The sequence below is a fragment of the Mycobacterium sp. WUMAC-067 genome (assembly GCF_020217485.1).
Taxonomy (GTDB): domain Bacteria; phylum Actinomycetota; class Actinomycetes; order Mycobacteriales; family Mycobacteriaceae; genus Mycobacterium.
This window is the reverse complement of record NZ_JAEKMI010000007.1, coordinates 55813-111345: the sequence shown is the minus strand read 5'-3', so window position 1 is coordinate 111345 and position 55533 is coordinate 55813. Positions and strand designations below refer to the sequence as shown.

Annotated in this window: 56 protein-coding genes, 1 tRNA gene, 1 other RNA gene and 1 pseudogene (2 of these 59 cut by a window edge); 25 read left to right on the top strand and 34 right to left on the bottom strand. The window is 68.5% G+C overall.

Annotated features, from left to right (window positions below):
• A protein-coding gene (locus JF781_RS07185; RefSeq protein WP_225326133.1) for a stage II sporulation protein M crosses the window boundary here: on the bottom strand, positions 1 to 493 show its 5' portion. It extends 500 nt beyond the left edge of the window; 493 of the gene's 993 nt are visible here — the first part of the coding sequence; the start codon lies at positions 491 to 493; the stop codon falls past the left edge of the window.
• 92 nt (positions 494 to 585) lie between these two features.
• Here JF781_RS07185 and JF781_RS07180 point away from each other — a divergent pair, with 92 nt between their 5' ends.
• On the top strand, positions 586 to 1443 hold the full coding sequence (locus JF781_RS07180) for an RDD family protein (RefSeq protein ID WP_225326132.1): 858 nt from the start codon (positions 586 to 588) through the stop codon (positions 1441 to 1443).
• 6 nt (positions 1444 to 1449) lie between these two features.
• Here JF781_RS07180 and JF781_RS07175 read toward each other — a convergent pair whose 3' ends face one another.
• Positions 1450 to 1839: a hypothetical protein gene (locus JF781_RS07175; RefSeq protein ID WP_225326131.1), complete on the bottom strand. Its 390-nt coding sequence runs from the start codon at positions 1837 to 1839 to the stop codon at positions 1450 to 1452.
• Positions 1840 to 2040: 201 nt separating this feature from the next.
• Here JF781_RS07175 and JF781_RS07170 point away from each other — a divergent pair, with 201 nt between their 5' ends.
• The gene (locus JF781_RS07170) at positions 2041 to 2760 is read left to right on the top strand and encodes a PadR family transcriptional regulator (protein ID WP_225326130.1); all 720 of its coding nucleotides are present in this window, start codon (positions 2041 to 2043) and stop codon (positions 2758 to 2760) included.
• Between the two features lie 31 nt (positions 2761 to 2791).
• On the opposite strand, the gene glpK is transcribed toward JF781_RS07170, so the two are convergent.
• Positions 2792 to 4318: a glycerol kinase GlpK gene (gene glpK, locus JF781_RS07165; protein WP_225326129.1), complete on the bottom strand. Its 1527-nt coding sequence runs from the start codon at positions 4316 to 4318 to the stop codon at positions 2792 to 2794.
• A 135-nt stretch (positions 4319 to 4453) separates the two neighbouring features.
• On the opposite strand from glpK, the gene JF781_RS07160 reads away from it, so the two are divergent.
• Together JF781_RS07160 and JF781_RS07155 are read left to right on the top strand one after the other, a co-directional pair.
• Positions 4454 to 5926: a glutamate--cysteine ligase gene (locus JF781_RS07160; protein WP_225326128.1), complete on the top strand. Its 1473-nt coding sequence runs from the start codon at positions 4454 to 4456 to the stop codon at positions 5924 to 5926.
• A gap of 9 nt (positions 5927 to 5935) precedes the next feature.
• Positions 5936 to 6616 (top strand): class I SAM-dependent methyltransferase, encoded by a 681-nt coding sequence (locus JF781_RS07155; RefSeq protein ID WP_225326127.1) that lies wholly within the window; start codon positions 5936 to 5938, stop codon positions 6614 to 6616.
• Here JF781_RS07155 and egtE read toward each other — a convergent pair.
• From egtE to JF781_RS07100, 11 genes are all read right to left on the bottom strand, one after another.
• Complete coding sequence (egtE, locus tag JF781_RS07150; protein WP_225326126.1) at positions 6613 to 7827, bottom strand: ergothioneine biosynthesis PLP-dependent enzyme EgtE; 1215 nt, start codon at positions 7825 to 7827, stop codon at positions 6613 to 6615. The two genes, JF781_RS07155 and egtE, sit on opposite strands and share 4 nt — an antisense overlap.
• Entirely contained in the window at positions 7776 to 8741 is a 966-nt protein-coding gene (gene egtD, locus JF781_RS07145; RefSeq protein WP_225326125.1) for an L-histidine N(alpha)-methyltransferase, read from the bottom strand. Before egtD ends, egtE begins: the two co-directional genes overlap by 52 nt.
• Positions 8741 to 9463: an ergothioneine biosynthesis protein EgtC gene (gene egtC / locus JF781_RS07140; protein WP_225326124.1), complete on the bottom strand. Its 723-nt coding sequence runs from the start codon at positions 9461 to 9463 to the stop codon at positions 8741 to 8743. Before egtC ends, egtD begins: the two co-directional genes overlap by 1 nt.
• Positions 9463 to 10773 (bottom strand): ergothioneine biosynthesis protein EgtB, encoded by a 1311-nt coding sequence (egtB, locus tag JF781_RS07135; protein ID WP_225326123.1) that lies wholly within the window; start codon positions 10771 to 10773, stop codon positions 9463 to 9465. The genes egtC and egtB overlap by 1 nt, the downstream gene beginning before the upstream one ends.
• Positions 10774 to 10775: 2 nt before the next feature.
• Positions 10776 to 12077 carry an ergothioneine biosynthesis glutamate--cysteine ligase EgtA gene (gene egtA / locus JF781_RS07130; RefSeq protein WP_225326122.1) on the bottom strand — a complete coding sequence of 434 codons (1302 nt, stop codon included), beginning with the start codon at positions 12075 to 12077 and terminating at the stop codon, positions 10776 to 10778.
• Between the two features lie 179 nt (positions 12078 to 12256).
• Positions 12257 to 12904, bottom strand: a complete 648-nt coding sequence (locus JF781_RS07125; RefSeq protein ID WP_225326314.1) for a sensor domain-containing protein — start codon at positions 12902 to 12904, stop codon at positions 12257 to 12259.
• Positions 12905 to 12990: 86 nt separating this feature from the next.
• On the bottom strand, positions 12991 to 13500 hold the full coding sequence (locus JF781_RS07120) for a hypothetical protein (protein ID WP_225326121.1): 510 nt from the start codon (positions 13498 to 13500) through the stop codon (positions 12991 to 12993).
• 141 nt (positions 13501 to 13641) lie between these two features.
• A complete protein-coding gene (locus JF781_RS07115) occupies positions 13642 to 14040 on the bottom strand; it encodes a hypothetical protein (protein ID WP_308011526.1) in 399 nt (132 codons plus the stop codon).
• Between the two features lie 121 nt (positions 14041 to 14161).
• Positions 14162 to 15304: a DUF4185 domain-containing protein gene (locus JF781_RS07110; protein ID WP_225326313.1), complete on the bottom strand. Its 1143-nt coding sequence runs from the start codon at positions 15302 to 15304 to the stop codon at positions 14162 to 14164.
• 16 nt (positions 15305 to 15320) lie between these two features.
• A complete protein-coding gene (locus JF781_RS07105) occupies positions 15321 to 16355 on the bottom strand; it encodes an aspartate-semialdehyde dehydrogenase (RefSeq protein WP_225326119.1) in 1035 nt (344 codons plus the stop codon).
• 2 nt (positions 16356 to 16357) lie between these two features.
• Positions 16358 to 17623 (bottom strand): aspartate kinase, encoded by a 1266-nt coding sequence (locus JF781_RS07100; RefSeq protein ID WP_225326118.1) that lies wholly within the window; start codon positions 17621 to 17623, stop codon positions 16358 to 16360.
• Between the two features lie 269 nt (positions 17624 to 17892).
• Here JF781_RS07100 and leuA point away from each other — a divergent pair, with 269 nt between their 5' ends.
• The gene (gene leuA / locus JF781_RS07095; RefSeq protein ID WP_374109676.1) at positions 17893 to 19749 is read left to right on the top strand and encodes a 2-isopropylmalate synthase; all 1857 of its coding nucleotides are present in this window, start codon (positions 17893 to 17895) and stop codon (positions 19747 to 19749) included.
• Positions 19750 to 19765: 16 nt separating this feature from the next.
• Here leuA and JF781_RS07090 read toward each other — a convergent pair whose 3' ends face one another.
• A complete protein-coding gene (locus JF781_RS07090) occupies positions 19766 to 20758 on the bottom strand; it encodes a DEDDh family exonuclease (protein WP_225326117.1) in 993 nt (330 codons plus the stop codon).
• Positions 20759 to 20890: 132 nt separating this feature from the next.
• Between JF781_RS07090 and JF781_RS07085 the strand changes: the two genes are divergently transcribed.
• The 3 genes from JF781_RS07085 to JF781_RS07075 are packed head-to-tail and all read left to right on the top strand — an operon-like array spanning position 20891 to position 23263.
• The gene (locus tag JF781_RS07085; RefSeq protein WP_225326116.1) at positions 20891 to 22129 is read left to right on the top strand and encodes a Mur ligase family protein; all 1239 of its coding nucleotides are present in this window, start codon (positions 20891 to 20893) and stop codon (positions 22127 to 22129) included.
• On the top strand, positions 22122 to 22829 hold the full coding sequence (locus tag JF781_RS07080; RefSeq protein ID WP_225326115.1) for a type 1 glutamine amidotransferase: 708 nt from the start codon (positions 22122 to 22124) through the stop codon (positions 22827 to 22829). Before JF781_RS07085 ends, JF781_RS07080 begins: the two co-directional genes overlap by 8 nt.
• Positions 22830 to 22840: 11 nt before the next feature.
• A complete protein-coding gene (locus JF781_RS07075) occupies positions 22841 to 23263 on the top strand; it encodes a hypothetical protein (protein WP_225326114.1) in 423 nt (140 codons plus the stop codon).
• Positions 23264 to 23269: 6 nt separating this feature from the next.
• On the opposite strand, the gene recR is transcribed toward JF781_RS07075, so the two are convergent.
• The gene (recR, locus tag JF781_RS07070; RefSeq protein WP_067173162.1) at positions 23270 to 23881 is read right to left on the bottom strand and encodes a recombination mediator RecR; all 612 of its coding nucleotides are present in this window, start codon (positions 23879 to 23881) and stop codon (positions 23270 to 23272) included.
• A gap of 13 nt (positions 23882 to 23894) precedes the next feature.
• Positions 23895 to 24239, bottom strand: coding sequence for a YbaB/EbfC family nucleoid-associated protein (locus tag JF781_RS07065; protein WP_225326113.1), 345 nt, complete (start codon positions 24237 to 24239; stop codon positions 23895 to 23897).
• Positions 24240 to 24337: 98 nt separating this feature from the next.
• Here JF781_RS07065 and JF781_RS07060 point away from each other — a divergent pair, with 98 nt between their 5' ends.
• Positions 24338 to 25099, top strand: coding sequence for an Rv3717 family N-acetylmuramoyl-L-alanine amidase (locus tag JF781_RS07060; protein WP_225326112.1), 762 nt, complete (start codon positions 24338 to 24340; stop codon positions 25097 to 25099).
• Here the strand turns inward: JF781_RS07060 and JF781_RS07055 are convergent.
• Positions 25096 to 25533, bottom strand: a complete 438-nt coding sequence (locus tag JF781_RS07055; RefSeq protein ID WP_225326111.1) for an SRPBCC family protein — start codon at positions 25531 to 25533, stop codon at positions 25096 to 25098. The genes JF781_RS07060 and JF781_RS07055 overlap by 4 nt on opposite strands.
• 81 nt (positions 25534 to 25614) lie before the next feature.
• On the opposite strand from JF781_RS07055, the gene JF781_RS07050 reads away from it, so the two are divergent.
• Both JF781_RS07050 and JF781_RS07045 read left to right on the top strand, forming a co-directional pair.
• Complete coding sequence (locus JF781_RS07050) at positions 25615 to 27018, top strand: FAD-binding oxidoreductase (protein ID WP_225326110.1); 1404 nt, start codon at positions 25615 to 25617, stop codon at positions 27016 to 27018.
• Positions 27015 to 28325, top strand: a complete 1311-nt coding sequence (locus tag JF781_RS07045; protein WP_225326109.1) for a class I SAM-dependent methyltransferase — start codon at positions 27015 to 27017, stop codon at positions 28323 to 28325. The genes JF781_RS07050 and JF781_RS07045 overlap by 4 nt, the downstream gene beginning before the upstream one ends.
• 11 nt (positions 28326 to 28336) lie before the next feature.
• Here the strand turns inward: JF781_RS07045 and JF781_RS07040 are convergent, their stop codons facing one another.
• From JF781_RS07040 to ffs, 3 genes are all read right to left on the bottom strand, one after another.
• A complete protein-coding gene (locus tag JF781_RS07040) occupies positions 28337 to 30163 on the bottom strand; it encodes a DNA polymerase III subunits gamma/tau (protein ID WP_225326108.1) in 1827 nt (608 codons plus the stop codon).
• A 57-nt stretch (positions 30164 to 30220) separates the two neighbouring features.
• The gene (locus JF781_RS07035) at positions 30221 to 31504 is read right to left on the bottom strand and encodes an aminotransferase class I/II-fold pyridoxal phosphate-dependent enzyme (protein WP_225326311.1); all 1284 of its coding nucleotides are present in this window, start codon (positions 31502 to 31504) and stop codon (positions 30221 to 30223) included.
• Positions 31505 to 31573: 69 nt separating this feature from the next.
• Positions 31574 to 31668: signal recognition particle sRNA small type (gene ffs, locus JF781_RS07030), an RNA gene on the bottom strand.
• Between the two features lie 65 nt (positions 31669 to 31733).
• Here ffs and JF781_RS07025 point away from each other — a divergent pair.
• From JF781_RS07025 to JF781_RS07015, 3 genes are all read left to right on the top strand, one after another.
• Positions 31734 to 31822, top strand: a tRNA-Ser gene (locus JF781_RS07025).
• Positions 31823 to 31913: 91 nt separating this feature from the next.
• On the top strand, positions 31914 to 32735 hold the full coding sequence (locus JF781_RS07020; RefSeq protein ID WP_225326107.1) for a hypothetical protein: 822 nt from the start codon (positions 31914 to 31916) through the stop codon (positions 32733 to 32735).
• 151 nt (positions 32736 to 32886) lie between these two features.
• Positions 32887 to 33948: a dihydrodipicolinate reductase gene (locus JF781_RS07015; RefSeq protein WP_225326106.1), complete on the top strand. Its 1062-nt coding sequence runs from the start codon at positions 32887 to 32889 to the stop codon at positions 33946 to 33948.
• Here the strand turns inward: JF781_RS07015 and JF781_RS07010 are convergent.
• Both JF781_RS07010 and JF781_RS07005 read right to left on the bottom strand, forming a co-directional pair.
• Positions 33943 to 35217: a serine hydrolase domain-containing protein gene (locus JF781_RS07010; protein WP_225326105.1), complete on the bottom strand. Its 1275-nt coding sequence runs from the start codon at positions 35215 to 35217 to the stop codon at positions 33943 to 33945. The two genes, JF781_RS07015 and JF781_RS07010, sit on opposite strands and share 6 nt — an antisense overlap.
• A gap of 39 nt (positions 35218 to 35256) precedes the next feature.
• On the bottom strand, positions 35257 to 35415 hold the full coding sequence (locus JF781_RS07005) for a hypothetical protein (RefSeq protein ID WP_225326327.1): 159 nt from the start codon (positions 35413 to 35415) through the stop codon (positions 35257 to 35259).
• Between the two features lie 62 nt (positions 35416 to 35477).
• Between JF781_RS07005 and JF781_RS07000 the strand changes: the two genes are divergently transcribed.
• From JF781_RS07000 to JF781_RS06990, 3 genes are read left to right on the top strand one after another with little or no spacing between them, the layout of a single operon-like run.
• Positions 35478 to 35651: a CsbD family protein gene (locus JF781_RS07000; RefSeq protein WP_225326104.1), complete on the top strand. Its 174-nt coding sequence runs from the start codon at positions 35478 to 35480 to the stop codon at positions 35649 to 35651.
• Positions 35651 to 36367: a cutinase family protein gene (locus JF781_RS06995; protein ID WP_374109675.1), complete on the top strand. Its 717-nt coding sequence runs from the start codon at positions 35651 to 35653 to the stop codon at positions 36365 to 36367. The genes JF781_RS07000 and JF781_RS06995 overlap by 1 nt, the downstream gene beginning before the upstream one ends.
• Before the next feature lie 6 nt (positions 36368 to 36373).
• Positions 36374 to 37360 (top strand): SDR family NAD(P)-dependent oxidoreductase, encoded by a 987-nt coding sequence (locus JF781_RS06990; RefSeq protein WP_225326103.1) that lies wholly within the window; start codon positions 36374 to 36376, stop codon positions 37358 to 37360.
• A gap of 12 nt (positions 37361 to 37372) precedes the next feature.
• Here JF781_RS06990 and JF781_RS06985 read toward each other — a convergent pair whose 3' ends face one another.
• Entirely contained in the window at positions 37373 to 37759 is a 387-nt protein-coding gene (locus tag JF781_RS06985) for a PPOX class F420-dependent oxidoreductase (protein WP_225326102.1), read from the bottom strand.
• A 119-nt stretch (positions 37760 to 37878) separates the two neighbouring features.
• On the opposite strand from JF781_RS06985, the pseudogene JF781_RS06980 reads away from it, so the two are divergent.
• Positions 37879 to 38457: pseudogene (locus tag JF781_RS06980) on the top strand (TetR/AcrR family transcriptional regulator); the annotation flags it as partial.
• Positions 38458 to 38473: 16 nt separating this feature from the next.
• Here JF781_RS06980 and JF781_RS06975 read toward each other — a convergent pair.
• Both JF781_RS06975 and JF781_RS06970 read right to left on the bottom strand, forming a co-directional pair.
• A complete protein-coding gene (locus JF781_RS06975) occupies positions 38474 to 39676 on the bottom strand; it encodes a cytochrome P450 (RefSeq protein WP_225326101.1) in 1203 nt (400 codons plus the stop codon).
• 120 nt (positions 39677 to 39796) lie between these two features.
• Complete coding sequence (locus JF781_RS06970; RefSeq protein WP_374109677.1) at positions 39797 to 41797, bottom strand: glycoside hydrolase family 172 protein; 2001 nt, start codon at positions 41795 to 41797, stop codon at positions 39797 to 39799.
• Positions 41798 to 42190: 393 nt separating this feature from the next.
• Here JF781_RS06970 and JF781_RS28415 point away from each other — a divergent pair, with 393 nt between their 5' ends.
• Entirely contained in the window at positions 42191 to 42313 is a 123-nt protein-coding gene (locus tag JF781_RS28415; RefSeq protein WP_255641285.1) for a hypothetical protein, read from the top strand.
• A 541-nt stretch (positions 42314 to 42854) separates the two neighbouring features.
• Here JF781_RS28415 and ligD read toward each other — a convergent pair.
• Complete coding sequence (ligD, locus tag JF781_RS06965) at positions 42855 to 43886, bottom strand: non-homologous end-joining DNA ligase (RefSeq protein WP_225326099.1); 1032 nt, start codon at positions 43884 to 43886, stop codon at positions 42855 to 42857.
• A gap of 26 nt (positions 43887 to 43912) precedes the next feature.
• On the opposite strand from ligD, the gene JF781_RS06960 reads away from it, so the two are divergent.
• Positions 43913 to 44980 (top strand): ATP-dependent DNA ligase, encoded by a 1068-nt coding sequence (locus tag JF781_RS06960; protein WP_225326098.1) that lies wholly within the window; start codon positions 43913 to 43915, stop codon positions 44978 to 44980.
• Between the two features lie 224 nt (positions 44981 to 45204).
• Here the strand turns inward: JF781_RS06960 and JF781_RS06955 are convergent, their stop codons facing one another.
• Positions 45205 to 45666, bottom strand: a complete 462-nt coding sequence (locus JF781_RS06955) for a DUF2834 domain-containing protein (RefSeq protein ID WP_225326097.1) — start codon at positions 45664 to 45666, stop codon at positions 45205 to 45207.
• Between the two features lie 321 nt (positions 45667 to 45987).
• A complete protein-coding gene (locus JF781_RS06950) occupies positions 45988 to 47292 on the bottom strand; it encodes an HNH endonuclease signature motif containing protein (protein WP_225326096.1) in 1305 nt (434 codons plus the stop codon).
• Between the two features lie 159 nt (positions 47293 to 47451).
• On the opposite strand from JF781_RS06950, the gene JF781_RS06945 reads away from it, so the two are divergent.
• Entirely contained in the window at positions 47452 to 47817 is a 366-nt protein-coding gene (locus JF781_RS06945) for a hypothetical protein (protein WP_225326095.1), read from the top strand.
• A 19-nt stretch (positions 47818 to 47836) separates the two neighbouring features.
• On the opposite strand, the gene JF781_RS06940 is transcribed toward JF781_RS06945, so the two are convergent.
• The 5 genes from JF781_RS06940 to JF781_RS06920 form a co-directional block, all read right to left on the bottom strand.
• Positions 47837 to 49072: a cytochrome P450 gene (locus JF781_RS06940; protein WP_225326094.1), complete on the bottom strand. Its 1236-nt coding sequence runs from the start codon at positions 49070 to 49072 to the stop codon at positions 47837 to 47839.
• Positions 49073 to 49117: 45 nt separating this feature from the next.
• Positions 49118 to 50023, bottom strand: a complete 906-nt coding sequence (locus tag JF781_RS06935; RefSeq protein WP_225326093.1) for a haloalkane dehalogenase — start codon at positions 50021 to 50023, stop codon at positions 49118 to 49120.
• Position 50024: 1 nt separating this feature from the next.
• Positions 50025 to 50510 carry an NUDIX domain-containing protein gene (locus tag JF781_RS06930; protein WP_225326092.1) on the bottom strand — a complete coding sequence of 162 codons (486 nt, stop codon included), beginning with the start codon at positions 50508 to 50510 and terminating at the stop codon, positions 50025 to 50027.
• A 6-nt stretch (positions 50511 to 50516) separates the two neighbouring features.
• Positions 50517 to 51872: a wax ester/triacylglycerol synthase family O-acyltransferase gene (locus JF781_RS06925; protein ID WP_225326091.1), complete on the bottom strand. Its 1356-nt coding sequence runs from the start codon at positions 51870 to 51872 to the stop codon at positions 50517 to 50519.
• Positions 51873 to 52040: 168 nt separating this feature from the next.
• Positions 52041 to 52898, bottom strand: a complete 858-nt coding sequence (locus JF781_RS06920; RefSeq protein ID WP_225326090.1) for an SDR family NAD(P)-dependent oxidoreductase — start codon at positions 52896 to 52898, stop codon at positions 52041 to 52043.
• Positions 52899 to 53011: 113 nt separating this feature from the next.
• Between JF781_RS06920 and JF781_RS06915 the strand changes: the two genes are divergently transcribed.
• The 4 genes in view from JF781_RS06915 to JF781_RS06900 are tightly spaced (each overlapping or abutting the next) and all read left to right on the top strand, a layout consistent with a single transcriptional unit that may run on beyond the window.
• On the top strand, positions 53012 to 54097 hold the full coding sequence (locus JF781_RS06915) for a dihydrodipicolinate reductase (RefSeq protein ID WP_225326089.1): 1086 nt from the start codon (positions 53012 to 53014) through the stop codon (positions 54095 to 54097).
• The gene (locus JF781_RS06910; protein ID WP_308011522.1) at positions 54094 to 54585 is read left to right on the top strand and encodes a VOC family protein; all 492 of its coding nucleotides are present in this window, start codon (positions 54094 to 54096) and stop codon (positions 54583 to 54585) included. The genes JF781_RS06915 and JF781_RS06910 overlap by 4 nt, the downstream gene beginning before the upstream one ends.
• Positions 54582 to 55355 carry an SDR family NAD(P)-dependent oxidoreductase gene (locus JF781_RS06905; RefSeq protein ID WP_225326088.1) on the top strand — a complete coding sequence of 258 codons (774 nt, stop codon included), beginning with the start codon at positions 54582 to 54584 and terminating at the stop codon, positions 55353 to 55355. The genes JF781_RS06910 and JF781_RS06905 overlap by 4 nt, the downstream gene beginning before the upstream one ends.
• A protein-coding gene (locus JF781_RS06900) for a TetR/AcrR family transcriptional regulator (RefSeq protein ID WP_225326087.1) crosses the window boundary here: on the top strand, positions 55352 to 55533 show its 5' end (the start). 427 nt of this gene lie beyond the right edge of the window; 182 of the gene's 609 nt are visible here — the first part of the coding sequence; its start codon is at positions 55352 to 55354; its stop codon lies beyond the right edge, outside the window. Before JF781_RS06905 ends, JF781_RS06900 begins: the two co-directional genes overlap by 4 nt.

The following is a 55533-nucleotide window of genomic DNA, read 5'->3' as shown; positions in this document are numbered from 1 at the left end:
TGTTCACCCAGATCTGCAGCGCGAACGCGGCGGCGGGATGTTCGCTGTAGTACGACTCGACGTCGTGATTGACCAATTGCTCGATGTCGCTGGGTGTTCCGAGCGCTGACTGCACCTCGGGACTGCCGGCGACCCACAGCGCGACGAGCACGACCACCGCGAAGAACACCGCCGCCGTGGCCAGCCACCACCGCCAGGTGCGGTACGCGACGACCGGGAACGACACCGTCCAGAACCGGGCGAACGTACTGCTCAGCGGCGCGTGGGCGCCGGTCACCGCGGAACGGGCCCGCGCGACCAGGCTCGAGAGCCGGCCGACCAGCATCGAATCCGACGACGCCGAGCGCAGCATCGACAGGTGGGTGGACACCCGCTGATACAGCTCGACGAGCTCGTCGATTTCCGCGCCGCTCAGCGACCGGCGCCGCCCGATCAGTCGGTCGAGGCGGTCCCACGTACCGCGATGGGCCAGCACGAATGCGTCGACGTCCACCCTGGGCAGCCTAATCGCCCCGGCGGCCATGCCCCCGCGGGCACAACCAAGTGTGGCCGGCCGCACCCGCCCGGCCTGTACCGTTCGAAGTTATGTCGGAGGTGGTGACCGGGGACGCCGTGGTGCTGGATGTGCAGATCGCCCAGCTGCCGGTGCGGGCATTGAGCGCGCTGATCGATATCGCCGTCATGGTGATCGGCTATCTGCTCGGGCTGATGCTGTGGGCCGCCACCCTGACCCAGTTCGACACCGCGCTGAGTAACGCCATCCTGCTTATATTTACGGTGCTGGTAATTGTCGGCTACCCGTTGATCCTCGAGACCGCGACGCGGGGACGCTCGGTGGGCAAGATCGCCTTGGGCCTGCGCGTCGTGTCCGACGACGGCGGCCCAGAACGCTTCCGCCAGGCGCTGTTTCGCGCCCTGGCCTCGCTGGTGGAAATCTGGATGCTCTTCGGGAGCCCCGCCGTCATCTGCAGCATCTTGTCGCCCAAGGCCAAACGGATCGGCGATATCTTCGCCGGCACGGTGGTGGTCAACGAACGCGGACCCCGGCTGGGACCTCCGCCGACGATGCCCCCGGCCCTGGCCTGGTGGGCTGCGTCGCTGCAGCTGTCGGGGCTATCCGTCGGTCAGGCCGAGGTCGCGCGCCAATTCCTTTCCCGGGCACCGCAACTCGACCGCCAGCTACGCACGCAGATGGCGTACCGCATCGCCGGTGACGTCGTGGCCCGCATTGCGCCGCCACCGCCACCGGGAGCCCCGCCGGAACTGGTGCTTGCCGCCGTCCTCGCCGAGCGGCACCGCCGCGAACTGGCCCGGCTGCGCCCGCCCGCCCCGGGTTGGCCGACCATGCCACCGGGGGCGGTGCAGCAGTACCCGCCGCCGTGGCCGCCCGGCCCGGGGCCGGGCCACGGCGGTGCACCGGATGGTTTCGCACCGCCGCACTGACGCGCGCTAGCCGGCGACGCTCACCGCCATCAGTGCGACGTCGGCGATCAGCAGCGCCCACCCGAACAGCGGGACGGCGATGCCGCCGCGGTGTTTGGCGGTGAAAACCGAGATGACGATGACGACGACCGCGACCGCGGGCGCGCCGTAGAACGCGACGCCGAAATCGATGCCGCCGTGGCCCATGCTGGGGCAACTGCGGCCGCTGCAGCCGGCGGTGCTCATCACGCCACCCAGCGCGAAAAGCATCACGATCGCGGCGGCGGGCACCGTGGCCAGCGCCAACCCCCAGTTGACCCATGGCCACGCGTTCCGGCGCGGGGCACCACCGGGGTCCCCGAACGGGGCCGCACCGGCGACCCCGCGACCGACCGTCACGTCGTTGTCAGCGTCCATCCCACAGTTCCTACCCGCCGTCCGCCCTCTGCAAACCGGCCCTCCAGACCGAGCCCCGGTTTTGGGCGCATATTTCCGCAGGTCAGCGGCGGCAAGCGATATTTTTCAACATATCCCGTTGCATCGCGTTAGGTTCCGATATATCGTGATATTCCGTAGCGCACCAAACCGGTGCGTGACCCACGAACGTAAGGACAGACAATGAGCAACCCATTCACTCCCCCCGAGGGACCATTCGGCGCCCGGCCCGGCTTCGGATTCGGCTTTGGCTCCGGCCCCGTCGACCGCCGCGCCCTGCACGAGGCGCGGCGCCAGGCGCGCCGGGACCTTCGCGAACATCTCCGCGACCACGCCGGCGGCGGCCACCCCGGTGGCTTCGAGGGCCCGTTCGGGTTGGGTCCCGGAATCGGTCCGGGCTTCGGCCCCGGATTCGGCTTCGGTCCCGGCGGTCGACGCGGCGGCTGGCGCCGTGGCGGCCCGGGCCGCGGCAAGCGCGGCGACGTGCGAGCGGCCATCCTGACGCTGCTGGCCGAGCGGCCGATGCACGGCTACGAGATGATCCAGCAGATCGCCGAACGCAGCAACGGGCTGTGGAAGCCGAGCCCCGGCTCGGTCTACCCGACCCTGCAGCTGCTCGACGACGAGGGCCTGATCGCCGCGAGCGAAAGCGCAGGCAGCAAGAAGCTTTTCGAGCTGACCGAACAGGGCCGCGGCGCGGCCGAGAAGATCGAGACCCCGCCGTGGGACGAGATCACCGAAGGGGCGGACCCGGGTCACATGAACCTGAGGGCGGCCGCCGGGCAGTTGTTCGGCGCGGTCGGGCAGTCCGCCCACACCGCTTCCGCCGAGCAGCAGCAGCGCATCGTTGACATCCTCAACAACGCGCGGCGCGAGATCTACGGCATTCTCGGCGAAGACTGACCGGCGTCGGCGGGCCCTGGATCAGGTCACCTCAGGTGAGGGAGACCCAATCCAGGGTCCGCTGCACGGCCTTGCGCCAGCCCGCATACCCCTCGGCGCGCTGCTCGTCGTTCCAGGCCGGTGACCAACGCCGGCCCTCCTGCCAGTTGGCGCGCAGGTCCGCCGGGTCTGCCCAGAACCCCACGGCCAGCCCGGCCGCGTACGCGGCGCCCAGCGCGGTGGTCTCGGCGACCACCGGACGCACCACGTCCACGCCCAGCACGTCAGCCTGTATCTGCATGCACAGGTCGTTGCCGGTGATACCGCCGTCGACCTTCAAAACCTCAAGGCGCACACCGGAATCCGCGGCCATCGCGTCCACCACGTCGCGGCTCTGGTAGCAGATCGCCTCCAGGGTGGCCCGCGCCAGATGCGCGTTGGTGTTGAACCGCGACAGCCCCACGATCGCGCCCCGGGCGTCGGACCGCCAGTAGGGCGCGAACAGCCCGGAAAACGCCGGGACGAAATAGACCCCGCCGTTGTCGTCGACCTGCCGCGCCAGCGCCTCGCTTTGCGCGGCCCCGCTGATGATGCCCAGCTGATCGCGCAGCCACTGCACGGCCGCTCCCGTCACCGCGATCGAACCCTCAAGCGCGTAAACGGGTTTGGCGTCCCCGAACTGGTAGCAGACGGTGGTGAGCAACCCGTTGTCGGACCGCACGATCGTCTCACCGGTGTTGAGCAGCAGGAAATTGCCGGTGCCATAGGTGTTTTTCGCTTCCCCCTCGGCCAGACACACCTGCCCCACCATCGCCGCGTGCTGGTCACCGAGCATCCCGGTGATCGCAATCTCGCCCCCGGCCGGACCGGTTTCCGTCGTCACCCCGTAGGGCTGCCGTGACGACGACGGCCCGATGCGCGGCAGCATCGCCCGGGGGATGGCGAAGAACGACAGCAGCTCGTCGTCCCAGTCCAGCGTCTCCAGGTTCATCAGCATGGTGCGGCTGGCGTTGGTCACGTCGGTGACGTGCACGCCGCCCCGCGGACCCCCGGTCAGATTCCACAACACCCAGGTGTCGGGGGTGCCGAACAATGCGTCGCCGCGCTCGGCCGCATCGCGCACCCCGTCGACGTTCTCCAAGATCCATTGCAGCTTCGCGCCGGAGAAGTACGTCGCCGGGGGAAGTCCCGCCTTGCGGCGGATCACCTCGCCCCGGCCGTCGTGTTCGGCGGCCGACGCGATCCGGTCGGTACGGGTGTCCTGCCACACGATCGCGTTGTAATAGGGGCGTCCGGTCTTGCGGTTCCAGACCAGCGTCGTCTCGCGCTGGTTCGTGATACCCAGCGCGGCAATGTTTTTCGGAGCCAGGTCGGCGCGGTTGAGCACCGAGGTCAGCACCGAGGAGGTGCGTTCCCAGATCTCGACCGGGTCGTGCTCGACCCAGCCCGCTCGGGGCAGGATCTGTTCGTGCTCGAGCTGGTGGCGGGCCACCTCGGCGCCCTCGTGATCGAAGATCATGCAGCGAGTGCTGGTCGTCCCCTGGTCGATGGCGGCCACGAATTCGGCGAACTCGGCCAACTGCTCTCCTCCACCCGTGAGCTCTGACACTTTTGCGGCAAAAGTCCATCATGGACTACCCGCCCGGCGCGCGAGGCCGCAACCGCGACGCGGGAGAGCTTGCGTTACGGGCGGTAACCCTGTTGCATCTGCGGTGTGGGCGAAGAGGTCAAGCGCACCACGTACGACAGCGCACACCGCCGCGAATACCGGCGCAAGGTTCAGCTGTGTCTGAACGTGTTCGAGACGATGCTCGCCCAGTCATGCTTCGATTCCGACCAGCCGCTCACCGGCATGGAGATCGAGTGCAACCTGGTCGACGCGGACTACCAGCCGGCCATGTCCAATCGCCACGTACTGGACGCCATCGGCGATCCCGCGTACCAGACCGAATTGGGCGCCTACAACATCGAATTCAACGTCCCGCCGCACGCGCTGCCCGGGCACACCGGGCTGGATCTCGAGGCCGAGGTGCGGGCCAGCCTGAACGAGGCCGAGATCAAGGCCGGCGCCGCCGACGGTGCGCACATCGTCATGATCGGCATCCTGCCCACCCTGATGCCCGAACACCTCGATCACGACTGGATGAGCGAGTCGACGCGGTATGCCGCCCTCAACGACTCGATCTTCACCGCCCGCGGCGAAGACCTCCCCATCGACATCGACGGCCCCGAACCGTTGAACTGGCACACCGCGACGATAGCGCCCGAATCCGCTTGCACCAGCATGCAATTGCACCTGCAATTGGCCCCGGAGATGTTCGCCGCCAACTGGAACGCCGCGCAGGTCGTGGCCGGCCCGCAGCTGGCACTGGGCGCCAACTCGCCGTACTTCTTCTCCCACCGGTTGTGGGCGGAGACCCGCATCGAGCTGTTCACCCAATCCACCGACACCAGACCGGAGGAGCTGAAAACCCAAGGCGTGCGCCCGCGAGTGTGGTTCGGCGAACGGTGGATCACCTCGGTCGTCGACCTGTATCGCGAGAACATCCGCTACTTTCCGTCCCTGTTGCCCGAGGTGTCCGAGGAGGATCCGGTCGCCGAGCTGGCCGCCGGACGCATCCCACACCTGTCCGAACTGCGTCTGCACAACGGCACCGTCTACCGCTGGAACCGTCCGGTGTACGACGTGGTCGACGGGCGCCCACATCTGCGACTGGAGAACCGGGTGTTGCCGGCCGGGCCGACAGTCGTTGACATGCTGGCGAATTCGTCCTTCTTCTACGGCATGCTGCGCAGCTTGTCCGAAGCGGACAGGCCGTTGTGGGCCGACATGGATTTCGCCGTGGCGGAGGCCAATTTCTTGGCGGCGGCGCGCGATGGCATCAACGCCCGGCTGCGCTGGCCCGGGGCTGGGGAGGTGACCGCACGCGACCTGGTGCTCGACACACTGCTGCCGATGGCCGACGAGGGGTTGCGGCGCTGGGGCGTCGACGCCGAGGTGCGCGACCGATTTCTGGGGGTCATCGAGGGCCGTGCCCGCGCGGGCCGCAACGGCGCCACCTGGCAGGTTTCCACCGTGCGGGCCCTGCAGGAAGGCGGCATGACCAGGCCCGCGGCCCTGGCCGAGATGCTGCGCCGCTACTGCGAGTACATGCACGCCAACGAGCCGGTGCACACCTGGGAGTAGGTTGACAACATGTCGTCTGATCAAGTGATGGACTGGGACAGTGCCTACCGCGAGCAGGCCCACTTCGAGGGTCCGCCGCCGTGGAATATCGGTGAGCCACAACCCGAATTGGCGGCGCTGGCCGCGGCCGGCAAATTCCGCAGTGAGGTGCTGGACGCCGGCTGCGGAGTCGCCGAACTGTCGCTGAGCCTGGCCGCGCAGGGTTACACCGTCGTCGGCGTCGACCTCACCCCGACCGCCGTCGCCGCGGCCACCAAGTCCGCCCAAGAGCGCGGATTGATCACGGCCAGCTTCGTGCAGGCCGACATCACGTCGCTGAGCGGCTATGACGGACGGTTCGCCACCGTGGTCGACAGCACGCTGTTTCACTCGCTGCCCGTGGAGGCCCGCGACGGCTACTTGCGCGCGGTCCACCGCGCCGCGGCCCCGGGCGCCAACTATTTCGTGCTGGTGTTCGCCAAGGGCGCGTTCCCCGCCGAGATGGAACCCAAGCCCAACGAGGTCGACGAAGACGAACTGCGCGCCGCGGTGAGCAAGTACTGGGAGGTCGACGAGATTCGCCCCTCCTTCATCCTGTCGAACGCCGTCGACATCCCCGACGCGCCTTTCGAATTCCCGCCGCACGACCGCGACGAGCAGGGCCGCATCAAGATGCCGGCCTACTTGCTGACGGCGCACAAAGCCGGCTAGCCGGTCGCGGTCGCCGCCGTCGCGGCGATCAGCGCCTCGGCGAAGGTCTCCAGGTCCTCGGCCGTGGTATCCACGTGCGGCGAGATCCGCAGCAGCGGCCCCGGCAGCTCCATCGGCGCCCGCTGCACGCCGACGAAGGTGGTCAGGATCCGTCGTTCGGCGAGCAGCCAGTCCCGCACCGCCTCCGGGTCGGCGCCGTCGGTCGGCGCCAAAGTGGTGATGGCGCTGGGTTCTTCGACCTCCTCGACGACCGTCCACCCGGACACATCGGCCAGCACCGTGCGGCTCAGGCCGCCCAGTTCGGCCAGGCGTGCACAGACCGTCGCCGGCCCGTACGCCAGGTGCTGCCCCAGCGCCAGCGAAAACCCCACCCGCGCGGCGACATTGGCTTCGCCGAACTCCAGCTGCTCGGCGACCGTCGGCGGACCCGACGCGGGCGCCCACTGCGGCGCCGCCAGCCTCGGGCGCAGGCTTTCCATCAGCTCCGGGCGCACCGCGAGAATCCCCACGCCTCGCGGCCCGGCGATCCACTTGCGCGACGAGGAATACGTCGCATCCGCGCCGGCCGCGCAGTCCACCTGCCCCAGCGCCTGAGCCGCGTCGACCACCAGTGGCAGCCCGACCTCGCGGCAGAGCTGCGCGACCATCGAAACCGGTTGCACCACACCGCTATGGCTGGCGACCGCGGTCAGGTGCACCAGGTCCGGCGGGTCGGCGTCGAGGGCCAGCGCCGCGTCGTCGAGCGCGACGCGGCCGTCGTCCAGGGTCGGCAGCAGCCGGCGCTCGAATCCGTGGGCGGCCATCACGGCCAGGTTGGGACCGTATTCGCCGGGCAGGCACGCTAGCCTTTTTCGGTCCCCCCCTCCTGCCGGCCAGGCGCCCAACAGCAGATCCAAAGCGTTGAGCGAGCCGGTGGTGAACACCACCTCGGCGTCGGTCATCCCGGTCAGCGCGGCGAACGCGACACGTCCGGCGTCGAGCACCGGCGCGGCCGCCTCGGCCGCGACGTACCCGCCGACTTCGGACTCGTTGCGGGCGTGCTGCGCCGCGGCCTCGATCACCGCAAGGCTCTGCCGTGAACACGCGGCGTTGTCCAGGTGCAGGCCGGCGAAGCGGGGGCGCGCCGCCCGCCATTGGTCGGCCAGCGTTTCGCCGACCGTCACTTCACGGCCAACGACAACCCGAAGTCGCCCGCGCCATCGGTCCACCATCGCGTGCGGCGCAATCCCACGGCGGCCAATTCGGCACTCACCTTTTCCGGGCGGAACTTGCACGACACCTCGGTGAGCATCTCCTCGCCGGCCTCGAAATCCACGATCAGCTCGAGCGCGCCGACACGCACCCGCTGGCGGCGGTCGGCCCGCAACCACATCTCGATGCGTTCCTCGGACGGGTTCCACCGGGCCACGTGCCGGAAGGCGTCGACGTCGAAATCCGCGTCCAGTTCCCGGTTTACCACCGCAAGCACGTTGCGGTTGAACAGCGCCGTCACCCCGGCGGCATCGTCGTAGGCGCGCACCAGGCGCTCGGTGTCCTTGACCAGGTCGGTGCCCAGCAGCAGGCTGTCGCCGGGCCGCATTTGGGCGGACAGCGCGGTGAGGAAGTCCGCGCGCGGCCCGGGCGTGAGGTTACCGATCGTCGACCCCAGGAATACGAACAGCCGTCGCCCGCCCACCGGGATCTCGGTCAGGTGTTCTTCGAAATCACCGCAGACGGCCTTGATTTCGACCCCTTCGTATTCCCGCTGAATGGCCGCGGCGGCCGTCGACAGGATGCTGGCGTCGACGTCGAACGGGACGAACCGGCGCAGCGAACCGCGTGCGCGCAGGGCGTCGAGCAGCACCCGCGTCTTCTCCGAGGTCCCGCTGCCCAATTCCACCAGGGTGTCGGCCTCGCTGGCCGAGGCGATTTCGGCCGCCCGCGCGCGCAGGATCTCGGCCTCGGCGCGGGTCGGGTAGTACTCGGGCAACCGGGTGATCTGGTCGAACAGGTCGCTGCCCACGGCATCGTAGAACCACTTGGGCGGCAACGACTTCGGCGTCTGCTGCAGGCCGTCGAACACGTCCCGGCGCAACGCATGGTAGGCCGAGTCGGCGGCGAGGTGGTTCGACAGCGACAGCGTCATCAAGACCCTTTCGGATGATCCAGCGGCGTCAGCGTGACGCCGCCGGCGGTGACTTCGACGAGGTGGCGGTCCGGCACGTCCTCCCAGTCGGAGTCGTTGTCATAGGGTTCGCTGGCCAGGACCACACCGTCCGGGCGGCGCAGGATGGACAGCGTGTCCCCCCAGGCCGTCGCCAGCATGCGAGAGCCGTTGGCGGCCAACACGTTCAGCCGGGCGCTGGGATCGGCGGCCGCTATCTCGGCGATGGTCTCGCCCAGCGCGTCGAGGCCCCGCTCGAAGATGACGGCCGCCAGTATCGCGCTGTCGCAGACCGATTCGGCCCGCGACGTCGCCGGCAACACGGCCCGGTCGACAATTCCGTTGTGCGACAACAACCACTGCCCGTCGGTGAACGGTGCCGTCGCACTGACTTCGATGGGCATGCCGACGGTCGCCGAGCGCACCGCGGCCACCACGCAGTGGCTGCGCAGCGCCGGCGCGACGGACTCGAACGACACGTCGCCCCACAGCGGCAGCGGGCTACGCCAGCGCCGTGGCGCGGCGCCATTCGAGGGGCCGTCCGAAGGGACATCGAAAAACCCGACGCCCCAACCGTCGGCGTTCAGCAGGCAATGCTTTTGGCGGCGCGGCGCGTAGGCCTGCACCCGCAGCCCGAACGGCGGGTCGAGCACAAGCGAGGAGACCGTGACGTCGGCCCCGAGCCACCCGAGATGCCGGCACATCAGGCGATGTCCCCGTTGTCGGAAACGTCCCAGGCCAACCGGACGCCGGAGAAGATCTGGCGGCGGTACGGGTGGTCCCAATTGCGGAAACTCGGCCGCAGGATGCCGGGCTCCACGGCCCACGACCCGCCGCGCAGCACCCGGTAATCGCCGTCGAAGAACGGCTGTGAATAGCGCTCGTAGAGCATCGGGACGAACCCGGGCCAGGGCCGCAGGGGGCTGCTCGTCCACTCCCACACGTCGCCGAGCATCTGCTCGGCCCCGTACGCCGAGGCGCCGGCGGGGTAGGCCCCGACGGGTGCGGGCCGCAACGCGGCGCCGCCGAGGTTGGCCAGCGCCTCGCCCGGCTCCTGGGCGCCCCACGGGTAGCGGCGCCGCGCGCCGGCGGACGGGTCCCACGCGCAGGCCTTCTCCCATTCCATCTCGGTGGGCAGCCGCGCCCCGGCCCAGGCCGCGTACGCCTCGGCCTCGAAATAGCTGACGTGCTGGACGGGTTCGTCGGCGGGGATGTCTTCGACGCGGCCGAACCGGGTGCGGGTGGCGGCGTCGGGATTCCAGAACTGCGGCGCGGTCAGGCCGGCGGCCTGGCGATGCCGCCAGCCACGCTCCGACCACCACCGCGGCTGGTCGTAGCCGCCGTCGTCGACGAAGTGCCGCCATTCGCCGTTGGTGACCGGAACCCGGCCGATCCGGAACGCGGGCAGGTCGACGACGTGGCCGGGGCGCTCGTTGTCCAGCGCGAAGGGCTCGGTGGCCGGGTCCACACCGAGCACGAACTCGCCGCCGGGCACCAGCACCGAGGTGCCGGCCAGGCCCGGACGGGCGGGCGGCAGCAGCGGCGTCTCGCGCAGCAGCGGGGCGCCGCGGCGCAAATTCAATGCCTGCAGCATGGTTTCGTCGTGCTGGTTTTCGTGGCTGACCACCATCGCGTACGCGAAGGCCGCCTCGTCGCCCGCGGGGTCGTCGGGCAGCGCGTCCAGGGCGTCGAGCACGGCGGACCGCACCGTCCGGCAGTACGCGCGCGCCTGGTCCGGTGGCAGCAGCGGAAGGTCGACCCGGCTGGCGCGGGAGTGCACGAAAGCGTCGTAGAGTCCCTCGACGGCCGGCGGCAGCATCGACGGCCGGGCCGGATCACCGCCCCGCAACAGCCACAGCTCTTCTTGCTGCCCGATGTGCGCCAGATCCCACACCAGCGGGCTCATCAGCGGGTCGTACTGACGGCACACCTCGGCGTCGTCGAAGTCGACCAGCCGCAAGGTCCGGGTCCGGGTTCGCGCCAACTGGTCGGCAAGCGCCTGGCGTGACGTCACCGTCACCGTCCCCCTCGCGCCGCCCGCGACACCTCGGCGGCGACGCCATGTTTGATCACCCGGTCGGCGAAGTCGTCGCCGGGACACCGGCCCTGTTCGACGAGGCTCACCAGCCGCTGCATCGCGTCGCCGAGTTCGGCCGGTGCCCTTTCGGCGGCGATGGTCACGCACGCGTTCGCGGCCGCGAAGAGCCGCCGGTCGCGCAGCCCGAGCCGCGCCGCGACGTCCCAGGCGGTGGCCACCGGTTCGACGGCCTCGGCCGCGGCGTCGGCGGCGGCCGGGTCGTCGAGCAGCGCCGCCAGGGTGAACGCCACCGCGGGCCACAACGCGTCCGGGACGCTGTCCAGGTAGCGGATCTCCAGCCACCGGCGGGGGCGGACCGGCGGGAACAAGGTCGTCAGGTGGTACTCCAGGTCGGCGACGCTGGGGCGGCGATCACCGAGCAACACCCGGCCGTCGACCCAGTCGGCGAAGGGCACCCAATGCGTGACCGCCTCAGCGTCCGGCGTGTGCACCAGCATCACGGGAGCCTTGAGCGCGTAGCGCCCCCAGTCGGTGCCCGGGTCGTCGCCGCTGGCCCCCAGGATGGGGCCGCAGCGCGCCGAATCCATCTGTCCCCACACCCGCTGCCGGCTGGAGACCCAGCCGGTGAAGTCGCCGCCCAGCATCGGTGAGTTGGCCGTGATCGCAATCATGGTGGGCCCCAAGGCGTGCGCCAGCCGAACCCGCGCCGCCCAGCCCTCGCGCGGCCCGGCGTCCACGTTGACCTGAATCGACGCGGTGGACGTCATCATCGCCGCGCCCGCTTCACCGGAGCGGCTGGTGGCGAAGAACCGTTCCATGGCGCGGTACCGGGCGCCGGGGTTGATGCGCCGGGGCGGTCGCAGCGGGTCGGCGCCGAGGAAGACCAGGCCCAGGCCGGCCTCGGCGAACGCCGGCTGCAGCACGGCCTGGTCGCGTTGCATCGCATCGATCGCGGGGAGGACGCCGTCGGCCGGCGGGCCGGAAAGTTCGACCGCGCCACCGGGCTCCACGGTGACCCTGCTGCCGCCCGGGAGCGCGGGGAGCCCGTCGAGCACCGCGGCGATTTCGTCCCAGCCGGGCCTGCGGTGCGGGGCGGCCGGGTCGTGGCAATGGGCCTCGAGCTCCAGACCCACCCGTCCCAGCGGGGCGTCCACCAGGCAGCCGTCGGCGATGTACTGCGCGACGGCCGTGGCGTCGGTGAGTTCGGCGATTTTCAGCTCCGCGGCAGGGTCGGCGCCGGTCAACCGCGGAGCCGCCGCAGTGATCGGGGCGAACGTCATATCACGATCCCTTCGGGCCCGACCAAGGCTGAACACGCACCTGCGGACCGCTTCCCTGCGCAGCTAATCGAACGATATCCGGCACTACTTCGTCTAGTGCTTCATCTATCAGACGCCCCCGACATATTCCCTTCCCGCGCCAATGGCCGGACGGCAGGGACGGATACCCAATCGCTCGACTACTGACCCAGCGCGTTCTGCATCGCCCCAGCTAGCACGTTCACGGCGGGCCCGGCGTTGCCCGACTGACACACTTTCGCCTGCAGCAACACGTTTTCGCGCAGCCTGGTTTGATCGAAGCAACGCCGATCGGTGCCCGCCTCCTGCTTGGTCCAGTTCTCGTCGGCGGGCCCGGCCGGCCCCCCGTCGAAGGACCACACCTGCGTGCTGCCGTTGTCCAGGTGTATCGCGGTCGTCTGACCCGAACAGCCGACCGTTCGATCCACCACCCGATGGAATGCCCGGGCCGCGGCGTCGGGGGTGGCGAACACCCCGACCGCCTGCTTGACCAGATGCGTTTGGTCGCTCGCCGACGTCTGCGTGACGGCTCCGTTGAAGGACGCCAGGTCGGGGTCGTCGTACACCTCGGACAGCCCGATGTCCGCCCAGTTGTTGCACTCCGGCAGGTCCACCCAGGTGCCCTGTCCCGGCTGGGTGAACACCGACTCCCAGCCCATGGGTCCGCCGACGATGTTGCCGACCGACCCCTTGCCGAGGACGGCGTAATTCACCACGCCCGGCTCCGACGGATGCGCCGCCGCGATCGGAGGCCCGACCGTACCCGCCAACGCGAAGCCGACGGCGAGTACGGCCCAGTACACCCGCATGGTCATGCAGCGATCATGCCAGGCGTCCGGACGTTCGGTCAGCCCCCGTCAGCACCGGCCTTGTGCGCCAAGCGTTCCCGGCCGCGTCAGGGGCGCGGCGCGGGCGTGCCGGGAGCCGGGCTGACAGCCGTCGGCTGACCGGGGCCGCTGATCCCGGGGCCGGAGACCGGACCGCCGGGCCCGCCCGGACCGCCGGGGGGCATCGGCACGATCAAACCGGGTCCGCCGGGGTTGGGTCCCCATGGCCCATTGTCGGGTCCGGGACCACCGGGGCCGCCGTACCACGCGCCGGGACCGCCGGGGTTGGGTCCCCACGGCCCGTTGCCCGGCCCGGGCCCCCACGGCCCGTTGCCCGGTCCGGGGCCGCCCGGGTGGAACATGCCGTGGTGATGGTGGCAGTGGTAGTTGTGCTTCCAGATGAAGGCGCCGACGAAGAACACCGACGAGATGATGAACACGATGCCCGCGACGATCACCACCCAGGCCGCCGCCGTGTAGAGCCGCGGCGGCTTCACCCGCTGCGGGGGTGGCGGCGGAGGCGGAGTGGTCGCGGCGGCGGGCGTCGGCTCGGCTTGGGGTTCGGGTGTCTCGCTCATGCCATGCCATATTGCCCCGCCCGCGATGTCCGTAACAGGCCCCGGCGGCAAATTGCCGTGAATCGAGACGCGGCGGTTACCGCGCATGACAGGTGGCCCGACGCTCGAGGAGAGCGCCGGGCCACTCGCGGGTTGGGGGTTCTAGTTGGTCAGGACGATGACGCTCGGGACCTCGTGCGAGGCCGCCGAGTGGAATACCGACGCCGGGAGCTGTCCCGGGGCCATGCCACTGGGCCGCACGGACGACGGGGCCGCCGGCGTCGTGGTAGCGCCCGGCCCGTTCGGGCCGCCCGGGGCGACGCCACCGGGTCCACCGGGGCCACCGGGGCCGCGGTGATGCAGCATCGCGTGGTGGTGGTGCTTGTGGTGGTGGCCGTGATGGCCGCCGCGGTGGCCGAGGATGAAGCCGGTGAAGAAGATGACCGCGACGATGAACACGATCCCGGCGACGATGGCGACCCACGCGGCGAGTTGGAAGACGCGCGGGGCCCGGTAGGCCGCGGCAGCTGCGGCCGGTGCAGTGGCGGTGGAGGTCCGCACAGTGGGGGTTTCAGATGTTTCACTCATGAGACAAATGATGAAGCCGTTAACAGTAGTGGCGGCTATGCGCTACTTATGTAGCAGCTGTGAACTAAAACCGCCGCTCAGCGCCCGAAAGCAGCTACTCGGGCTTGAACGGATTGACCGCGAACTGGATGACCCGGTACGGCGCGGCGACCCGCGCGCGAGTGTCCCACTGGCTCACGAAGATTCGCAGCTCGTCGAGCGTCGAGCCGGGCGAGATGTAGCCGCCATACGGCTGCGCGAGCCGGTTGTCGTAGGGCGGCGGGAGGCTTTCCGCGGGTTCCGGCCACTCGTCGTGCTGCACCACGGTGGTGACCGGCGCGTCGCCCAGTGCCGTCGGGTGGTCGGCCACCCGGACCTCCATGTTGCCCGTGACGGCATTGAAGTAGGACAACACGGCCTTGCCGTCGATCTGCCGGATGCACATCTCGCCCACCGCATCCGGCCACAGCGGTGTCGGCGGCTTGCCCCAGCCCCCTTGCGGGCCGGCCGCCCAGCCCTGCCACCGGGACCGGTCGGTGAACGTTTGCGGTGTGGCGCGATACAGGACCACCGGGTCCCGACGCGTGAAGCTGTCGGCCACGATGTACACCCACCCGGTGGGCGAATCCGGGGTCGGGATCGGGTCGTAATAACCGCTGATCTGCGTCTGCGAGCCGCCCTGATACGAGGCGGGCCGCTTGGAACCCGGGATCGTCTGCCATCCCGCGCGCGCCGGTTCGGCGGTCACCAGCCGGGAGCTCTGCGGCTCCAGGTTCTTCGTCGTCGTCACCATCACGTAGTTGCGCCGGTTGATCTGCACCACTCCGGCGGGCAGTTGCGAGGCGTCCGGCGGGGTGGGGTCGGCCAGCAGCGGGTGGGCGATCCCGGTGACGCCGGTGTAGCGCACCCCGCCCGGGTCGTCGACCGACGCGGTGTCGACGTGCAGCGCGACGGGCGCGTACCAGCCGCCGAACCCGACGCCCTGGCCGGCGAAGCTGTCGCCGCACACCTGCAGCAGCTCGGTGGGAAATTCTACGAACTCACACAGGTCGGTCGCGCCGATGCCGTAATCCCCCGTGGGAGTGCCGGTTCCGGCGGTCGGGCCGATCCGCAACACCTCACCGGGCGCCAGCGGCTGCAGGATCGGCTCGGGGGCGGGGGCCGGCGGATCGGCATGAGCGTCCCAAAACCATTGCGGCGCAAATAAAGTCAGTGCAAGCGAGCACCGCACGACCAGGCGAGTGTGGGCTGAGCTCAACAAGCTCACCCGCTGATCACAGCTGGGCGGCCAGCAGCTCGGCGATCTGGATGGTGTTCAGCGCCGCCCCCTTGCGCAGGTTGTCTCCCGAGACGAACAGGGCCAGGCCGCGGCCGTCGGGCACCCCCGGGTCCTGGCGGATCCGGCCGACCAGGGATTCGTCGACACCGGCGGCCGCCAACGGGGTCGGCACGTCGACCACCTTGACGCCGGGCGCCCCGTCGAGCAGCTCGCGGGCGCGCTGCGGCGACAGCGGCCGCGCGAACTCGGCGTTGATCGACAGCGAGTGCCCGGTGAACACCGGCACCCGCACGCAGGTGCCGCTGACCGCCAGGTCGGGGATGCCGAGGATCTTGCGGCTCTCGTGGCGCAGCTTCTGGTCCTCGTCGGTCTCGCCGGAGCCGTCGTCAACCAGCGATCCGGCCAGCGGCACCACGTTGAAGGCGATGGGTGCCACGTAGGTCTTGGGCGCCGGGAACTGCACCGCGCTGCCGTCGTGCACCAGCTGTTCGGCGCCGTCGACGACCGCGCGCGCCTGTGTGGACAGCTCCTCCACCCCGGCGATCCCGCTGCCGGATACCGCCTGATAGCTCGACACCACCAGGCGTTGCAGACCGGCCTCCTCGTGCAGCACCTTGAGCACCGGCATCGCGGCCATGGTGGTGCAGTTCGGGTTGGCGATGATGCCCTTGGGGCGCCGGTGCGCGTCCCGCTCGAAGTTCACCTCGGAGACCACGAGCGGCACGTCCGGGTCCTTGCGCCAGGCCGACGAGTTGTCGATCACCGTCACCCCGGCCGCGGCGAACCGCGGTGCCTGCACCAGTGACATCGTCTTACCGGCGGAGAACAGCGCGATGTCCAGGCCGCTCGGGTCCGCGGTCGCGGCGTCCTCGACCTCGATCTCCTGGCCGCGGAATTCCAGCTTGCGGCCCTGCGAGCGCGCCGAAGCGAAGAACCGCACCGACGTCGCCGGGAAGTCCCGCTCGTCGAGCAACCTGCGCATCACCTGGCCGACCTGGCCGGTGGCGCCAACCACGCCAATGGCAACCATTTCTATCTACCCGTCCCCGCATACACCGTCGCCGACTCCTCGCCGCCGAGCCCGAACGCCTCGTGCAACGCCACGACGGCCTTGTCCAGTTCCGTGTCGCGGCACAGCACCGAGATCCGGATCTCGGAGGTGGAGATCAGCTCGATGTTGACGCCCACCTCGGCCAGGGACTCACAGAAGGTGGCGGTGACCCCGGGGTGGCTGCGCATGCCCGCCCCGATCAGCGACACCTTGCCGATGTGGTCGTCGTAGAGCAGTTGGCTGAACCCGATCTCGTCCTTGAGCGCGTCGAGCTTGGCCACCGCGGTGGGCCCGCTGTCACGGGAGCAGGTGAAGGTGATGTCGGTCTTGCCGTCCTCGATCTTGGAGACGTTCTGCAACACCATGTCGATGTTGACGTCGGCGTCGGCGAGCGCCCGGAAGACGCGGGCGGCGTATCCGGGGATGTCGGGAATGCCGACAACGGTCACCTTGGCCTCGCTGCGGTCGTGCGCGACTCCGGTCAGGATGGGGTCTTCCATGGCTATGTCCTTGATCGATCCGACGACGACGGTGCCTGGGTTTTCCGAATACGAGGATCGGACATGCACCGGAATGTTGTAGCGGCGCGCGTATTCCACGCAGCGCAGCATCAAAACCTTGGCGCCGCAAGCCGCCATCTCGAGCATCTCTTCGAAGGTGACCGTGTCCAGCTTGCGGGCGTTGTGCACGATCCTCGGGTCGGCGCTGAAGATGCCGTCGACGTCGGTGTAGATCTCGCAGACGTCGGCGCGCAGCGCCGCGGCCAGGGCCACCGCGGTGGTGTCCGAGCCGCCGCGGCCCAGCGTGGTGACGTCCCGGGTGTCCTGGCTGACGCCCTGGAACCCGGCCACCAGCACGATGCGCCCCTCGTCGAGCGCGGCCTGCAACCGTCCGGGAGTGACCTCGATGATCTTGGCGTTGCCGTGCGTGCCGGTGGTGATCACGCCGGCCTGCGAACCGGTGAACGAGCGGGCCTGCGCACCCAGCGATTCGATGGCCATCGCGACCAGGGCGTTGGAGATGCGTTCACCGGCGGTCAGCAGCATGTCGAGTTCGCGCGGCGGCGGGGCCGGACACACCTGCTGGGCCAGATCCATCAGGTCGTCGGTGGTGTCGCCCATGGCGGAGACAACGACGACGACATCGTTGCCCTGCTTCTTGGTAGCGACGATGCGCTCGGCCACGCGCCGGATCCGATCGGCGTTGGCCACCGAGGATCCGCCGTACTTCTGCACGACGAGCGCCACTGCTTCCCCTTCTGCTACGACTGATGCGTCGCGCAACAGAATACTTGCAGCGCCGCTGCGACTTTTCCCGCAGCGCTGCGCGCGGAACCACAGCGGCCCGGATCTGACGCAGATTTTCACCACGGCGCCAAGCGCGGTAAAGTTGCCGACGTGCAGCGGGTGCTCCTCCTCGGACGCCGCGACGGGGTCTGATCCAGACCGGCTTCCCGTCGCGGGTGTTCGCGATGCGCCGGTCTGAGGTTCCTTCTGACATCCCCGGAGCAATTACCGTGACTTCCAATTCCGACGCATTCAGCTCGACACGCAGCATCGTCAAACCGGCGGGCCTGCCACGACCCGGGCAGCCCGCGTGGAACCCCCAGCGGGGTTCGTCGATGCCGGTCAACCGGTACCGGCCCTTTGCCGACGAGGTCGAGCCGATCCGGCTGGCCGATCGCAGTTGGCCCGATCGGGTCATCTCCAGCGCGCCGCTGTGGTGTGCGGTGGATCTGCGCGACGGCAACCAGGCGCTGATCGACCCGATGAGCCCCACCCGCAAGCGCCGCATGTTCGATCTGCTGGTCCGCATGGGCTACAAGGAGATCGAGGTCGGGTTCCCGTCGGCCAGCCAAACCGATTACGACTTCGTCCGCGAGATCATCACCGACGGCGCCATCCCCGACGACGTCACCATCCAGGTGCTGACCCAGTGCCGGCCCGAACTGATCGAGCGCACCTTCGAGGCGTGCCAGGGCGCGCCGCAGGCCATCGTGCACTTCTACAACTCGACGTCAATCCTGCAGCGCCGCGTCGTATTTCGCGCCGACCGGGCCGCGGTGCAGGACATCGCGACCGAAGGCGCCCGCAAGTGCGTCGAACAGGCCGCCAAGTACCCGGACACGCGGTGGCGGTTCGAGTATTCGCCGGAGTCCTACACCGGAACCGAGCTGGAGTACGCCAAGCAGGTGTGCGACGCCGTCGGCGAAATCATCGGGCCCACACCGGAAAACCCGATCATCTTCAACCTGCCCGCCACCGTGGAGATGGCCACCCCGAACGTCTACGCCGATTCGATCGAGTGGATGAGCCGCAACCTGGCCAACCGGGAATCGGTCATCCTGAGCCTGCATCCGCACAACGACCGCGGAACCGCCGTTGCCGCAGCGGAATTGGGCTACCAGGCGGGCGCCGACCGCATCGAGGGCTGCCTGTTCGGCAACGGCGAACGCACCGGCAACGTCTGCCTGGTGACGCTGGGGCTGAACCTGTTCTCGCGCGGCGTGGACCCGCAGATCGACTTTTCCAACATCGACGAGATCCGCCGAACCGTGGAGTACTGCAACCAGCTGCCGGTCCACGAGCGTCACCCCTACGGCGGTGACCTGGTCTACACCGCGTTCTCCGGCAGCCACCAGGACGCCATCAACAAGGGCCTGGATCAGATGAAGGTCGACGCCGATGAGGCCGATACCGACGTCGAGGAGATGCTCTGGCAGGTGCCGTATCTGCCGATCGACCCCAAGGACGTCGGGCGCACGTACGAGGCCGTGATCCGGGTCAACTCGCAGTCCGGCAAGGGGGGGGTCGCCTACATCATGAAGGCCGATCACGGCCTGGCCCTGCCGCGACGGCTGCAGATCGAGTTCTCCCAGGTGGTGCAGAAGATCACCGACGGCGAGGGCGGCGAGGTCTCGCCGAAGGAGATGTGGGACGCGTTCTCCGAGGAGTATCTGGCCCCGGTGTGGCCGCTGGAGCGGGTGAAGCAGCGCGTCGACGCTTCGGAGGAAGACAGCGGCGTCACCAGCATCACCGCGACAGTCAAGATCAACGGGGTGGAGACCGAGATCAGTGGGACCGGCAACGGCCCGCTGGCCGCGTTCGTCCACGCGCTGGGCGATGTCGGCTTCGACGTGGCCGTGCTGGATTACTCCGAGCACGCGATGAGTTCCGGTGACGACGCGCAGGCGGCGGCCTACGTCGAGGCTTCGGTGTCGATCGCGAGCGCGGCGGAGCCGGGCGAAGCGGGTCGGCACCCCTCGGGCCCGGTCGGTGGGCAGACGGTGTGGGGTGTCGGCATTGCGCCGTCCATCACCACGGCGTCGCTGCGTGCGGTCGTGTCGGCGGTCAACCGCGCCGCCCGCGCCTGATCAGACTCGCGCCTGATCAGAAGAGCGCGAGCTGCGGGTCCGCGTTGGTGGTGTCGGTGAATTCGTCCATGCTGGTGCCGCCGATGACGGCTCCGACGCAGTCCATGAACTTCGCGTCGGAGATCACCGGCACCCCCAATTTGTGGGCCAGATAGCCTTTGCCCTGCTCGGGCGCGGGATCGTTGCAGACCACCAGCGAGGTCTCCCGGTCGACGGTGTCGCTGTAGGCCAGCCCGGCGTGCAGGATCCGCTCGACGAGTTCCTCGTGGGTGCGGCCGACCTCGGCGGCCAGCGCCACCCGCATGCCCTGGACGAGGGGTCGGCCGCCCACGTAGGGGCCCGGGTTGAGATACGGGCAGGGCATCCGGGAGGCCAGCACCTTCAACGGCCTTAGCTCGTCGTGGGTGACCCGGCCGTTCGGCCAGCGCCGCCGGGTCACCGGATGCACCGGCAGCCAGATGTCGCCGTCGCGGGCAAGCTTGAGCGCCGAGGCCAGCACGCCGGTCAACACCATTGCGTCGTCGAAGGCGTCGTGGGGGCGCTCCTGGGTCACGCTCCAATGCGCCGCGAGTGTTTCCAGCCGCAGGTTGTCGAGGCCGAGGTCCAGCCGCCGGGCGAGTTCGACCGTGCACATCACCGAGTCGACGGGAAGTTCGATGTCGGCGAGTTCGGCCTCGGCGGCCAGGAAGGCGTAGTCGAACGCCACGTTGTGGGCTACCAGCGTGCGGCCGCGCAGCACGTCGATCACGTCCCCGGCGACGTCGGTGAACTGCGGCTGGTCTTCGAGCATCGCGGCGGTCAGGCCGTGCACGTGGGTGGGGCCCGGATCGACTCCGGGGTTGAGCAGGCTGACCACCGACTGCTCGACCTCGCCGTCCGCGTCCAGGCCGAGCACCGCGAGGCTGATGATCCGCGCCTGACCTGGCCGGAAACCCGAGGTTTCGACGTCGATCACGGCCCAGCCCGCGTCCGGCTCGCTGGCAGGCCGACCCCAGCACACCGCGCTCATGCACTGAGGATGGCACGGCCAACCGACATCGCCGGGTCGTTGCGCGCCGTGTCGGCGCTTGAATGATGGGGCGCCGCGCTTGCGATCGCCCGGACATCGATGCGGGAAACCGGCTCCCCTTAAACTTCCCGGGTGGTCACCACCCGCGCCCGTCTGGCCCTCGCCGCAGGAGCGAGCGCGCGCTGGGCATCGCGGGCGACCGGACGCGGGGCCGGGGCGATGATCGGCGGCCTGATCGCGATGACGCTGGACCGCTCGGTCCTCCGGCAGCTCGCCTCCGGACGCCGCACGGTCATCGTCACCGGCACCAACGGCAAATCGACCACCACCCGGATGACGGCGGCCGCGCTGGAAACGCTGGGCCCGGTCGCCACCAACGCCGAGGGCGCCAACATGGACGCCGGCCTGGTGGCCGCGCTGGCCGCCCAACGTCGAGCATCGCTGGCCGCGCTGGAAGTCGACGAAATGCACGTCCCCCACGTTTCCGACGCCGTCGACCCCAGCGTCGTCGTGCTGCTCAACCTCTCACGCGACCAGCTGGACCGGGTCGGCGAGATCAACGTCATCGAACGAACCCTGCGCGCGGGCCTGGCCCGGCACCCGGACGCGGTCGTGGTGGCGAACTGCGACGACGTGCTGATGACGTCGGCGGCCTACGACAGCCCCAACGTGGTGTGGGTGGCCGCCGGGGGTTCGTGGTCGAACGATTCGGTCAGCTGCCCGCGCAGCGGCGAGGTCATCGTCCGCGAGCACGGCCACTGGTACTCCACCGGCGCCGACTTCAAACGACCCAGCCCGCAGTGGTGGGTCGACCCGGAAGATGGGGGCGCGCTCCACGGCCCCGACGGCTTGTGCCTGCCGATGCGACTGACGCTGCCGGGCGCGGTGAATCGGGGCAATGCCGCTCAGGCCGTGGCCGCCGCGGTCGCGCTGGGCGCGGATCCGGCGGCGGCGGTCGCGGCCGTCTCGGCCGTCGACGAGGTCGCGGGGCGCTACCGGACCGTCCGGGTCGGCGAGCACGACGTGCGGATGCTGCTGGCCAAGAATCCGGCGGGCTGGCAGGAAGCGCTGTCGATGGTGGACAAGCACGCCGCCGGGGTGGTCATCTCCGTCAACGGCCAGGTGCCCGACGGGGAGGACCTGTCGTGGTTGTGGGACGTGCGTTTCGAGCATTTCGACGAGACGTCCGTGGTGGCCGCCGGCGAGCGCGGCACCGATCTCGCGGTGCGCCTCGGCTACGCGGGCGTCGAGCACACGCTAGTGCACGACACCGTCGCCGCGATCGCGTCGTGCCCGCCCGGGCGGGTGGAGGTCGTCGCCAACTACACCGCGTTTTTGCAGCTGCAACGAGCCTTGGCGCGCCATGGCTGACTCGGTAGTCCGGATCGGGCTCGTCCTGCCCGACGTGATGGGCACCTACGGCGACGGCGGCAACGCGTTGGTGTTGCGCCAGCGGCTGCTGCTGCGCGGCATCGCCGCCGAGATCGTCGAGATCACGCTGGCCGACCCGGTGCCCGAGTCGCTGGACCTCTACACGCTGGGCGGCGCCGAGGACTACGCGCAGCGGCTGGCCACCCGCCACCTGATCAAGCACCCGGGCCTGCAGCGCGCCGCGGAACGCGGCGCGCCCGTGCTGGCGATCTGCGCGGCCGTCCAGGTGCTGGGCCAGTGGTACGAAACGTCGGCCGGCGAACGCGTCGACGGTGTGGGCATGCTGGACGCGACGACGTCACCGCAGGAGGCGCGCACCATCGGCGAGCTGGCCACCAGGCCGCTGCTGGCGGGCCTGACCGAGTGCCTCACCGGCTTCGAAAACCACCGCGGCGGCACCGTGCTGGGCCCGTCGGCGTCGCCGCTGGGCGCGGTGGTCAAGGGCGCCGGCAACCGGTCTGGAGACGGATTCGACGGCGTGGTGCAGGGCAGCGTGATCGCGACCTACATGCACGGGCCGTGCCTGGCCCGCAATCCGGAGCTGGCCGACCTGCTGCTGAGCACGGTCGTCGGCGAGCTGCCCCCGCTGTCGATGCCGGAAGTGGACTTGTTGCGCCGCGAGCGGTTAGCGGCGCGCTAGGACGAAACGAGATGACGAAGATCAGCCCCAGACTTGCCGCCGGTGCCGCACTGGTCGCCGCGTTCATCGCGTCGTCGACGCCGTCGCACGCCAACCCGGAAGTGCTCAACGGCCGGTACAACGTGCTCTACGCGGACAACGACAAACCGACCGCCTGGCTTTTCGTCCCGTGCGGATCGGACTGCGTCCTGGCGACCTCCCAAGATGGCGGGACGTTCGTCATCAGCTGGGAATTCCACCTCGCCAACGGACGATGGACGCACAGCGGCACGGCCCCGGCGCCGTGCCCGAACGGCGCATCCGCTCCGGTGACCGTCAACTACAGCTTCGATGCCGTGTCGCTTGCCGGCGAAGGCCAGCAGACGACGACGGACGCGTGCGGCGGAGAGGCGGGCAGGACCTTTACCAGGTCGTTCCAATTGAGCAAGGCCTGACGAACGTCAGACCATGGCCCGGCGGCCGGCCAGCGCGCGGCCGAGCGTCAACTCGTCGGCGAACTCCAGGTCGCCACCCATCGGCAGCCCGGAGGCGATCCGCGTCACGGTCAGGCCAGGGATGTCGCGCAGCATCCGAACCAGGTAGGTGGCGGTCGCCTCGCCTTCGGTGTTCGGGTCGGTGGCGATGATCACCTCGGTGATGTCGACGTCGTCGACCCGCTCCCCGATCCGGCTCAGCAGCTCGCGGATCCGCAGTTGCTCGGGCCCCACCCCGGACAGCGGATCGAGCGCGCCGCCCAGCACGTGATAGCGGCCGCGGAATTCGCGGGTGCGCTCGACGGCCTGCACGTCCTTCGGCTCCTCGACGACGCATACCTGCGAGCCGTCCCGCCGGGGATCGGCGCAGATCCGGCACCGCTCGTTGTCGGAGACGTTGCCGCACACCGCACAGAACCGCACGCCATCGCGCACCTTCGCCAGCACCGCGGTCAGCCGGTCGATGTCCGGCGGCTCAACCGACAACAGGTGAAAGGCGATGCGCTGGGCGCTCTTGGGCCCGATGCCCGGCAGCTTGCCCAGCTCGTCGATCAAATCCTGGACGGGTCCTTCGAACATGTCGGGGCGGGATCTAAAGCCCCGGCGCCGGTGCGGGCGGCTGCCCCGGCGGCTGTCCGAACCCGCCGGCCAGCGACCCGAGCCGCTCCTGCGCCATCCGGGTGACCTGCTTGGACGCGTCGGCCATGGCGCCGACGATCAAGTCCTGCAGGGTCTCGACGTCCGAAGGGTCGACGACGGAGGGATTGATTTTCACGGCGACCACCTCGCCGCTGCCCTTGACGACGACCTCGACCAAACCCCCACCGGCTTGACCATGCACCTCAGCGTTCGCCAGGTGTTGCTGGGCTTCCATGAGCTTTTGCTGCATCTGCTGCGCCTGGGCCAGCAGCGCCGACATATCGCCTCCGGGTTGCATGACAGTCCCCTCGCATCTTGGTCTCGACTTGATTTCGCTCGTGAGTCTCCGGCGATTCGGAACACCCAGCGTAAACCGCGCGCCGTTACCTTTGCGCCGTGGACCTACGACTGAGCAGACGTGTCGGGATCAAACTGGCGGTTGGTGCGCTCGTTGCTGCGTCGACGGCGATCGCCCCGGCCGCGTGGGGGGTTCCCTCCAACATCGCCGGCATGGTGGTTTTCATCGATCCGGGCCACAACGGCTCCAACGATGCGTCCATCAACCGGCAGGTGCCCACCGGCCGCGGCGGCACCAAGGACTGCCAGGCCAGCGGGACGGCGACCAACGCCGGCTATCAGGAGCACACCTTCACCTGGGACACCGCGCTGCGGGTCCGCGCCGAATTGACCGCGCTGGGCGTCCGGACCGCCCTGGCCCGCGCCAACGACACCGGCCTGGGGCCTTGCGTCGACGAGCGCGCCAGCATGGCCAACGCGCTCCACCCCAACGCGATCCTGTCCATCCACGCCGACGGTGGCCCGCCGTCGGGGCGCGGGTTCCACGTCAACTATTCGGCGCCGCCGCTCAACCAGGCGCAGGCCGGGCCGTCGGTGCAGTACGCCCGCATCATGCGCGACCAGATGCAGGCCTCGGGGATCCCGCCGGCCAACTACATCGGGCAGAACGGCCTGTACGGGCGCTCGGACCTGGCCGGCCTGAACCTCGCGCAGTACCCGTCGGTTCTGGTCGAGTGCGGCAACATGAAGAATCCCGCGGACTCGGCGCTGATGCAGTCCGCGGAGGGCCGGCAGAAATACGCCGACGCCATGGTCCGCGGCGTCGCGGGCTTCCTGGCCTCGCAGGGCCAGGCGCGCTAACCTTCGAGTTCCTTTTTCAGGTTGGCCAGCACCTCGCCCTGAATCCTCTTCAGCCCCAAGGGCGCAAAGGTCTTTTCGAAGAAGCCCTTGACTCCGCCCGCGCCGGTCCACGTGGTCTTCACGGTGACGCTGGAGCCGGGCCCGGCGGGCGCCACCGTCCAGGTGATCACCATGGTCGAGTTCGCGTCCTTCTCGATGACGGTGTGCCCGGCCACGTCCACGTTGACCTGCACGTCGCGGACGCGTGATTTGGTGGCCTGCAGCCTCCACTTGGCGACGGTGCCCGCGCCCTGCCCGCCCTGCAGCACCTGGTAGTCGCTGTACTGCGGCGAGAGAATCTTCGGACGCACCGTCTGGTAATCCGCGACGGCGGCAAGGGTTGCCGCAGGCTCGGCGTTGATCAAGATGGTGCTGTCGGCGCTCACCTGTGCCAAGGCGACCCCTCCTCGTGATGAATTCCCCGGTGCCGCCGCTCGCGACGGATGCACGGGCTGTTGTCGAAGACTAGGGTATATGTGGTGCCTGTCCTTGGATCTGCACTCTCGGCCTACAAGTCGGGCGTTGAGCGGCTGCTGGCAAGCTATCGATCCATCCCCGCGACGTCCGTGGTCCGGCTGGCCAAGCCGACGTCAAACCTGTTCCGCGCCCGCACCAAACGGGATGCGCCCGGTTTGGACACGTCCGGGCTGACCGGCGTCCTGGGCGTGGATCCCGAAACCCGCACCGCGGACGTCGCCGGCATGTGCACTTACGCGGACCTGGTGGCCGCGACCCTGCCGTACGGCCTTTCGCCGCTGGTCGTCCCGCAGCTGAAGACCATCACCCTCGGCGGGGCGGTCACCGGCCTGGGGATCGAGTCGGCGTCGTTCCGCAACGGGCTGCCGCATGAATCGGTGCTGGAGATGGACATCCTCACGGGCGCTGGCGATTTGCTCACCGCGTCCCGCTCCCAGCACCCGGATCTTTTCCGAGCCTTCCCGAATTCCTATGGGACACTTGGGTATTCGACCCGGCTGCGCATCGAGCTGGAACCCGTCGCACCGTTTGTGGCGCTGCGCCACATCCGCTTCCGCTCGCTGCCCGCTCTGATCGCGGCTATGGAACGCATCATCGACACCGGCGGGCAGGGCGGAACCCCGGTCGACTATCTCGACGGGGTGGTCTTCAGCGCCGACGAAAGCTACCTGTGCGTGGGCCGGCGGACCACCACCCCCGGCCCGGTCAGCGACTACACGGGCAAGGACATCTACTACCAGTCCATCCGGCACGACGCGGCGGGTCCCGAAGCCGCGGCAGAGGCGACCAAGGATGACCGGCTGACCATCCACGACTACTTCTGGCGCTGGGACACCGATTGGTTCTGGTGCTCGCGCGCGTTCGGTGTGCAGGACCCGCGGTTGCGACGCTGGTGGCCGCGCCGCTATCGGCGCAGCAGCGTCTACTCCAAGCTGATCGCCATGGACCGCCGCTTCGGGGTGTCCGACCGCATCGAAGCGCGAAACGGTCGACCCCCACGCGAACGGGTGGTCCAGGACGTCGAGGTCCCGGTCGAACGGACCTGCGACTTCCTGCAGTGGTTCCTGGACAACGTGCCCATCACGCCGATCTGGTTGTGCCCGTTGCGCCTTCGCGACCGCCACGGCTGGCCGCTGTACCCGATGCGACCCGATCACACATACGTCAACGTCGGCTTCTGGTCGTCGGTGCCGGGGGGCGCGACCGAAGGCGCCACCAACCGGATGATCGAAGCCAAGGTGGGCGAATTCGACGGGCACAAGTCCCTGTACTCCGATTCCTTCTACTCCCGCGAGGACTTCGACGAGCTGTACGGCGGCGAGGCCTACAACACCGTCAAGAAAACCTACGACCCCGATTCTCGTTTACTCGACCTCTACGCAAAGGCGGTACAACGGCGATGACGACTACCAAGGAAACCCACCGCACGCGGAACGGGAAACTCAGCATGGCCGAGATCTTGGAGGTCTTCGCCGCGACCGGCCGACATCGGCTGAAGTTCACCGCCTACGACGGCAGCACCGCCGGGAGCGAGGACGCCGAACTGGGCCTGGACCTTCGCAGCCCCCGCGGCGCCACCTACCTGGCCACCGCACCCGGCGAACTCGGCCTCGCCCGCGCGTACGTGTCGGGCGACCTGCAGGCGTACGGCGTCCATCCCGGCGACCCGTACCAACTGCTCAAGACGCTGACCGACCGGGTGGAATTCAAGCGCCCGCCGGCGCGGGTGCTGGCCAACGTGGTGCGGTCGCTGGGGTTCGAGCGGTTGTTGCCTGTCGCGCCGCCCCCGCAGGAGGCGCTGCCCCGGTGGCGCCGCATCGCCGACGGGCTGATGCACACCAAGACCCGCGACGCCGAGGCCATCCACCACCACTACGACGTGTCCAACACCTTCTATGAATTGGTGTTGGGGCCGTCGATGACCTACACGTGCGCGGTGTACCCCGATGCCGACGCGACGCTGGAAGAGGCGCAGGAGAACAAGTACCGGCTGATCTTCGAGAAGCTGCGGCTGAAGCCGGGCGACCGACTGCTCGACGTCGGCTGCGGCTGGGGCGGCATGGTGCGCTACGCGGCGCGCCGCGGTGTCCGGGCCACCGGCGCCACCCTGTCGGCCGAGCAGGCGAAGTGGGCACAGAAGGCGATCGCCGAGGAAGGCCTCGCGGGCCTGGCCGAGGTGCGCCACACCGATTACCGCGACGTGGGCGAGGCGGCGTTCGACGCCGTGTCCTCGATCGGGCTGACCGAGCACATCGGCGTCAAGAACTATCCCGCCTACTTCGGGTTCTTGAAGTCGAAGCTGCGCACCGGCGGCCTGCTGCTCAACCACTGCATCACGCGCCACGACAACACGTCGACGTCGTTCGCCGGCGGGTTCACCGATCGCTACGTCTTCCCGGACGGGGAGCTGACCGGCTCGGGCCGCATCACCTGCGACGTCCAGGACTGCGGCTTCGAGGTGCTGCACGCGGAGAACTTCCGCCACCACTACGCGATGACGCTGCGCGACTGGTGCCGGAATTTGGTCGACAACTGGGACGCCGCGGTCAGCGAGGTCGGCCTGCCGACCGCGAAGGTGTGGGGCCTGTACATGGCGGCGTCACGGGTTGCCTTCGAGCAGAACAACCTTCAGCTGCATCACGTGCTGGCGGCCAAGACCGCCGCGCGGGGCGACGACGACCTGCCGCTGCGGCCGTGGTGGACGGCCTGACGCGCTAGCCTCTAGCCGTTGTCGATGCGGCGGGCACCCAGCTCGCTCTGGAGCAGTTCGAGCGCGACCTCTTCCGGATCGCGGCGCGGGCCCGGCGGCTCGTCGCGGACGGCCTCGGCGAGCATGTGTTCTTCTTCGGCCCGCCGAGCGGAATCCGGTTCGGGGGCAGGCTCTTCCGGCGCGGGGGTCAGCGTCCCGGCCGCGGCCGGCGCCGGCGTGCCGGCCTCGCACCGCACCCGCCAGTTGACCCCCAGCGCGTCTTTGAGCGCTTCGGCGATGACGTCGGCGTTGCGCTGTTCGCACAGCCGCTTGGCCAGCGGCGCCGATTCGTGGCTGAGCACCAACGTGTTGTCCTCGATCGCCCGGACGGTGGCGCCGGCCAGCATCACCTCGGTGGTGCGGCTGCGCTGACGCACCTTGTCGCGCACCGTCGACCACATGCTTCGCACCGCAGCGGCGTTGAGTTCGCCAGGCGCAGAAGGGGTTTCGGGGACGGGCGCGGGGGCGGGTTCGGGAGCCGGCGCGGGTGGCGGCGCCGGCGCGGGTGCCGGTTCGGGGTCGGGCTTCGGCTCGGGCTTGGCGGCAGACGCGGACGGCCGGGTGTAGCGGACCGGGCGATCGGGCTCGGCCGGTGTGGCCGCGCCGCGGGGAGTGCCCGCCGTGGTTTCGGCGCCGGGAATGGACATGTCCAGCCGGGTCTCGATCCGCTCGACGCGTTGCAGCAGCGCGGCCTCGGTGTCGCTGGCCGAGGGCAACAGCAGTCGCGCGCACACGACCTCGAGCAGCAGGCGCGGCGCCGTCGCGCCCCGCATCTCCCCCAGCCCCGCCTGCACCACCTCGGCGTAGCGGGTCAGGGTCGCCGTCCCGAGCCGGGTCGACTGGTCGCGCATCCGCTCCAGCACGTCCTCCGGCCCGTCCACCACGCCGCGGGCCGCCGCGTCCGGGACGGCCTGCAGCAGGATCAGGTCGCGGAACCGCTCCAGCAGATCGGTGGCGAAACGCCGGGGGTCGTGGCCCGCGTCGATCACCGACTCCACCGCCCCGAACAGCGCCGCGGCATCCCCGGCGGCCAGCGCGTCCACGGCGTCGTCGATCAGCGCCATGTCGGTGGCCCCCAACAGGCCCAGGGCCCGCTGGTAGGTCACATGCGCGCCCTCGGCGCCGGCCACCAGTTGGTCCAGCACCGACAGGGTGTCGCGGGGCGAGCCGCCGCCGGCGCGGATCACCAGCGGATAGACCGCGTCGTCGACGACGACGCCCTCTTGCTCGCAGATCCGCGCGATCAACGCCCGCATGGTCTTCGGCGGCAACAGCCGGAACGGATAGTGATGGGTGCGCGACCGAATCGTCGGCAGCACCTTCTCGGGCTCGGTGGTGGCGAAGATGAAGATCAGGTGCTCGGGCGGCTCCTCCACGATCTTGAGCAGCGCGTTGAACCCCGCGGTGGTCACCATGTGCGCCTCGTCGACGATGAACACCCGGTAGCGCGACTGCGCCGGCGCGTAGAAGGCCCGGTCGCGCAGCTCGCGGGTGTCGTCCACGCCGCCGTGGCTGGCGGCGTCGAGTTCGACGACGTCGATGCTGCCGGGCGCGTTGGGTGCCAGCGCCTGGCACGAGTCGCAGACCCCGCAGGGGGTGGCCGTCGGCCCCTGGGCGCAGTTCAGCGACCGGGCCAGGATGCGCGCCGAGGAGGTCTTTCCGCAGCCGCGCGGACCCGAGAACAGGTACGCGTGGTTGATCCGGCCCGCTTCCAGCGCGATCGACAGCGGCTCGGTGACGTGCTCCTGCCCCACCACTTCGGCGAAGGTTGCCGGACGGTACTTGCGGTAGAGGGCCACGGTCAGCAGGCTACCGGCGTCGTCCGACGACGACGCGGGCGCGGCAGGGTCGTCTGTTCACACCCGATCGCGGGCCAGCAGCGACTCCGACGCCGCCAGCAGCGCGCAGGTGGCCAGGCCGTCGACCGCGTCGCGCAGATCCGGCAGCGACGGGAAGGTGGGGGCGATCCGGATGTTCGTGTCGTCGGGATCTTTGCGGTACGGGAACGACGCCCCCGCCTCGGTCACCGCGATCCCGGCGTCCTTGGCCAGCGCGACGGTCCGCTTGGCCGTGCCGGACAACACGTCGAGGCTGATGAAGTAGCCCCCCTTGGGGTCGGTCCACGAGGCGATCTTGGAATCGCTGAGCCGCCGATCGAGGATCTCGGCCGCCAGCGCGAACTTCGGCGCCAGGATCTGCTGATGCCGCAGCATGTGCAGGCGCACCCCGTCGGCGTCGCGGAAGAAGCGCAGGTGCCGCAGCTGGTTGATCTTGTCCGGCCCGATCGACTTCTTCCCCGCGTATTGCAGGTACCAGGCGATGTTGCCCAGCGATCCGCCAAGGAAGCTCACGCCGGCGCCGGCGAAGGTGATCTTGGAGGTCGACGCGAACACGTACGGCCGATGGGGGTTGCCGGCCGCGGCGGCCAGGCCGAGGACGTCGACCTGCCGGACGAAGTCGTGCGTCAGGGTGTGCACCGCGTACGCGTTGTCCCAGAACAGCCGGAAGTCGGGCGCGGCGGTCCGCATCTGGACCAGCCGCAGCACCGTGTCCCAGGAGTAGGTGACCCCGGTGGGGTTGCCGAACACCGGCACGGTCCACATGCCCTTGATGGCGGGGTCCGCGGCGACCAGTTCCTCGATCAGGTCGACGTCGGGCCCGTCGGACAGCATCGGGACGGGGATCATCTCGATGCCCATCGTCTCGGTGATGGCGAAGTGCCGGTCATAGCCGGGGACGGGGCACAAGAATTTGACGCCGGCTTCGTCCTTCCAGGGCCGCTGCGAGTCCACGCCGCCGTAGAGCATCGAGAAGGCGACGAGGTCGTGCATCAGTTCCAGGCTGGAGTTGTTTCCCGCGATCAGGTTCTGCACCGGGATGCCGAGCAGCTCACCGAAGATGGCCCGCAGCTCCGGCAGGCCGTGCAGGCCGCCGTAGTTGCGGGTGTCGGTGCCCTCGCTGTCGCGGTAGTCATCGCCGGGAAGGCTCAGCAGCTGGTTGGACAGGTCGAGCTGGGCGGGAGCCGGCTTGCCGCGGGTCAGGTCCAGGGCCAGCTTTTTGGCCTGCAAATCCGCGTAATCCTGCTGATGGCGAGCGTGTGCAGCGGCAAGCTCGGCAGGGCCGAGGGACTCCAGCGACACCATGGACCCTTTCGCTATCAAGGCGTGGGAGGTGCGATCGCCGGGCGCAGCGGGTCGGCACCCGTTTAACCTAGGGGACCCCGCGCACCCGACAGAGCCCATTGACCCTTGCTGCCTTCCGGCCCTGGGGGAGTTCACAGGATAGACGCCGCGCGGGGTCCACCGAGAGTCTAATACCTTCCCCGGAGCAACCGGCGGTGGCCGTCTGGCCCTCGGTTACCATTGCCACGGAGGATTCGCCTAGTGGCCTATGGCGCTCGCCTGGAACGCGGGTTGGGTTAACAGCCCTCGCGGGTTCAAATCCCGCATCCTCCGCCATCGGTCCGCCCCGCGGACACGCACGTAAGCGGTTTGGTATCGCGCTGGTCGCCCTCAGGCCGGCTCGGGCCGGCCCAGCATGAGGAGGCTTATGGGGCGCAAGGTTGCCATCCCGTGGCACGCGTCATTCACGATCGCCGCCGGCTTCCTCTACTTCTTTTTCGTGTTGCCCCGCTGGCCCGAGTTGATGGGTGACACCGCGCATTCGTTGGGGACGGCGCTGCGCATCGTGGCGGGTGCGCTCGTCGCGCTCGCGGCGCTGCCGGTGGTGTTCACCCTGCTGCGCACCCGCAAGCCGGAACTGGGCACCCCGCAGATGGCGCTGTCCCTCCGGGTCGCCTCGATCGTGGCCCACGTGCTGGCCGGTGTGCTGATCATCGGGACGGCGATCAGCGAGATCTGGCTGAGCCTGGACGTCGCCGGACGATGGTTGTTCGGGATCTACGGGGCGGCCGCCGCGATCGCGTTGCTCGGTTTCTTTGCCTTCGATCTCTCCTTTGTCGCCGAGCTGCCACCGCCGCCACCCAAACCGATCAAGGCGAAGAAGCCCAAGAAGCGGCGCCGCAAGAAGGGCGAGGAGGCGGACGCGGACGCTGACACCGACAGCGCCGACGAAGACGACGAAGCCGAGGCGAGCGAGACGGACGACGCCGACGCCGCCGCCGACGACGCCGACGCCGACGAACCCGAAGAGACCGAGCAGCCCGCCACCACGGAAGTCGGTGAAGCCACCGAAGCTCCAGTGGCGGCCGCCGAACCCGCCGAGAACGAGGCCGCCGAAGCGACCGAGGAGAGCGAAGAACCACGGGCCAAGTTGCAGAACCGGCGCCCGACGGGCAAGGGATCGCATCGGATGCGGCGCCGCCGCACTCGGGGCGGCACCGCCGTCGACGAAACCGTCGACGAGGACTAGCGGGCCCAGCGGCCCCCGCAACCGGCACGCGGCCGCCGAAAAGGCATGAGCCCCGGGATCTTCCACACGACGCCTTCCTGGCGGAAGCATTGGCGTCGAAATCTTCCTATTAGGCCTACTAAGAACCCCGGCGGTTCCCTATGCTGAGCGAGTGCCAAACACCTATCGAGTGGTTCAGTGGAACACCGGCAACGTCGGCAAGAGCTCGCTCAAATCGATCGTCACCAACCCCATCCTCGAATTGGTGGGGTGCTTCGCCTGGTCGCAGGACAAGGTCGGGCGCGACGCCGGCGAGCTCGTCGGCATAGCGCCGGTGGGCGTTGCGGCCACCAATGACGTCGACGAGCTGCTGGCCCTCAAGCCGGACTGCGTGGTCTACAACCCGATGTGGTTCGACGTCGACGAGGTGGTCCGCATCCTGTCCGCGGGCGTCAACGTGGTGACCACGGCGTCGTTCATCACCGGCGGGAACCTCGGCGATGGCCGCGACCGCATCGTGGAGGCCTGCCAGAAGGGCGGCGCCACGCTCTTCGGGTCCGGCGTCAGCCCGGGTTTCGCCGAGCTGTTGGCCATCGTGTCGGCGATGGTGTGCAACCGGATCGACAAGGTCACGGTCAACGAGGCCGCGGACACCACGTTCTACGACTCGCCCGAGACCGAGAAGCCGGTGGGCTTCGGCCAGCCGATCGACCATCCGGACCTGCCGGCGATGGCGGCGAAGGGGACGGCCATCTTCGGCGAGGCCGTGCGGCTGGTGGGCGACGCCCTCGGCGTCGAGCTCGACGAGGTGCGCTGCGTCGCCGAGTTCGCCCAGACCACCGAGGACCTCGTCATGGCGTCCTGGACCATCCCCGCAGGGCACGTCGCGGGCACCTACATCAGCTGGCAGGGAATCGTCAACGGCGAGACCCTGATCGACTTGAACGTGCGGTGGCGCAAGGGGCAGACGCTCGACCCGGACTGGAAGATCGAGCAGGACGGCTGGGTCATCCAGATCGACGGACAGCCCACGGTGACCACCAAGGTGGGTTTCCTGCCGCCGCCGTACTTCGAGGCCACCACGCTCGAAGAATTCATGGACCTCGGTCACATCATGACCGCGATGCCGGCCATCAACGCGATCCCCGCCGTTGTCGCCGCCGCACCCGGCATCGCCACCTACGCCGACCTCCCGCTGACGCTGCCCCGCGGCAACGCACACATCGGGTCATAGGACCGCGCTGCGCCGCCCGGGTTTGGCGTAGCGGGCGCCCAGCGTCGGCACCGCGAGCGGGCCCCGATCGCGGACCGCCTCGATGGCGTTGCGCAGCGGACGGGCCAGGCCCGCAAAGGATCCCATGTCGAACAGCAGCGGCGTCAGCAGCCGGTTGTGGACGAAACCGAAGGAGCTGCCGGTCTCGGGGTCGGCCCAGCCGAGCGTTCCGCCCAGCCCGACGTGGCCGAAGCCGCGGAGCAGTCCGGGAACCGGCGACTCGTGGTAGCCGAGGTGAAAAGGCATGGGCACCACCATGTTTGCGTCGGGCCACTTCCGTCGCGCCTGCCCGGCGAGTCCCCGCGCCAGCTCGGCGGAGAGGAACTTCTTGCCGTCGATGCGGCCGTCGTTGGCCAGCGCGGCGAACATCTTGGCCAGGCCACGCCCGGTCACCACACCGTTGGCGGCGGGGACCTCGCCGTCCAGGAACGGGGTGTCCCCCTTGATCAGCGAGATGACACCGGGAAAGTACATCGCGCCCAGCGCCCCGGAGAACGGCAGACCGGCCAGCCTCGGCGCGATGAAGTTGAACACCGGGGCGCGCAGCCGCCCCTGCGGTATCAGGATTTCGGCCGCCGTGGTCGGTGAGCCTTCCGGGGGGCGGCCCAGGTGCAGCCCGTCGGTGTTGAGCGGACGGGCGACCTCCTGGCGGATCAGCTCGCGCATGCCCTTGCCGGTCACCGCTCGGGCCAGGCCGGACAACAGCCATCCGTAGGTGAGCGCGTGGTAGGCCTGCACGCCGCGCAGGTGATCGACGGGCGCGGCCGCCAGCCGCTCCTCCATCAGGAGGTGGTCCATCAGCTCCGTTTTGGTGACGCCCCGCAGGTGCGACAACCCGGATCGGTGCCGCAACACGTCGCGGACCGTGATCTCGGCCTTCCCGTTGGCGCCGAACTCGGGCCAGTATTGCGCGACCGGCGCGTCATAGGACAGCAGGCCACGGTCGGCGAGCCGGTGGATCACCGTCGACGCGATGCCCTTGGTCGCCGAGAACACCATCGCGCCGGTGTCGGCGGTCCAGCGCTGGGCGCCGGCCCGATCCGACCATCCGGTCCACACGTCGACGACGGATACGCCGTCGACGTAGACGCTCAGGGCTCCCCCGCCGAACCGGCGACCGGGGAACAGCTGGGAGAACAGCCTGATGACATTGGCGAAGCGCGGGTCGGCAGCGCCGGACACACCGCGTGGCAAACCATCGCCGGCGGTCAGCAGGGTCGACGGTGTCACGTCGCCGCGACGCCTCGAGCGCTCATCCGAATGAAGCTATCAGTCGGGATGCGGCGGGGGCTCGGGATTCATATCGGGGGGTTGATCGGGCGGCGCTTCCCTCAAATAGCGCCTCAGCCGCAGCAGCTGGTTGACCACCATCCCGATGCCCAGCAGCATCAGGCCCGCCACTACTGCCACCACGATCGCGGTGCTCACGGAGTCCATGATGACAGGGCCCGGTGTTTCGATATCTCCTGCCGCCGGGTAGCCAGCACGCCATGAGCGCCGAAGACAAGTTGAAGAATAAGATCGAGGACCTCGGCGGCCGCGCCAAGGAAGCACTGGGCAAAGCCACCGGCGATCCCGAAACCCGGGACGAAGGGCGGGCCGATCAAGCGAAGTCCGCGTTGAAAGACGCCGGCGAAAAGGTGAAGGACGCGTTTAAAAAGTAATGACAATCCGGAATGTGTTGACCGTCCGGTCGATGCGCCGCCTGCCGCTGCCCATGTTGGCAGCGGCAGCCGTATTAGGTTCGCCGGTCGCGAGCGCGCCGCCGGCGTCGGCGGAACCCTGTCCCGACGTCGAGGTGGTGTTCGCGCGAGGATCCGGCGAGCCGCCCGGCATCGGCGGCATCGGCCGGCCGTTCGTGGACGCGCTGCGCTCGCAGATCGGCGCCAAGTCGCTGACGGTGTATGCGGTCAACTACCCCGCCAGCACCGACTTCGACAATCCCGCTTTCCCGGGGACCGTCATCGACGGAATCCGCGACGCCAGTGCGCACATCGAGTCCATGGCGGGCAATTGCCCCAACACCCGTGAGGTGCTGGGCGGTTACTCGCAGGGCGCCGCGGTGGCCGGCTACACCACCTCGGCCTCCGTGCCGCCGGGCGTTCCCGCTGACAAGGTGCCGCCGCCGATGCCGCCGGCCATCGCGCCACACGTCGCCGCCGTCACGCTGTTCGGCACGCCGACGGGACAGTTCCTGCAGAAGTACAACGCGCCGCCGCTCACCATCGGGCCGCTGTATCAGCCCAAGACGATTCAACTGTGCGCGCCGGGCGATCCGGTCTGCGCCAGCGGCGGCGACGGGGGACTGGCCGCCCACACCTCCTATCCGGGCAACGGCATGACCAGCCAAGCCGCCGACTTCGCCGCCAGCCACCTGTAGGCCGGCATGCGGGTTCTCATCACGGGAGGCACGGGCTTTGTCGGCGGGTGGACCGCCAAGGCCGCCTTCGATGCGGGGCACTCGGTGCGGTTTCTGGTCCGCAACCCGTCGAAGCTGCAGACCACCGTCGCGAAGCTGGGCATGGACACCTCGGACTTCGCCGTCGCCGACATCACCGACCGCGTCGCGGTGCGGGAGGCGTTGCAGGGATGCGACGCCGTCGTGCACAGCGCCGCCCTGGTCGCCACCGACCCGCGCCAGACGCCGGAGATGCTCGCCACCAACATGCAGGGCGCCCAGAACGTGCTGGGCCAGTCCGTCGAGCTCGGATTGGATCCCATTGTCCACGTGTCGAGCTTCACCGCCCTGTTCCATCCGGACCTGGAGACGCTGACGGCGGACCTGCCGGTGGTGGGTGGGGCCGACGGCTACGGAACGTCCAAGGCGCAGGTCGACATCTATGCCCGCGGCCTGCAGGATGCGGGCGCGCCGGTCAACATCACCTATCCGGGCATGGTGCTCGGGCCGCCGGTCGGCGACCAGTTCGGTGAGGCGGGCGAAGGCGTGCGAGCGGCCGTGCAGATGCATGCGATCCCGGGGCGCAGCGCGGCATGGCTGATCGTCGACGTTCGCGACTTGGCGGCCCTGCACGCGGCGTTGCTCGAGCCCGGCCACGGGCCGCGGCGCTACACCGCCGGCGGCCACCGGGTGCCCGCGGCCGACCTCGCGAACCTGCTCGGCCAGGTCGCGGGGACGCCGATGGTGGCCGTCCCGATCCCCGACACCGCGCTCCGCGTCGCGGGGGCGGTGCTGGATCGGGCCAACCGTTTCCTGCCTTTCGAGACCCCGTTCACCTGGGCGGGAATGCAGTACTACACCCAGATGCCGGCCTCCGACGATTCCCCCAGCGAACGCGAACTGGGCATCACCTATCGCGATCCCCAGCAGACGGTGGCGGACACGTTCGCGGCGATGCGCGCGGAAAGCGGCTAGCCGCAACACCGCTCAGGCGGGTCTGATCTCCAGGCCGACGTGCACCTTGTCGATCCCGCCGCGGATGATCGTGTGCGCGTAGAACCACCACGCGTGATACCAGTACCGCTTGAGGACGGCGTTGTAGACCCGCCGCGTCTCGGACTTCGGCAGCACCCGGGCGACGGCTTGGACCTCGTCGCTCTTGGGCTTGCCCAGCGCCGCGCTCTTGGCGATCGTCACCCGGGGTGTGTTGTTGATCCGCTTGGTTTTCCACGACCCGTCATCGGTGATCACCAACAGCGTGCCGTCGCCGTCGGGCGCTCCCCAGATGGGCGTCGGCTTCGGCCGGCCGTCTTTGGTGAACGTGGTCAACAGCAAGTACTTGGATTGGATGACATCGGCGAAGCTGGGGGCCATGACAACCCAATTGCCCCGTCACCCCAGTTCCTAATCATGGCGGGCGCGACGCTGGGCTAAGCTTTTGGGCGATTGCCCAACAGCCGGCTTTCACCATCCTTTGCGGAAAAGACATTCATATGACCGCCTCCCGACGGCCGAAGGCGCGCGACTCCAACACTCGCGACATGCTGATCGACGCGACGATCCGGATCATGGTCGAGGACGGATACGCCGCGGCCACCTCGCGGCGGGTGGCGAACGAAGCCGGTGTCAAACCCGCGTTGGTCCACTATTACTTCCCCACCATGGACGAGCTGTATCTCGACGTCTTCCGGCGCGGGGCCGCCGCTTATCTGGAGCGCCAAAAGCAGGCGCTGGCCTCCGACCGCCCGCTGCACGCCTTCTGGGGCACGCTCATCGAGCCGAAGGACACCCGGCTGCTGCTGGAGTTCATGGGGCTGGCCAATCATCGCAAGGAGATCGGCGCCGAGATCGCGGCGTGGTCGGAGCGGTGGCGCGAAACGCAAACGACCGCACTGAATTTCATCGTCCGCGAACACGGGCTGGACCGAAGTGAATTTCCGCCCGCCGGGATCGCGGTCATCATCGCGGCGATCGGGCGCATGCTCATCCTGGAACAGGCGCTCGGCACCACGGCGGGCCATGACGAAGCCGTTGCGTTGGTGACCCGGCTCATCGACCGCTTCGAATTGCCGACCTACCTAGCGCCCGCTAAGGCAGCACGACCCGCAAACGCTCCCAGCCGCGCACCGTGGACGTCGACGCCAATTGCGCCGTGTCGTAATCGATGTCCCATTCGGGCCAACGGTTGAGGATCTCGTCGAGCGCGACGCGGCCCTCGAGGCGGGCCAGGTTGGCGCCCAGGCAGTAGTGCACGCCCTTGCCGAACGTGATGTGCGAGATGTTGTCGCGACGGATGTTGTAGGTGTCCGGATCGATGTAGCGGCGGGGGTCGCGATTGGCGGCGCCGAACAGCAGCAGCATGGCGCTGCCGGCGGGAACCGTCGTGCCGTAGCACTCGAAATCCTGTGCCATCCAACGGGCGACGTGGGGCCCGGTCGGTTCGAATCGCAGGGTCTCGTCGACGGTGCGGGTCAGCAGTGACCGGTCCTGGTATACCTCGCGGCGCTGATCGGGGTGTTCGGCCAGCACCTTGGCCAGCCAGCCGATCAGCCGGCCGGTGGTCTCGTTGCCCGCCCCGGCGACCACCTGGGTGTAGTGCAGCACCTCTTTACGGGTCAGCTTGCGGTGCACGCCTTGGTCGTCGTCGAACTCGACGTTGAGCAGCGTCGTCATCAGGTCGTCGGACGGATTCTTGGAACGCCATTCGACGTAGTCGGCGTAGATCCGGCCGTCGGCGATGGAATCGGCGTTGGCGACCTTCAGGGGCGCGCCCGGCTTGGTGCGCAGGTTGGCGTCGTTGGCGTCACGCACCGAAACCTGCTCGGATTCCGGGATTCCCAACAGCATCCCGATCACCCGCATCGGCATCATCGAGGCCAGCTCGGCGATGATGTCGAATCCGCCGGATCCGACCAGCGGGTCGAGGCACCGAACGCAGTATTGCCGGATCTGGTCCTCGAGGGCGGCCATCCGGCGCGGCGTGAAGACGCGAGACATCAGGCCGCGCAGCCTCGTGTGTTCGGGCGGGTCCTGGAACATCATCACGCCGCCGGGCATGTCGAACTTCGATTGGACCAGCTCGAGGATGTCGCTTCGCTTGTTGGAGAAGGTCTCCCAGTTGGCCAGTCCGCGCTCGACGTCGGAATGCCGTGACAACGCCCAGAAGTCGTACTTGTCGTTGTAATAGATCGGGGCTTCTTCGCGCAGCCGCGCATAGGTCGGATACGGGTCGGCGTTGATGCCCACGTCGTACGGGTCGTAGTAGACGTCGGTGTCGTTGGTGACGGTCATCGATTCCTCACTTCGGGCAGCCGCCGGCATCCCCGCCACCCCTTAGATTTGGGCGATCGCCCAAAATCGTGGCGCAGGCCATGTCTAGCAGCATCTCCGCGGGTCCGTCAAGGTGGCTCTCTAGCCGGACGGTCCCGTCAGCGCATCGACGTGGTAGCGGCTGGCGGTCCAGGGCGGTGCGTCCGGGGTGGGCGTGAGCGTGATCGTCAGCTGCGCTTTGCCCGCGGTGGCCGATTGCGGTACCAGGTAGGTGTCGTCCAGCCAGCGGTGAAAGGTGTTGCTGCGCGGCTGTAGCCACGTGCCCACGGGCATGCCGTCCACCACGACGTCCGCCGATTGAAAGCCGGTCGCCTGATCGGACGTGCGCCGCAGCAGGACACCGCGATTGTCCGGATCAACCTGGACATGGAAAGCGATCGCGCCCTGGGTGCCGCGGACCGAGCCGGCGACGGGCAGGGTGTCCTCGGTGCCCTCGTATTCGCTGACCAACAACTGATCGGTGGCGTCGGTGTCGGTGTAGCCGTGCAGGACGCGGTCGACGGGATCGGCGGGGCGGACGTCGTCGCTGCCGGTCAGGACCGTGGCCGGCTGTGTGTAGAGGAATGCGGTTGAGCTGTAGTCGGGTTCGACCATGTTGCGTTTGCCGTGCTCGATGCCGAAGCGGAGCGCAGAACGATAGCCGATCGCGTCGGCGAGCATGATCCGGTAGACGGCGACGCAGTAGTCGGCGCACCCGCCGGCCGCCGTGCGTTGGTCGGGTTGGCCGTTGAGCGGGTCGCTGAAGTGGGTGCCGTCTTTGAAATACCAGCCCCCCTCGTAGAGATCCTCGGTGCCGGTGCCGTACCACTGCGGGGACGCGGCGCCGTCGGTGTAGACCCGCTCGGCGCCTTCGAGAAAGTATGGGGCGCCGTCGCTGAACGCCGTTTTGGTCCGCTGGCCCCGTATGGTCTGGCTGACGCCGACGAACTTGCCGTGGCCTTGCTCGTCGGCGAACACCCAGTCCTGGCCCTGGACGGTCGGGCCGGCGTGGGCGCGGGCGGTGAAGTAGCCGGCGCGACCGCTGGCCAGCGCCGCCGCCCACTGGACATCCGGTGTGGTCGTGACGTCGCTACCGATCTCCGACAGCTCCGAGACGGTGGTGTTGACGAGCGTGACGCGGGCCGAGTCCGCGAAAGGCATTGGCCACCAACCCCACAAGATCAGCGACCCGCCGGGCTGCGGGCTGGCGGCGAACAGCAGCGATCGCACCGGGTTGGCACCGAGCCCCGCGCCGAAGAATTCCCCGAGGGGCGCGTCGACCATGGTCCGGCCGTCGAACTCGATCTGCAGGCGCAGTCCAACCAGCAGGTGATCCGCCGGCGCCGGCAGCTGCAGCCGCAGCGCCGAGATGCTGCCCGGGCCACTGGTTTCGGTGATTGTTTGTCCGGAGCCCGCGGGAATGTCGACGACCCGAATGTCGTGTTTTGCGGTGCCCGTCGTCGGCTTGGGGTCGGCGGTTCCCGCGGCGCGAAGGGTGTCCAGCACGTCGAGCGCGGGATCGGCGGGCGAAAACGTGTTTATTCCATCGGCATTCGGAAACTGCCGATAGTCGACGTGGTAATACTCCAAATGGGATGCGACGCTGACCCGCATCGATCGCCGATAGGGCATCGGCACCTTGACATAGACCCCGCCCGGCGACTGGGCGGCGTTGGCCACCAGCGGCCACGCGAATGGGGCGCCCAGTTCGCCGTCGACCAGCGATTGCAACGGCGTGTCGACGACGGTCTGCCCGTCCAACTCGATGCGGATGTGTCCGATGGCACGAACATTGCCGCCGTCGCGGGTCAGCCAGATCGAATCGATTTCTCCGGCACCGTGATCCTCCGCGATGACGCAGCCGGCCCCGCCCGGCGCCAGACAGCCGCCGGTGCCGTTCCGGTTGCCGGTGGAAATGTCGAAATCGCCGCCGCTGCGATCGAAACTCGACACCTGCAGCGTCTGCGAACCGGCGTCCAGATAGGGCAGCCGATCCAACCGACGATAGGTGTCCCAGCCGACCAACCTTTCACCGAAGCCGCCGGACGCGGGCTCGGCGGGCGCCGCGGCGGGGGCAAGGACACCGGCGGCCGCCCACAGCATGAGCGCGCAGGCCACAGTCCACGCTCGCGAAGCCACCGGCATAGCACCAGAGCTTACTTTTCTCGATCGGGTTGACCAGATTTGGAACCTTACGCCCGTCCCCACTGACCCGAAACGCCTTCACGGTGTTGCCGATTCGCACAAATGCGGTCGCGATTGGCAATGCCCGGCGCGCCGAATCCCTGTTCCCCCGAATACGTTTGGCATCACCAGGGATTTCCAGAGACGCCGGGCAACGCCGGCCCCCGAACCCGGCGGACGACGCGGCGCCGGCAGAATTCAATCAGTTGACGTAGAACGACGTTATTTCGCTGGTTCCCATGGCATTCCGCATTGTACTCACGTAATATAACGCTCCTCGGGCGTAAGAATTCTCCTACGGAAGGAGTTGTTATGTCTGGTTTGAAATACAAGGTCGTTCTCGGCCTGCTCCTCACCTTCACCGCCATCACGGCCTCCGGCTGCACATTCCCGCTGACTATCGACTGCGGACCCAATCTGACCTGCACTCCGTAGGTTCGCCGGCAGCCAACAGGACCCCGAAGACAGCACCCATGCGCCGTTAATGGCATTGGGTGCCAGTTCCTCGCACGGCCGAAGCCGATACATCCCCTCGTGCATCGGACGACGCCGTGACAGCACCAGCGCGGTCGTGTGCCGTGAACGCGGTTGGGCACCAACGCTTTAGCAGTACGCATTGGGCCCTGATCCGGTCACTTTCCAACATGACCGACACCTCAGCGCCGCGACGGCGTGCGCATCCTTCGGGCCGTGCGCACGCTCTTCGCGAATTTCTTGCTGCCCTTTATGCGCGTTCGCGGTAAGCTAATCGCCTCAGCGAAACGGCGCTGAAGCGGTCGGCCCCGACACCCTGGCAGCTCGGGTGAGGGCATTCGTGCGGTGTGAATCCGCTTCTCCTAAGCCGCTGCGGCACAAGAGGATCACTTCCAGCCGCCGCCTCCCGGTGCTACCGTTGAAACGCTCGCGTGGGCTGGCGGTTCAGCGCTGCGAGAGGGCCAATCGCGGCCCAGAGGCCCATCACCTAACGAATTTCGGTCTACCTTTTCCCGCCTTTACGATCCGTATCCCGGCTTGGCTGAACGCGTTTGGGCTCTCCGGGCATCTTCGGGTAGTTCGGCGGATACGGCATGTCGCCGAGGCCGCGCTCTTCGTCTGCCTCGGCCATCTCCAGCAACGTTGCGATCGACTGAGCCGCATCATCCATTGCGGCCCAAGGGTCTTCCCGGCCCGCGACCAGATCGGGGACGGTCGCCATGGTGTACTCGTCGGGCTCGGCGCCAGCGAGCTCGTCCCATGTCAGCGGCATCGACACCGTCGCGATCGGCGTGCGCCGCACCGAATACGCCGACGCCATGGTGCGGTCCCGGGCGTTCTGGTTGAAGTCGACGAAGATGCGCTCGCCCCGTTCTTCCTTCCACCACGCCGTGGTGACGGCGTCGGGCGCGCGGCGCTCCACTTCGCGGGCCAGCGCGATGCCCGCGCGGCGCACTTCGATGAAATCCCAGTCGGTGGTGATCCGCAGGAAGACGTGGATGCCCCGGCCCCCGGACGTCTTCGGGTAACCCACCAGGCCGAGCTCGTCGAGCAGCGGCCGCAACACGCCGACCGCGACGGTGCGCGCCTGTTCGAACGCGACGCCGGGCTGCGGATCCAGATCGATGCGCAGCTCGTCGGGGTGGTCGGTGTCCGGGCAACGGACCTGCCAGGGGTGCAAGGTGATCGTGCCCATCTGCGCCGCCCAGACGATCGCCGCGGGATGGGTGACCTTCAGCGCGTCGGCGGTCCGCCCCGACGGGAAGGTCACCCGGCAGGTCTGCAGGTAGTCGGGGTGGCGCTGGGGGATCCGCTTTTGGTAGATCTCCTCACCGTCGATGCCGTCCGGGAATCGCTGCAGGTGGCTGGGGCGATCGCGCAGCGTGTCGAGCATCGGTCCGCCCGCGACGGCGCGGTAGTAGTCAACCAGGTGCCGCTTGGTGCCTTTGGACCCCAGTTTGGGGAAATACACCTTGTCGGGGTTGGTCAGGCGGACCGCGACACCGTCGACGTCGACCTCTTCTGCAGCAGCCATACCAACGATTCCAGCACAATCAGGCTATGGACCTCCCCGTCATGCCGCCGGTGTCGCCGATGCTCGCCAAGTCCGTTCGCTCGATTCCGCCCGACGCGTCGTATGAGCCCAAGTGGGACGGATTCAGGTCGATTTGTTTCCGCGACGGCGATGACGTCGAGCTGGGCAGTCGCAACGAGCGGCCGATGACCCGCTACTTCCCCGAGTTGGTGGCCGCGGTCAAGGCCGAGCTGCCGGGGCGCTGCGTGATCGACGGGGAGATCGTCATCGCCACCGACCACGGCCTGGACTTCGAGGCGCTGCAACAACGCATCCACCCGGCCGACTCGCGGGTGCGGATGCTCGCCGAGGCGACGCCCGCGTCGTTCATCGCGTTCGACCTGCTGGCCCTGGGCGACGACGACTACACCCGACGGCCGTTCAGCGAGCGGCGCGCCGCCCTCGTCGACGCCGTGGGCTCGGGGCCCTCGATCCACGTCACGCCGGCGACGACCGACCTGGGCACCGCGCAGCGATGGTTCGACGAATTCGAGGGCGCCGGCCTCGATGGCGTGATCGCCAAGCCGCTGGACGTCACCTACCAGCCGGACAAGCGGGTCATGTTCAAGGTCAAGCACGAACGGACCGCGGACTGTGTGGTCGCCGGCTACCGGGTGCACAAGTCCGGCGCGGACGCGATCGGGTCGCTGCTGCTGGGCCTCTACCAGGACGACGGCCAGCTCGCGTCGGTCGGCGTGATCGGCGCCTTCCCGATGGCCGAGCGGCGCCGGCTGTTCGGCGAACTACAGCCGCTTGTCACCGACTTCGAGGACCATCCATGGAACTGGGCCGCCCACGAAGCCGGCGAGCGGACGCCCCGAAAGAACGAGTACTCACGGTGGAACGCCGGCAAGGATCTCTCGTTCGTGCCGCTGCGGCCCGAGCGCGTGGTCGAGGTCCGCTACGACCACATGGAGGGCAGGCGGTTTCGTCATACCGCGCAGTTCAATCGGTGGCGTCCGGACCGCGACCCGCGGTCCTGTACCTACGAACAGCTGGAACAGCCGGTGACGTTCAGCCTGGGCGAGATCGTGCCGGGCCTCGGCTCGGGCTAAAAGCGAGGGGCCCCTTCCGTGACGCTGCGGCCATCACGACCCGCGATGTCCGGCGGATCTGAAACGTCTTGCAGCACTGACTATTTCGCCTCCGCCAGGCATACTTTCGGACACAAGAGACAAGCGCCCGAACAGCTGTTCAACGTCAGTTAGCGGGGTCAGGTCCACACTGCGGTGCCGTCAGACCACTGTCAGTCGCACAAGTGAGAGGTCGCGTTAAGTGGTCACCCCATATCGATCCTGATAGTCAGGGCCAGGGTCAAGACGGCGACCACCGCGAGCAGAATTGTGTCTGTCCTGCGAAGGCGTGGCACGTCGGCTGTGCGCTGGCGCAATTCGCGGGCGATCAGGAAAAGCGGGAACATCACGCTGACGGCGATGAAGAACGATCCGACAATGTACAGCCAGACGAATCGCAGATTGTATTTCCTGGCTTCGGTCACCATGAGAGTGACGGCACTTAGGGCCAGCATCAGGGCGTCGGCTGTGATATTGCGCGAGGCCGCAGTCGTTTTGGTGTCGCGCCAGAAATTGACGAAGAAGTCGGTCGGGCTGTGAACGTACGTGACTGTTTGGCTCCACGTCGCGATGAGCGCGGCGACTGTGATAGCGCCGTAGACGATGCAAAGAACTTTGCGGGACGTAGGGACCGATGATGCTTGGTCCGCTCGGTCGGCTGTTGTCATGCCTCAAGGTAGAACGAACCAAACGAGCGATGGCACAAAATGACACATTCACTCGTAGCCCGGCGCCTGCGTTGCCGATGGTGTTTGCGGCGGTAGGCAATCGACTCGGCAAAGAACTCTTCGCTCGAGCACGGCCCTCAGGCTTGGCGGACATTGCCGATATGCCGATGGTGGCCTTGTCCAAGGGCGTGGTTAATGCTCCATGCCAATTCGGTGATCCTGTCCAAACACCCGGCTTGATTCGCGTTGGTGCGCGCGTCGGCGTGGGTCGCGAAACGAATCGGTTGATGCCCCAAGCCGTTTGAGGATTGATCCCGCTAGCTAGTTGTTTGTCGGTGGTGGTTGGGGTTGGAAGGGGTCATACCACCACCAGTCGGCGCGCTCGCCGGTCGGTCCCGGATACGGTGGCACTGCGGGTGGGGGCCCGGTGGGTGGGCGCGCCAGTGATCCCGGGCTCAGGATTCGGCCGGTGTCGTCGGTCACGGTGAGGGCGTCGGCGGGTCCGGTGATGGTGATAACACCCCGATGATGCAACCGGTGATGGTACGGGCAGACCAGCACCAGGTTGGCCAACTCGGTGGGGCCTCCGTCTTCCCAGTGCCAGATGTGATGGGCGTGCAGGCCCCGGGTGGCCCCACAGCCAGGCACCGCGCACGTGCGGTCGCGGTATTCCAGCGCGCGGCGAAGCCGCCGGTTGATCACCCGCGTCGCCCGCCCGGCACCGATAACCCGCCCCTCACGTTCAAACCAGACTTCACAGGTGGCATCACAGGTCAGGTAGCGGCGTTCGGCGTCGGACAGCAGCGGACCCAAATGCAGGGCCGCCGCGCGCCGCCCGACGTCGAGGTGGGCCACCACGGTGGTGTGCTGCCCATGGGGGCGGCGGGCCGTCTCGGCGTCCCAGCCCGCCTCCACCAGCCGCATTAACGCCTCGACGGTGCTCGGCAACGGCGGCCGCTGATCCGAACCGCCCCCGCCCTCACCGTGGTCGTGTTTCCACTCGGCGATCAGCGCCTCACGATGCGAGGCCAACGCGGCGTCGAACTTCGCGGCATCCAAGTGGCCAAGGGTGATCCGATAACAGGCGCCCCACTCCGTGCTAGTTGAGGTGATCGAACGCTCGCGCTCGGGGGCGGGCCGTGGTTCGGACTCGGACTCGGACTCGGTCTCGGACTCGGACTCGGACCGAGGTTCGGGTTCGGGTCGCGGTTCCAGCTTGACCGCGGTGCGTAGCTGACCGACCGTGGCGACCGCGGCCAGCTGCGCGTAATGCTCATCAGATCCCTGCCCGGCGCGTGCGGCGATCACCCCGACCTGATCGGCCGACAACCGACCCTCCCGCAGACCCTGAACACAGCGCGGAAACTCCCGCAGCCGGCCCGCGATGGCGCTGAGCGTGTGCGCGTTTGCCGACGAGCAGCCCAGCTTCCAGGCCACCAACGCCGGCACCGACCGCGCCCCGGTCACCCCACACAATTGGTCACGATCGATCTCGGCCACGATCTCCACAATGCGCCCATCAATCGCATTGCGCTGACCGCTCAACTCCGCCAACTCCTCGAACAACACCTCAAGGCGGTCACTCGCAGTGACCACCACGGCGTCAGCGGATGCGATCGACAACATGACGACATCATCGCAACCAGGTACGACAAATCCCGACCGCCCAAAACGACGCCGCCGACACAAAGCTCAGGCCAAAAGCCAACCTGTGGAGGAACTTCCAACTGTGGATAACTCGAAAACGGGCGTTTAGCGCCCCACCGAACCGGGCACGCGGCCGGTATGTCAGTCACAGCCTTTCAAGATCTGCCATTGGCCGATCGCGGCCGGGAATGGGACGGCGCCGCCGCCGAGAAGCGGGTCCGCAAGTGGGCCGGCGCCGAGGACGGCCCGAACCAGAAGTACCGCGATGCCCACGTCTGGTACGACGGCGACAAAAAGGACAACTTCACCGGGTACAAGCTGCTGATCGCCGATGTGATCGGCGGCTCGCTCAAGGCGGTGCCGCGCGGGGTGATGGCGGCCGGCGCGATCATGGACGGCGCGCGCGGCGGGATCGACGTGCCCGACTCCGACGTCGATCGGATCAAGAGCCACCTGGCCAAGTACTACAAGAAGATGGACGAAAGCCCGCCATGGGACCGCTGATCAGACGAAGCACCGCTGATCAGATCGCGAGCACGAGCTCCGACAGTCCGCGCAGCGTGACGTTGGTCTTGTACTGCGGCTCGCCGTCCAACCGCGCGTTCGGGAAACGAGCGGTCACCGCCGCCAGGGCCACGCCGGCCTCCAGCCGGGCCAGCGGCGCACCCAGGCAGTAATGCGCCCCGCGGCCAAATCCCAAGTGCCGCAAGTTTTTCCGATCCGGGTCGAACACGTCGGGGCGGTCGTATTCGGCGGGATCACGGTTGGCCCCGGCGAGCAGCAGCATCATGACATCACCCGCGGGCACCTCGATGCCCCCAATCACCATGTCGGCGAGCGCAATTCGACCAGCCAGCTGTACGGGCGGGTCGTAGCGCAGGGTCTCTTCCACGATCGCCGGCGCTCGGTCGGCGTCGGCGCCCAGGGCCGCCCACTGACCGGCATTGCGCAACATGGCCAACACGGCGTTCCCGATGAGGTTCACCGTGGTCTCGTGTCCGGCGATGAGCAGCAGATTGCAGGTGGAGACGATCTCTTCCTCGGTCAGTTGATCCCCCGACTCCTCCACGGCGATCAACCCCGACAGCAGGTCGTCGCCGGGTCGTGAACGGCGCTGATCAATCAGCCCGTGGAAGTATTCACGCAGCCACGTACCGGCCTCTTGTCGCTCATTGGCGACTTCCGGCGGCACACCGGTGATCGTCGAAAACGGATCCAGCGCCTGGGCCAGCAACGCCGACGCGCGGCTGAACTGCGGCTCGTCCTCGAGGGGCACGCCGAGCAGCCGGCAGATCACCGCGACCGGCAGCGGATAGGCGAAATCCTCGACGACTTCAAACTGTCCCTTCTCGGCGACCCGGTCGAGCAATCCGTCGACCAGCGAGCGGATGTCGGGTTGCAGCGCGCTGACCACCCTCGGCGCGAACGCCTTGCTGACCAGCTTCCGCAACCGGGTGTGGTCGGGCGGGTCGAGGAACAAGAACCCCGGCGGTCCTTGCCTGGGCGGCGCCGCGCCGGCCTCGGCCTGCTGCTTCGCGACCGTCGAGTTCGCGTTCCCGCTGCTCGACGACGGGTGCCGCAACACCTCGTCGCAGTCGCGGTAGCTCAGGAAGACGGCCAGGTTGGCGTCGGGCAACTGCAACGGTCCGCGGTCGCGAAACTGCGCGCACAGCCGATACGGGTCGGCCCGGTTGGCGGGGTCCAACAACTGCAGCAATAGCCCTTGGGATTCGGTGGCTTCGGTAGGCGCGGTCGTCACCCTGAACATTGTGCCCGCAGCCGGATCCGCCGCGCCGCGGCCCATTCAGCGGCGCAGGAACGCCACGATGTGGCCGGCCAGTTCTTCGCCGGCGTCCTCCTGCAGAAAGTGCCCGGCGCCGCGGATCACCGGATGGTCGATCCCCTGCGCGCCGCGCATCTCGCGCTGGAAGATCGCGGCCATCGGCCCGGTGATGGGGTCGCTGTCACTGAAGGCGACCAACATGGGTGTCGGGCTCACCGACAGCTTCGCCCACGCCTCCTTGTTGGCAGCCGCGGCGGGGTCGTCGGGTGACGTGGGCACCAGCCCGGGCATGGCCCGCGGGCCGATGCAGTACTCGTCGGCGGGAAACGGCGCGTCGTAGCCCGCGCGCTCGGCATCGCTCATCTGCCGGCGACAGCCGCCCTGCACGAACGCGCCGATGTCCAGCGTCGGCGCCGACGTGATGGCCTCCCGGAAGCGCCACCAGATGTCGGCCATCGGCTGGTCCCCGTTCGGGAGCCCGGTGTTGGCGACGACGATACGGGCGAACCGCTCGGAATGCTCTGCGGCGAGCCGCAATCCGATCAGCCCGCCCCAGTCCTGGCCGACCAGGGTGACGTTGCGGAGGTCGAGGGCATCGAACGCCAGCGCGCGCATCCATTCGACGTGGCGCGCATAGCTGTGGTCGCCGAGCCGGGTCGGCTTGTCCGAACGGCCGAACCCGACCAGGTCCGGGCAGATGACCCGGTGACCGTCGGCCACCAGTATCGGAATCATCTTGCGGTACAGGTACGACCACGACGGCTCGCCGTGCAGCATGAGAATCGGATCGGCATCTGCTGGACCGTCTTCGATCCAGGCCACGCGCAGCGCACCGCCGTCATCGTCGGGCAGCTCGTAATACCTAGGCGGATAAGGGAAATCAGAAATCCCGTCGAACCGCTCGTCGGGTGTGCGCAGCGTCTGCATGTCAGGTCCGTTCGGGCAGTCCGGCCACACCCGGATCCGCCATCAAGCGGTCGAGAAAACCGTGCTGGCCCTTCAACAACTTGATGCGCGCCGCCCCCACCGCGAACCAGCCCACCCGATCGACCTCGGGAAACTCCCGCAGCGTGCCCGATCCTTTTGGCCACTCCAGTTCGAACGTGTTGCTGCGCGCGTCGGTGATGTCGAGGTCGCTCTGCACGGCGAAGGCGGTCACCACCTTGCCGCCGGATTGTTTCAGCTGACCGAGGTCGATACGTGGCCCGGCCGGCACCGAGAGCCCCAGCTCCTCGGCGAACTCGCGTTGCGCGGCCGCCCAGGGATCCTCCCCGTCGGTGTACTCGCCCTTCGGGATCGACCACGCCCCGTCGTCCTTGCGGGCCCAGAACGGCCCACCCGGGTGCGCCAGCAAGACCTCGACGATGCCGTCGCAGGTCCGGTACAACATCACACCCGCGCTGAGCTTTGCCATCGACTTCTATTCTCCCACAGCGCGTTCCAGATCCTTGAGGGAGGATTCCAGATGCGCGAGCAGGCGCTGCAGGTGCGGCACGCTGCGCCGGCACCCCACCAAACCGAAGTCCAGATTGCCGGCGTTGCTGGCCAGGGTGATGTTCAGCGCCTGGCCGTCCAGCGCGATGGACAGCGGGTAGTTGCCGTCGAGCCGGGCTCCCCCGTAGTAGATCGGCTGCGTGGGTCCCGGCACGTTCGAAATGATGATGTTGAACGGCGGTGACGTCGACGCGACCCAGCCCGGGACCGCCGCCAACGCCAGCGCCGACGTGTTGACGGCGGACAGCGCCAGCGCCTGGAACCGCGGCAACTGCGAGAAGACTTGCTTGTTGCTGCGCATCGAATCGCTGATGGTCAGCAGGCGCTGCGCGGGATCGTCGGTGTCGGTCGCGAGGTTGCACAGGATGGCTCCGACCAGGTTGCCGCCGGCGTCGGCCTCTTCCTCGGTCCGCAGGCTCACCGGGACCATCGCGATCAGCGGCGTGTCCGGCAGCGCGTTCTGCTCGAGCAGGTAGTAGCGCAGGGCGCCCGAGCACATCGCCAAGACGACGTCGTTCACCGTGACGCCCGCGGCCCTCTTCACCGTCTTGATGCGGTCCAGCGACCAGGACTGCGCGGCGCAACGGCGAGCGCCGCCGATCTTGACGTTCAACATGGTCTTCGGCGCCCCGAACGGCAAGGTCAGTTGCTGCTCGAGCAGCGCCGCGCGCGCCAATCCCACCGTCGAGGGGGCAAGGGCCGCAAGGGATCCCGCCGCGCGCGCCAACGAACTCAGCGGAGACGACGGGCTGGACTTGCGCTTGGGTTTGCGCAGACTCCACGGGGCGCGGATCTCCGGGTCGTCGGGGTCGGTGGACAGCGCGCGCTGCATCAGCTTCTGTGCCGACACACCGTCGATCAGGGCATGGTGAACCTTGGTGTAGATGGCGAAGCGGCCGTCTTTGAGGCCCTCGACGATGTGCGTCTCCCACAGGGGGCGATGACGATCCAGCAGGCTGCTGTGCCACCTTGAGGTCAACTCGAGCAATTCGCGGACCCGCTTGGGTGACGGCAGCGCCGAACGCCGGACGTGGTAGTCGACATCGATGTCGTCGTCGTACGACCAGCCGAGGTTTGCGATGCCGCCGACGAACTTCGCGGGATGCTTGCGAAACGTGGGCTGGTACTCCCGCTGAGCCGTCAATTGCTTGTGCAGCTCACGGGCGAAGCCGCGGCGGGCACCCGGCGGGGGCTCGAACAACTGCAGGCCCCCGACATGCATGGGATGTTCGCGAGACTCTCCCAGGAGAAAGATCGCGTCGGTCGGCATCATCAGTTCCATCTACCCATTAAAGCGGGACTGCGGTCGGCGTGCGGATGTCTGCGCAGATCGGCGACGAGCTGATTCGCCGACCGTCAGTCGGCCACGACCGTCCACGCCGCGGTGGGACACAGGGCGATCGCGCGGACCGCGTTGTCCCACAAGGGTTCCAGGTCAGGGCGCACCGGGCTACAGCAGATCCGTGATCGTCTTCAGGCCCGCCTCGTAGAGCACGCCGGGTAGCATGCCGCCGTCGCATTCGATGGTGGTGCCGTTGACGAAGTCGGCCTGCCCGCCGGCGAGGAAGACGCAGACCCGGCCGACCTCCGCGGGCTCCCCGGCGCGGCGCAGCGGAACGGCCGCGAAATACTTCTCCCCGGTCGGATCGTCCTTCGGCAGCACGAACGACCGGAAGTTTTCGGTCATCGTCGGACCCAGCGCCACGCAGTTGACCCGGACCTTCGGCCCCCACTCCTCGGCCAGTGAGCGGGTGAGGTGGTTGAGGCCGCTTTTGGCCGCGCCGTAGGAGACCAGCGTGGGCGAACCCGCCGGATGTCCCGCGCCGCTGGAGATGTTGATGATGCAGCCGACGCCCTCCTGGGTCTGCATCTGCCGATAGGCGCGGATGGCGAACCACAGCGGGCTGATGAGGTTCATCTGCACCGCGAACGCGTGGAACAACGCGGTGCGCGCGTACTCGTCGTCGCTGGCGGGAGCGCCCTGAATGCGTTGCACCAGTTCCGGAATACGCTCGGCGTGCGGCGCCGGGACGGTGCCGCCCGCATTGTTCACCAGGATGTCGACCCGGCCGTGCGTGGCCACGACGTCTGCGACGAACGAGTCGATCGAACGGTAGTCCCCCTGATCGCAGACCATCTGAAAAGCGCGGGGCGCCCAGTCTTTTTCGATGCCGGGGAGTCCATCGAGCGGCGACCGCGAGCAGCCGATGACCGTCGCGCCCGCCCGCAGCAGTTCGTGGGCGATGCCGACGCCCACGCCGCGGCTGGTGCCGGTCACGATCGCGATCTTCCCGTCGAGGACGCTCATCCACAGACCCTTCCCGAACCGCCGATCATTGACAGTCACTGTCAGCAAGTCATAGCCTGCCATTTTGTTCGCCGATGTGTAAAGGCCACGCTCCGCCGTCCGGGAGGTCAATGATGAGTAGCCCGTCCAAGCTTCGTGTCATCCAGTGGGCCACCGGCGGTGTGGGTAAGGCGGCGATCCAGTGCGTCCTCAATCACCCGCAACTGGAGCTTGTCGGGTGCTGGGTGCACAGCGCGGACAAGAACGGCGTCGACGTCGGGCGGATCATCGGCACCCAGGATCTCGGTGTCACCGCGACCACCAGCCTCGACGAGGTGCTGGCACTGGACGCCGACTGCGTCATGTACAGCCCGCTGATACCCAACGACGACGAGGTCATCGCGATCCTGCGGTCCGGCAAGAACGTCGTCACACCGGTCGGCTGGGTCTACCCCGATCCGGGCAACCCACGTCACAAGGCCGTCGCCGACGCCGCGGTGGAAAGCGGTGTGACGCTGCATGGTTCGGGGATCCACCCCGGGGGCATCACGGAGCGATTCCCGCTCATGGTGTCCTCGCTGTCCTCGGCGATCACGCACGTGCGCGCCGAGGAGTTCTCCGACATCCGCACCTACAATGCACCCGACGTGGTGCGCCACATCATGGGATTCGGCGGCACTCCCGAGGAGGCCACCCAAGGGCCGATGGCCGGCCTGCTCGACGCGGGCTTCAAACAGTCGGTGCGGATGATCGCCGATCACATGGGATTTCGCATCGACCCCAACATCAGAACCATCCAGGATGTCGCCGTGGCGACTGCGGACATCGACTACGACCCGTTCCCGATCACCGTCGGCACCGTGGCGGCACGCCGCTTTCGCTGGCAAGCGCTGGTCGATGGCGAACCGGTCATCACCGCGGCGGTCAACTGGCTGATGGGTGAGGAAAACCTCGATCCCGCCTGGGATTTCGGTGAGCGCGGCGAACGCTTCGAGGTCGAGATCACCGGCGATCCCGACGTGAACCTCACCTTCAAGGGGTTGCAGCCGGAGACGATCGCCGAAGGGCTGATCAAGAATCCGGGAGTCGTGGTCACCGCCAACCACTGCATCAACGCGGTTCCCGACGTCTGCGCCGCCGAGCCGGGCATCAAGACCTACCTCGATCTGCCGTTGTTCGCCGGCCGCCCGGCCCCGAATCTCGCGCCGGACACCGCGTGATCCTCGACGACGTGTCGTTCTGTCACCTCGTCGTGGGCGTCACCGACATGGACCGCGCGCTCGCGTTCTACCGAGATGTCCTCGGCATGGACGTGGTGTTCGAATCGCTGATCTCCGGTGAGCCTTTCGATGCGGCATTGCACGCGACCCGCAAGCACGAGGGCCGGGTGGTCGGTGGGCTACTGGGCGGGTTGATGATCGAGCTGCTGTCGATCGGGGCCAGGGCGACCGAGCAGAAACAGCGACGCGGCTTCACGGGGATCCACAACGTCTCGCTGTCGGTGACCGACCTCGACGACACCCACCGCCGCATTGTCTCCGCCGGCTACACGCCCGACCAGGACCCCTTCGAGATCGGCGGTGTCCGAATGTTTTTCGTCAAGGATCCGGACGGGACGCCGGTGGAGTTCATCGAACTGCCCAACGGGGCGCGTAGCACCTACGAAATGCACCGGGGCGTAGCGCTGCAGATGGGACCCGTCCGATGAGCTACACCCACCCCGATTCGATGCGCGGACACGTCGCGATCGTCACCGGCGCCGCCCAGGGCGTCGGCAAGGGCGTGGCGGCCGCGTTGCTCGAACGCGGCGCTGCGGTGCTGGTGGTCGACATCCAAGGGGAGGCGCTCGAGGCGACCGCCGCCGAACTCGCAGCGATCGGACGGGTGGAACGGCTCGTCGCCGATCTGCGCGACCCCGACAGCGCGCAGCGGATCGCGGCCGCCGCGGTCGACGCCTTCGGTGCCGTGCATGGCCTGGTGAACAACGCGATCGCCACCAACGAGCCCAAGGCGTTCGTCGACATCACCACCGACGACCTCGCGCTCGGCTACGACGTCGGGCCCCGGGCGACCTTCCTGCTCATGCAGGCCGTGCACCCGCTCATGGTCAGGGAGGGCGGCGGGTCGATCGTCAACCTCGGCTCCGGGACGGGTACCGGCGGTGAGCCCAAGTGGGGCGGGTACGCGGCCGCCAAGGAAGGCATCCGCGGCCTGTCCAAGGTCGCGGCGCTGGAATGGGGTCGCGACAACATCCGCGTCAACGTCATCTGCCCGTTCGCCGAATCGGACGGCGTCAAGTACTGGAAGTCGTTCGCGCCCAAGGAATACGAGAAGGCGGTGGGGCGCGTTCCGATGAAGCGCATCGGCGACGTCCGCACCGACGTGGGCGCGCTGGTGGCGTTCCTGCTCGGCAGCGACGCGACGTTCATCACCGGGCAGACCATCCACGTCGACGGCGGGATCGGCTGCTTCCGGTGACGTCCCCGGCCAGACCAGAGTCGCTCCGCGATCGGCAGCGCGCCCAGATCCGCGCCGACATCCGGCGCGCGGCGTTCCGGCTGTTCGTCGAGCGCGGGTATGACGCGGTGACCACCGAGGAAATCGCCACCGCCGCAGGCGTTTCCCCGCGCACCTTCTTCCGCCACGTGCCGGCGAA

Excerpts from the sequence above, each read along its gene's own strand:
- JF781_RS06970 (WP_374109677.1), bottom strand. The coding sequence starts at position 41,797 with ATGCTGTGGGCGGCCGCCGGTGTCCTTGCCCCCGCCGCGGCGCCCGCC.
- JF781_RS07000 (WP_225326104.1), top strand. The coding sequence starts at position 35,478 with ATGAGCGCCGAAGACAAGTTGAAGAATAAGATCGAGGACCTCGGCGGC.
- JF781_RS07020 (WP_225326107.1), top strand. The coding sequence starts at position 31,914 with ATGGGGCGCAAGGTTGCCATCCCGTGGCACGCGTCATTCACGATCGCC.
- egtC (WP_225326124.1), bottom strand. The coding sequence starts at position 9,463 with ATGTGCCGGCATCTCGGGTGGCTCGGGGCCGACGTCACGGTCTCCTCG.
- JF781_RS06905 (WP_225326088.1), top strand. The coding sequence starts at position 54,582 with ATGAGCTACACCCACCCCGATTCGATGCGCGGACACGTCGCGATCGTC.
- JF781_RS06945 (WP_225326095.1), top strand. The coding sequence starts at position 47,452 with ATGTCAGTCACAGCCTTTCAAGATCTGCCATTGGCCGATCGCGGCCGG.
- JF781_RS06935 (WP_225326093.1), bottom strand. The coding sequence starts at position 50,023 with ATGCAGACGCTGCGCACACCCGACGAGCGGTTCGACGGGATTTCTGAT.
- JF781_RS06950 (WP_225326096.1), bottom strand. The coding sequence starts at position 47,292 with ATGTTGTCGATCGCATCCGCTGACGCCGTGGTGGTCACTGCGAGTGAC.
- egtE (WP_225326126.1), bottom strand. The coding sequence starts at position 7,827 with ATGGTGGACCGATGGCGCGGGCGACTTCGGGTTGTCGTTGGCCGTGAA.
- JF781_RS07155 (WP_225326127.1), top strand. The coding sequence starts at position 5,936 with ATGTCGTCTGATCAAGTGATGGACTGGGACAGTGCCTACCGCGAGCAG.
- ligD (WP_225326099.1), bottom strand. The coding sequence starts at position 43,886 with ATGGCTGCTGCAGAAGAGGTCGACGTCGACGGTGTCGCGGTCCGCCTG.
- JF781_RS06955 (WP_225326097.1), bottom strand. The coding sequence starts at position 45,666 with ATGACAACAGCCGACCGAGCGGACCAAGCATCATCGGTCCCTACGTCC.
- JF781_RS07105 (WP_225326119.1), bottom strand. The coding sequence starts at position 16,355 with ATGGTTGCCATTGGCGTGGTTGGCGCCACCGGCCAGGTCGGCCAGGTG.
- JF781_RS07065 (WP_225326113.1), bottom strand. The coding sequence starts at position 24,239 with ATGCAACCCGGAGGCGATATGTCGGCGCTGCTGGCCCAGGCGCAGCAG.
- egtD (WP_225326125.1), bottom strand. The coding sequence starts at position 8,741 with ATGACGCTGTCGCTGTCGAACCACCTCGCCGCCGACTCGGCCTACCAT.
- JF781_RS06985 (WP_225326102.1), bottom strand. The coding sequence starts at position 37,759 with ATGGCCCCCAGCTTCGCCGATGTCATCCAATCCAAGTACTTGCTGTTG.
- egtA (WP_225326122.1), bottom strand. The coding sequence starts at position 12,077 with ATGACGTTCGCCCCGATCACTGCGGCGGCTCCGCGGTTGACCGGCGCC.
- JF781_RS07090 (WP_225326117.1), bottom strand. The coding sequence starts at position 20,758 with ATGAGCGCGGTGTGCTGGGGTCGGCCTGCCAGCGAGCCGGACGCGGGC.
- JF781_RS07120 (WP_225326121.1), bottom strand. The coding sequence starts at position 13,500 with ATGAGCGAGACACCCGAACCCCAAGCCGAGCCGACGCCCGCCGCCGCG.
- JF781_RS07175 (WP_225326131.1), bottom strand. The coding sequence starts at position 1,839 with ATGGACGCTGACAACGACGTGACGGTCGGTCGCGGGGTCGCCGGTGCG.
- recR (WP_067173162.1), bottom strand. The coding sequence starts at position 23,881 with ATGTTCGAAGGACCCGTCCAGGATTTGATCGACGAGCTGGGCAAGCTG.
- JF781_RS06995 (WP_374109675.1), top strand. The coding sequence starts at position 35,651 with ATGACAATCCGGAATGTGTTGACCGTCCGGTCGATGCGCCGCCTGCCG.
- JF781_RS06975 (WP_225326101.1), bottom strand. The coding sequence starts at position 39,676 with ATGACCGTCACCAACGACACCGACGTCTACTACGACCCGTACGACGTG.
- JF781_RS07170 (WP_225326130.1), top strand. The coding sequence starts at position 2,041 with ATGAGCAACCCATTCACTCCCCCCGAGGGACCATTCGGCGCCCGGCCC.
- JF781_RS06960 (WP_225326098.1), top strand. The coding sequence starts at position 43,913 with ATGGACCTCCCCGTCATGCCGCCGGTGTCGCCGATGCTCGCCAAGTCC.
- JF781_RS07080 (WP_225326115.1), top strand. The coding sequence starts at position 22,122 with ATGGCTGACTCGGTAGTCCGGATCGGGCTCGTCCTGCCCGACGTGATG.
- JF781_RS07075 (WP_225326114.1), top strand. The coding sequence starts at position 22,841 with ATGACGAAGATCAGCCCCAGACTTGCCGCCGGTGCCGCACTGGTCGCC.
- JF781_RS06925 (WP_225326091.1), bottom strand. The coding sequence starts at position 51,872 with ATGGAACTGATGATGCCGACCGACGCGATCTTTCTCCTGGGAGAGTCT.
- JF781_RS07045 (WP_225326109.1), top strand. The coding sequence starts at position 27,015 with ATGACGACTACCAAGGAAACCCACCGCACGCGGAACGGGAAACTCAGC.
- JF781_RS07180 (WP_225326132.1), top strand. The coding sequence starts at position 586 with ATGTCGGAGGTGGTGACCGGGGACGCCGTGGTGCTGGATGTGCAGATC.
- JF781_RS06920 (WP_225326090.1), bottom strand. The coding sequence starts at position 52,898 with ATGAGCGTCCTCGACGGGAAGATCGCGATCGTGACCGGCACCAGCCGC.
- JF781_RS06990 (WP_225326103.1), top strand. The coding sequence starts at position 36,374 with ATGCGGGTTCTCATCACGGGAGGCACGGGCTTTGTCGGCGGGTGGACC.
- JF781_RS07125 (WP_225326314.1), bottom strand. The coding sequence starts at position 12,904 with ATGCGGGTGTACTGGGCCGTACTCGCCGTCGGCTTCGCGTTGGCGGGT.
- JF781_RS28415 (WP_255641285.1), top strand. The coding sequence starts at position 42,191 with ATGTCTGGTTTGAAATACAAGGTCGTTCTCGGCCTGCTCCTCACCTTC.
- JF781_RS06915 (WP_225326089.1), top strand. The coding sequence starts at position 53,012 with ATGAGTAGCCCGTCCAAGCTTCGTGTCATCCAGTGGGCCACCGGCGGT.
- JF781_RS06930 (WP_225326092.1), bottom strand. The coding sequence starts at position 50,510 with ATGGCAAAGCTCAGCGCGGGTGTGATGTTGTACCGGACCTGCGACGGC.